47 protein-coding genes (1 of these 47 running past the window's edge) are annotated in these 57,671 nt (G+C 67.0%); 26 read left to right on the plus strand and 21 right to left on the minus strand.

Annotation, left to right across the window (positions count from 1 at the left end):
- The first annotated feature begins 835 nt into the window (after positions 1-835).
- The 5 genes from EV147_RS17715 (at position 836) to EV147_RS17735 (ending at position 8,964) form a co-directional block, all read left to right on the plus strand.
- Positions 836-2,023, plus strand: coding sequence for an efflux RND transporter periplasmic adaptor subunit (locus EV147_RS17715; protein ID WP_130392551.1), 1,188 nt, complete (start codon positions 836-838; stop codon positions 2,021-2,023).
- A gap of 26 nt (positions 2,024-2,049) precedes the next feature.
- Positions 2,050-5,196 carry an efflux RND transporter permease subunit gene (locus EV147_RS17720; RefSeq protein WP_130392552.1) on the plus strand — a complete coding sequence of 1,049 codons (3,147 nt, stop codon included), beginning with the start codon at positions 2,050-2,052 and terminating at the stop codon, positions 5,194-5,196.
- Positions 5,193-6,677: an AdeC/AdeK/OprM family multidrug efflux complex outer membrane factor gene (locus EV147_RS17725; protein ID WP_130392553.1), complete on the plus strand. Its 1,485-nt coding sequence runs from the start codon at positions 5,193-5,195 to the stop codon at positions 6,675-6,677. Before EV147_RS17720 ends, EV147_RS17725 begins: the two co-directional genes overlap by 4 nt.
- Before the next feature lie 185 nt (positions 6,678-6,862).
- Positions 6,863-8,476, plus strand: a complete 1,614-nt coding sequence (locus EV147_RS17730) for an MFS transporter (protein ID WP_235844805.1) — start codon at positions 6,863-6,865, stop codon at positions 8,474-8,476.
- A 26-nt stretch (positions 8,477-8,502) separates the two neighbouring features.
- Entirely contained in the window at positions 8,503-8,964 is a 462-nt protein-coding gene (locus EV147_RS17735; protein WP_130392554.1) for a MarR family winged helix-turn-helix transcriptional regulator, read from the plus strand.
- Between the two features lie 9 nt (positions 8,965-8,973).
- Here the strand turns inward: EV147_RS17735 and EV147_RS17740 are convergent, their stop codons facing one another.
- From EV147_RS17740 to EV147_RS17750, 3 genes are all read right to left on the minus strand, one after another.
- The gene (locus EV147_RS17740) at positions 8,974-10,320 is read right to left on the minus strand and encodes a cobyrinate a,c-diamide synthase (protein WP_130392555.1); all 1,347 of its coding nucleotides are present in this window, start codon (positions 10,318-10,320) and stop codon (positions 8,974-8,976) included.
- Between the two features lie 101 nt (positions 10,321-10,421).
- The gene (locus tag EV147_RS17745; RefSeq protein WP_130392556.1) at positions 10,422-11,084 is read right to left on the minus strand and encodes a response regulator; all 663 of its coding nucleotides are present in this window, start codon (positions 11,082-11,084) and stop codon (positions 10,422-10,424) included.
- 292 nt (positions 11,085-11,376) lie between these two features.
- Entirely contained in the window at positions 11,377-12,330 is a 954-nt protein-coding gene (locus tag EV147_RS17750; protein WP_130392557.1) for a LysR family transcriptional regulator, read from the minus strand.
- An 812-nt stretch (positions 12,331-13,142) separates the two neighbouring features.
- Here EV147_RS17750 and EV147_RS17755 point away from each other — a divergent pair.
- The 5 genes from EV147_RS17755 to EV147_RS17775 all read left to right on the plus strand — a co-directional run bounded on the left by EV147_RS17755 (position 13,143) and on the right by EV147_RS17775 (position 17,457).
- The gene (locus EV147_RS17755; protein WP_130392558.1) at positions 13,143-13,433 is read left to right on the plus strand and encodes a transposase; all 291 of its coding nucleotides are present in this window, start codon (positions 13,143-13,145) and stop codon (positions 13,431-13,433) included.
- Positions 13,434-13,607: 174 nt separating this feature from the next.
- A complete protein-coding gene (locus EV147_RS17760; RefSeq protein WP_130392777.1) occupies positions 13,608-13,901 on the plus strand; it encodes a hypothetical protein in 294 nt (97 codons plus the stop codon).
- Positions 13,902-13,965: 64 nt separating this feature from the next.
- The gene (locus EV147_RS17765; RefSeq protein WP_130392559.1) at positions 13,966-15,306 is read left to right on the plus strand and encodes a DUF3300 domain-containing protein; all 1,341 of its coding nucleotides are present in this window, start codon (positions 13,966-13,968) and stop codon (positions 15,304-15,306) included.
- Between the two features lie 2 nt (positions 15,307-15,308).
- Positions 15,309-16,175 (plus strand): DUF2950 domain-containing protein, encoded by an 867-nt coding sequence (locus EV147_RS17770; RefSeq protein ID WP_198680285.1) that lies wholly within the window; start codon positions 15,309-15,311, stop codon positions 16,173-16,175.
- A gap of 208 nt (positions 16,176-16,383) precedes the next feature.
- Positions 16,384-17,457, plus strand: coding sequence for an extracellular catalytic domain type 1 short-chain-length polyhydroxyalkanoate depolymerase (locus EV147_RS17775; RefSeq protein WP_130392560.1), 1,074 nt, complete (start codon positions 16,384-16,386; stop codon positions 17,455-17,457).
- A gap of 81 nt (positions 17,458-17,538) precedes the next feature.
- On the opposite strand, the gene EV147_RS17780 is transcribed toward EV147_RS17775, so the two are convergent.
- On the minus strand, positions 17,539-18,849 hold the full coding sequence (locus EV147_RS17780) for an MFS transporter (protein ID WP_130392561.1): 1,311 nt from the start codon (positions 18,847-18,849) through the stop codon (positions 17,539-17,541).
- Positions 18,850-19,160: 311 nt separating this feature from the next.
- On the opposite strand from EV147_RS17780, the gene EV147_RS17790 reads away from it, so the two are divergent.
- Entirely contained in the window at positions 19,161-23,150 is a 3,990-nt protein-coding gene (locus tag EV147_RS17790; protein ID WP_130392563.1) for a DUF748 domain-containing protein, read from the plus strand.
- 17 nt (positions 23,151-23,167) lie between these two features.
- Here the strand turns inward: EV147_RS17790 and EV147_RS26140 are convergent, their stop codons facing one another.
- Both EV147_RS26140 and EV147_RS17795 read right to left on the minus strand, forming a co-directional pair.
- Positions 23,168-23,329 (minus strand): hypothetical protein, encoded by a 162-nt coding sequence (locus tag EV147_RS26140; RefSeq protein ID WP_198680286.1) that lies wholly within the window; start codon positions 23,327-23,329, stop codon positions 23,168-23,170.
- A 44-nt stretch (positions 23,330-23,373) separates the two neighbouring features.
- Complete coding sequence (locus tag EV147_RS17795; protein ID WP_130392564.1) at positions 23,374-23,556, minus strand: hypothetical protein; 183 nt, start codon at positions 23,554-23,556, stop codon at positions 23,374-23,376.
- A gap of 251 nt (positions 23,557-23,807) precedes the next feature.
- Between EV147_RS17795 and EV147_RS17800 the strand changes: the two genes are divergently transcribed.
- The 6 genes from EV147_RS17800 to EV147_RS17825 all read left to right on the plus strand — a co-directional run bounded on the left by EV147_RS17800 (position 23,808) and on the right by EV147_RS17825 (position 29,282).
- On the plus strand, positions 23,808-24,311 hold the full coding sequence (locus EV147_RS17800; RefSeq protein WP_130392565.1) for a hypothetical protein: 504 nt from the start codon (positions 23,808-23,810) through the stop codon (positions 24,309-24,311).
- Positions 24,312-24,552: 241 nt separating this feature from the next.
- The gene (locus EV147_RS17805; protein WP_130392566.1) at positions 24,553-25,731 is read left to right on the plus strand and encodes a cytochrome c oxidase subunit II; all 1,179 of its coding nucleotides are present in this window, start codon (positions 24,553-24,555) and stop codon (positions 25,729-25,731) included.
- A gap of 30 nt (positions 25,732-25,761) precedes the next feature.
- The gene (ctaD, locus tag EV147_RS17810) at positions 25,762-27,522 is read left to right on the plus strand and encodes a cytochrome c oxidase subunit I (protein WP_130392567.1); all 1,761 of its coding nucleotides are present in this window, start codon (positions 25,762-25,764) and stop codon (positions 27,520-27,522) included.
- Positions 27,519-28,184 carry a cytochrome c oxidase subunit 3 gene (locus EV147_RS17815; protein WP_130392568.1) on the plus strand — a complete coding sequence of 222 codons (666 nt, stop codon included), beginning with the start codon at positions 27,519-27,521 and terminating at the stop codon, positions 28,182-28,184. Before ctaD ends, EV147_RS17815 begins: the two co-directional genes overlap by 4 nt.
- Before the next feature lie 13 nt (positions 28,185-28,197).
- Positions 28,198-28,890: a heme-copper oxidase subunit III family protein gene (locus EV147_RS17820; RefSeq protein ID WP_130392569.1), complete on the plus strand. Its 693-nt coding sequence runs from the start codon at positions 28,198-28,200 to the stop codon at positions 28,888-28,890.
- Positions 28,891-28,898: 8 nt separating this feature from the next.
- A complete protein-coding gene (locus tag EV147_RS17825; protein WP_130392570.1) occupies positions 28,899-29,282 on the plus strand; it encodes a cytochrome C oxidase subunit IV family protein in 384 nt (127 codons plus the stop codon).
- A 56-nt stretch (positions 29,283-29,338) separates the two neighbouring features.
- On the opposite strand, the gene EV147_RS17830 is transcribed toward EV147_RS17825, so the two are convergent.
- The gene (locus EV147_RS17830; RefSeq protein WP_130392779.1) at positions 29,339-30,766 is read right to left on the minus strand and encodes an NAD-dependent succinate-semialdehyde dehydrogenase; all 1,428 of its coding nucleotides are present in this window, start codon (positions 30,764-30,766) and stop codon (positions 29,339-29,341) included.
- A gap of 239 nt (positions 30,767-31,005) precedes the next feature.
- Here EV147_RS17830 and EV147_RS17835 point away from each other — a divergent pair, with 239 nt between their 5' ends.
- The 4 genes from EV147_RS17835 (at position 31,006) to EV147_RS17850 (ending at position 35,308) form a co-directional block, all read left to right on the plus strand.
- Positions 31,006-32,457, plus strand: coding sequence for an MATE family efflux transporter (locus EV147_RS17835; RefSeq protein ID WP_130392571.1), 1,452 nt, complete (start codon positions 31,006-31,008; stop codon positions 32,455-32,457).
- A gap of 420 nt (positions 32,458-32,877) precedes the next feature.
- The gene (locus EV147_RS17840) at positions 32,878-33,339 is read left to right on the plus strand and encodes a tripartite tricarboxylate transporter TctB family protein (RefSeq protein WP_130392572.1); all 462 of its coding nucleotides are present in this window, start codon (positions 32,878-32,880) and stop codon (positions 33,337-33,339) included.
- A gap of 13 nt (positions 33,340-33,352) precedes the next feature.
- On the plus strand, positions 33,353-34,855 hold the full coding sequence (locus tag EV147_RS17845) for a tripartite tricarboxylate transporter permease (RefSeq protein ID WP_130392573.1): 1,503 nt from the start codon (positions 33,353-33,355) through the stop codon (positions 34,853-34,855).
- 153 nt (positions 34,856-35,008) lie between these two features.
- Entirely contained in the window at positions 35,009-35,308 is a 300-nt protein-coding gene (locus EV147_RS17850; RefSeq protein WP_130392574.1) for a PadR family transcriptional regulator, read from the plus strand.
- A gap of 75 nt (positions 35,309-35,383) precedes the next feature.
- Here EV147_RS17850 and EV147_RS17855 read toward each other — a convergent pair whose 3' ends face one another.
- From EV147_RS17855 to EV147_RS17890, 8 genes are all read right to left on the minus strand, one after another.
- Entirely contained in the window at positions 35,384-36,154 is a 771-nt protein-coding gene (locus tag EV147_RS17855; protein WP_235844806.1) for a DUF4397 domain-containing protein, read from the minus strand.
- Between the two features lie 455 nt (positions 36,155-36,609).
- Complete coding sequence (locus EV147_RS17860) at positions 36,610-37,623, minus strand: response regulator (RefSeq protein WP_130392780.1); 1,014 nt, start codon at positions 37,621-37,623, stop codon at positions 36,610-36,612.
- A complete protein-coding gene (cheB, locus tag EV147_RS17865; protein ID WP_130392576.1) occupies positions 37,623-38,693 on the minus strand; it encodes a chemotaxis response regulator protein-glutamate methylesterase in 1,071 nt (356 codons plus the stop codon). Before cheB ends, EV147_RS17860 begins: the two co-directional genes overlap by 1 nt.
- A complete protein-coding gene (locus tag EV147_RS17870) occupies positions 38,690-40,984 on the minus strand; it encodes a hybrid sensor histidine kinase/response regulator (protein WP_130392577.1) in 2,295 nt (764 codons plus the stop codon). Before EV147_RS17870 ends, cheB begins: the two co-directional genes overlap by 4 nt.
- Positions 40,981-41,673, minus strand: a complete 693-nt coding sequence (locus EV147_RS17875; RefSeq protein WP_130392578.1) for a chemotaxis protein CheW — start codon at positions 41,671-41,673, stop codon at positions 40,981-40,983. Before EV147_RS17875 ends, EV147_RS17870 begins: the two co-directional genes overlap by 4 nt.
- Positions 41,666-42,919: a CheR family methyltransferase gene (locus tag EV147_RS17880; protein ID WP_130392579.1), complete on the minus strand. Its 1,254-nt coding sequence runs from the start codon at positions 42,917-42,919 to the stop codon at positions 41,666-41,668. The genes EV147_RS17875 and EV147_RS17880 overlap by 8 nt, the downstream gene beginning before the upstream one ends.
- Positions 42,916-43,383, minus strand: coding sequence for a chemotaxis protein CheW (locus EV147_RS17885; protein WP_130392580.1), 468 nt, complete (start codon positions 43,381-43,383; stop codon positions 42,916-42,918). The genes EV147_RS17880 and EV147_RS17885 overlap by 4 nt, the downstream gene beginning before the upstream one ends.
- 15 nt (positions 43,384-43,398) lie before the next feature.
- Positions 43,399-45,018, minus strand: a complete 1,620-nt coding sequence (locus tag EV147_RS17890) for a methyl-accepting chemotaxis protein (protein WP_198680287.1) — start codon at positions 45,016-45,018, stop codon at positions 43,399-43,401.
- Positions 45,019-45,266: 248 nt separating this feature from the next.
- On the opposite strand from EV147_RS17890, the gene EV147_RS17895 reads away from it, so the two are divergent.
- Positions 45,267-46,592 (plus strand): putative bifunctional diguanylate cyclase/phosphodiesterase, encoded by a 1,326-nt coding sequence (locus tag EV147_RS17895; protein ID WP_130392781.1) that lies wholly within the window; start codon positions 45,267-45,269, stop codon positions 46,590-46,592.
- Positions 46,593-46,838: 246 nt separating this feature from the next.
- Positions 46,839-49,310, plus strand: a complete 2,472-nt coding sequence (locus EV147_RS17900) for a DUF6600 domain-containing protein (RefSeq protein ID WP_198680288.1) — start codon at positions 46,839-46,841, stop codon at positions 49,308-49,310.
- A 152-nt stretch (positions 49,311-49,462) separates the two neighbouring features.
- Here EV147_RS17900 and EV147_RS17905 read toward each other — a convergent pair whose 3' ends face one another.
- The 5 genes from EV147_RS17905 to EV147_RS17925 form a co-directional block, all read right to left on the minus strand.
- Positions 49,463-50,635 carry an ABC transporter substrate-binding protein gene (locus tag EV147_RS17905; protein ID WP_130392582.1) on the minus strand — a complete coding sequence of 391 codons (1,173 nt, stop codon included), beginning with the start codon at positions 50,633-50,635 and terminating at the stop codon, positions 49,463-49,465.
- A 188-nt stretch (positions 50,636-50,823) separates the two neighbouring features.
- Positions 50,824-51,531 (minus strand): ABC transporter ATP-binding protein, encoded by a 708-nt coding sequence (locus tag EV147_RS17910; protein WP_130392583.1) that lies wholly within the window; start codon positions 51,529-51,531, stop codon positions 50,824-50,826.
- Positions 51,518-52,282, minus strand: coding sequence for an ABC transporter ATP-binding protein (locus tag EV147_RS17915; protein ID WP_130392584.1), 765 nt, complete (start codon positions 52,280-52,282; stop codon positions 51,518-51,520). The genes EV147_RS17910 and EV147_RS17915 overlap by 14 nt, the downstream gene beginning before the upstream one ends.
- Positions 52,275-53,303 carry a branched-chain amino acid ABC transporter permease gene (locus EV147_RS17920; RefSeq protein ID WP_130392585.1) on the minus strand — a complete coding sequence of 343 codons (1,029 nt, stop codon included), beginning with the start codon at positions 53,301-53,303 and terminating at the stop codon, positions 52,275-52,277. Before EV147_RS17920 ends, EV147_RS17915 begins: the two co-directional genes overlap by 8 nt.
- Before the next feature lie 19 nt (positions 53,304-53,322).
- On the minus strand, positions 53,323-54,186 hold the full coding sequence (locus tag EV147_RS17925; protein WP_130392586.1) for a branched-chain amino acid ABC transporter permease: 864 nt from the start codon (positions 54,184-54,186) through the stop codon (positions 53,323-53,325).
- Between the two features lie 319 nt (positions 54,187-54,505).
- On the opposite strand from EV147_RS17925, the gene EV147_RS17930 reads away from it, so the two are divergent.
- From EV147_RS17930 to EV147_RS17940, 3 genes are all read left to right on the plus strand, one after another.
- On the plus strand, positions 54,506-55,360 hold the full coding sequence (locus tag EV147_RS17930; protein ID WP_130392587.1) for an IclR family transcriptional regulator: 855 nt from the start codon (positions 54,506-54,508) through the stop codon (positions 55,358-55,360).
- 47 nt (positions 55,361-55,407) lie between these two features.
- Entirely contained in the window at positions 55,408-56,220 is an 813-nt protein-coding gene (locus EV147_RS17935; protein WP_130392588.1) for an SDR family oxidoreductase, read from the plus strand.
- Positions 56,221-56,337: 117 nt separating this feature from the next.
- Positions 56,338-57,264, plus strand: coding sequence for a Bug family tripartite tricarboxylate transporter substrate binding protein (locus EV147_RS17940; protein WP_407923260.1), 927 nt, complete (start codon positions 56,338-56,340; stop codon positions 57,262-57,264).
- 77 nt (positions 57,265-57,341) lie between these two features.
- On the opposite strand, the gene EV147_RS17945 is transcribed toward EV147_RS17940, so the two are convergent.
- Positions 57,342-57,671: the 3' end of a winged helix-turn-helix domain-containing protein gene (locus EV147_RS17945; protein ID WP_130392590.1), read on the minus strand. Its footprint extends 456 nt past the window's final position; only the last 330 of its 786 coding nucleotides appear in the window; its start codon lies beyond the right edge, outside the window; the stop codon is at positions 57,342-57,344.

Here is a 57,671-nt window from a genome sequence, read left to right on the forward strand (position 1 = left end):
GGACCGTGAAACGACTTTGCGCCGATGATAGTGCGGATACCCGTGTGAAAGTAGGTCATCGCCAGGCTCTTATGCCCCAAAACCCCTCGACAGCTATCGCTGCGAGGGGTTTTGTCTTTGCGCGCATGGTTTTTTCGCAATGCCACTGTCCCGTCGGGGCAACACACTGTTGCGCCTGACGCGGCCCACTACGCTTTTCCCCCTCTTTTGCCGTTAAATTCCCGCAACGGCACGAATATTCGTATTTCACTTCGTTACCGCGCATTCTTTCTGTCATCCAGTTTTATCTACGAACTGGTAGGATGTTGCCTTATCGGAAGCATGCTTATGGAACTTGGTTCGAAGCATGTCACTCGAATGCTGCAGTGCCGCAGAGCGCGGAACGACAAAGCCTGGAGGAGGCCGTCGGTTCCCTGCGGTGTTTTCTTGGGAATTTTCTGAATCGCACATCGTTTTGAAGGGCGATGTCTGCAAACTCCCGGGAAACCGACTATCGTTAGCAACCGGCGGGACGATGCCAGCGTCAGATTGGCGCGATCCGCGAACAACGGTCACAACGATTCTCGAAGATTGGCAGGACTTTTGAGAGTACGGGGAGCAGGGCGCCCATTGCGGCGGCTCTGTGCCGGACGCGCGCGCGGCGGGTCCGGCGTGTGTTTTCCTCCAGGCCAGCACGCTGGCGAAAGCAGGGGCTCATGGCGACAATCCGCTGAACACGATTCGATTTCGTGCCTCGTGCAGGCACGCCAATTGCGACCACGCGCGCCGTGGCGCCCACCTGGCCTTGCGCCAGGTCCAAAGAAGAACTTTCCGTTTCATCCTCGAGGAAATCGCTATGCAAGCAATGCGCGCCAAGCGTGCTTTGATTCCAGGCATGCTGGCTATTGCCGTCACGGTGCTGTCCGCCTGCGGCAAGGAGAACAAGCCCCCTGCGGCCCAGGTGCCTGAAGTGAAAGTGGTCACGCTGAAGAACGAAACCGTTACGCTGGACACGTCCCTGCCGGGCCGGACGCTGGCCTACCGGATTGCCGAAGTGCGTCCGCAGGTCAACGGCATCATCCAGAAGCGGTTGTTCATCGAAGGCAGCGACGTCAAGCAGGGTCAGCAGCTGTACCAGATCGACCCCGCCACCTACGAAGCCACGGCCAAGAGCGCCGAGGCGACGCTCGAATCGTCGCGGCTGCTGGCGCAGCGCTACGGCAAGCTGGTCGGGGACGAAGCGGTCAGCAAGCAGCAGGCAGCCGAGGCCCAGGCGTCTTATCTGCAGGCCAAGGCCGCCGTCGACCAGGCGCATATCAATCTGCGCTACACCAAGGTGCTGTCGCCGATTTCGGGCCGCATCAGCCGGTCGCTGGTCACCGAAGGCGCGCTGGTCACCAATGGCCAGGCCAATGCGCTGACCACGATCCAGCAGCTCGACCCGATCTATGTCGACGTGACGCAGCCGTCCGCCTCGATCCTGCGCCTGCGCAAGGAACTGGCCAACGGGCAACTGCAGAACGCCGGGGCCAACGCCGCCAAGGTGTCGCTGCAGCTCGAGGACGGCAGCACGTATCCGGAACAGGGGCGGCTGGAGTTCACGGAAGTCGCGGTCGACCAGGGCACGGGCTCGGTGACGGTGCGTGCCGTGTTCCCGAACCCGCGCTTCGAACTGCTGCCGGGCATGTTCGTGCATGCGCGGCTCGCCGAAGGGGTGCGCCAGTCCGCCATCCTTGCACCGCAACGGGGCGTGACGCGTGATCTGAAGGGCCAGGCCACGGCGCTGGTAGTGAACGCCAACAACGAGGTGGAACTGCGCACGCTGACCACGACGCGCACGATCGGCACGAGCTGGCTGGTCTCGGAAGGGCTGAAGGCTGGCGACCGCGTGATCGTCGAGGGCCTGCAGTTCGTCCGTCCGGGTGCAAAGGTCAGCGCCACCGAGGCCACGGCCGCGCAGGCTGGCTACGTGACGGGTGGCGCTTCGGCGCCTGCCGCAGCTTCTGCCCCGGCCGCCGCTTCCGCTCCCGCAGCAAAGTCCTGATCCGGACCGTCGCATAAGGATTCTTCATGTCCAATTTCTTTATCGAGCGGCCGATCTTTGCGTGGGTGATTGCGCTCGTGATCATGCTGGCTGGCGTGTTGTCGATACGCTCGCTGCCGGTCACGCAGTACCCCGCCATCGCGCCGCCCACGATTGCCATCTCCGTGAACTACCCGGGCGCGTCCGCGCAGACGGTGCAGGACACGGTGGTGCAGGTGATCGAGCAGCAGCTGAACGGCCTGGACCGTCTGCGCTACATCTCGTCGGAGTCGAACTCGGACGGCAGCATGACGATCACGGCCACGTTCGAGCAGGGTACGAACCCCGACATTGCTCAGGTGCAGGTCCAGAACAAGCTGGCGCTGGCCCAGCCGCTGCTGCCGCAGGAAGTGCAGCAGCAGGGTATCCGCGTGGTGAAGTCGGTCCGTAACTTCCTGATCATCGTCGGCCTGATCTCCACCGATCCGAAGACCAGCCGGGAAGACCTGTCGAACTACATCGTCTCGAACCTGCAGGACCCGATCTCGCGTACCGCGGGCGTGGGTGACTTCCAGGTGTTCGGCTCGCAGTACGCCATGCGGATCTGGCTCGACCCGGCCAAGCTGAACAGCTTCCAGCTGGCGCCGCTCGACGTCAGCACCGCCGTCAAGGCGCAGAACGTGCAGGTGGCCTCGGGCCAGCTGGGCGGCCTGCCGGCCGTGCCGGGGCAGCAGCTCAACGCGTCGGTGATCGGCAAGACCCGCCTGCAGACCGCCGAGCAGTTTGGCAACATCCTGCTGAAGGTCAATCCCGATGGCTCGCAGGTGCGTCTCAAGGATGTGGCCGAAGTGGGCCTGGGCGGGCAGGACTATTCGATCAACGCCCAGTACAACGGGCGTCCGGCATCGGGTATCGCCATCCGCCTGGCCGCCGGCGCCAACGCGCTGGAAACGGTCAAGAACGTGCGCAACACGCTGAACCAGCTGGAGCCGTCGTTCCCGCCGGGTATCAAGGTGGTGTTCCCGTACGACACCACGCCGGTCATCGCCGACTCGATCCACGAGGTGGTCAAGACGCTGCTCGAAGCCATCGTGCTGGTGTTCCTGGTGATGTACCTGTTCCTGCAGAATTTCCGCGCCACGCTGATCCCGACGATCGCCGTGCCGGTGGTGCTGCTGGGCACGTTCGGCGTGCTGGCCGCGTTCGGCTACTCGATCAATACACTGACGATGTTCGGGATGGTGCTGGCCATCGGCCTGCTGGTGGATGACGCCATCGTGGTCGTGGAGAACGTCGAGCGGGTGATGTCCGAGGAGGGGCTCGGGCCCAAGGAGGCCGCGCGCAAGTCGATGGGGCAGATCCAGGGCGCGCTGGTGGGTATTGCGCTGGTGCTGTCGGCCGTGTTCCTGCCGATGGCGTTCTTCGGCGGCTCCACGGGCGTGATCTACCGCCAGTTCTCGATCACGATCGTCTCGGCGATGGCGCTCTCGGTGCTGGTGGCGCTGGTGCTGACCCCGGCGCTGTGCGCGACGATGCTCAAGCCGATCGAGAAGGGCGACCACGGCGAGCACAAGAAGGGCTTCTTCGGCTGGTTCAACCGCAGCTTCATCCGTACGACGCACAAGTACGAGCGCAGCGTGGTGGGCATCCTGAAGCGCCGTTCGCCGTTCCTGCTCATCTACGTGGTGATCGTGCTGGCGATGGGCTTCCTGTTTACGAAGATCCCGACGTCGTTCCTGCCGGAAGAAGACCAGGGCGTGTTGTATGCCCAGGTGCAGACGCCGCCGGGCTCGTCGGCCGAGCGCACGCAGGCGGTGCTCGACCAGATGCGCAACTACCTGCTCAACGACGAAGGCAAGATCGTCGAGTCGCTGTTCACGGTCAACGGCTTCAACTTCGCCGGCCGGGGCCAGAGCTCGGGTCTGGCGTTCATCCTGCTCAAGCCGTTCAAGGAGCGGGAGGGGGATGCCACGAGCGTCTTTGACCTGACCAAGCGTGCGCAGGCCAAGTTCAGCACGTTCCGCGATGCGCTGGCGTTCGCCTTTGCGCCGCCGGCCGTGCAGGAACTCGGTAACGCCACCGGCTTCGACTTCTACATGCAGGACCAGGCCGGGCTGGGGCACGAGGCGCTGATGGAGGCGCGCAACAAGTTCCTGGCGCTGGCCGCCAAGGATCCGGCGTTGCAGCGCGTGCGTCCGAACGGACTGAACGACGAGCCGCAGTACCTGCTGGAGATCGACGACGAGCGTGCGCGGGCGCAGGGTGTGTCGCTGTCGGACATCAACAGCACGGTGTCGATTGCGTGGGGTTCCAGCTACGTGAACGACTTCATCGACCGGGGCCGCGTCAAGCGCGTCTACCTGCAGGGCCGTCCGAACGCGCGGATGAATCCGGACGACCTCAACAAGTGGTTCGTGCGCAACAGCGATGGCGAGATGGTGCCGTTCTCGGCATTCGCCACGGGCAAGTGGGGCTATGGCTCGCCCAAGCTGCAGCGCTACAACGGCGTGCCGGCGGTGGAAATCCTCGGCGAACCGGCGGCGGGCAAGAGCTCGGGTGACGCCATGGCTGCGGTGGAGGCCATCATGAAGCAGATGCCGCAGGGCATTTCGTATTCGTGGACCGGCCTGTCGTACGAAGAGCGGTTGTCGGGCTCGCAGGCGCCGGCGCTGTACGCGCTGTCGCTGCTGGTGGTGTTCTTGTGCCTGGCCGCGCTCTACGAGAGCTGGGCGATTCCGTTCTCGGTGATGCTGGTGGTGCCGCTGGGCGTGATCGGCGCGCTGCTGGCTACGCTGGGACGCGGACTGTCGAACGACGTGTTCTTCCAGGTGGGCCTGCTGACCACGATCGGCCTGTCGGCGAAAAACGCGATCCTGATCGTCGAGTTTGCCAAGGATCTGCACGACCAGGGCAAGAGCCTGGTGGATTCGGCCGTGGAAGCGTGCCGCATGCGCCTGCGCCCGATCATCATGACCTCGCTGGCGTTCGTGCTTGGTGTGTTCCCGCTGGCGATCTCGCAGGGCGCCGGTTCGGGCAGCCAGCACGCGATCGGCACGGGCGTGATCGGCGGCATGATCACGGCCACCGTCCTGGCCATTTTCTGGGTGCCGCTGTTCTTCGTGGTCGTCAACGCCCTCAAGGAGCGGCGCGGCAAGCACGATTCGTCCTCCCTGGAAACGGGAGCGCAAGCATGAAGAGAACACTGATCTATGTGGCCGCTGCCGCGGTGCTGTCGGGCTGCAGCCTGATCCCGACCTACGAGCGTCCCGCCGCGCCGGTGGACGCTGCCTATCCGCAGGGCGATGCCTACAAGGGGGCCACGGCCGCCGCGCAGGTGCCGTCCGCCGTGGAACTGGGCTGGCGCGACTACTTCGCCGATCCGCGCCTGCAGCGGCTGATCGAGGTGGCGCTGCAGAACAACCGCGACCTGCGCGTGGCCGCGCTCAACGTCGAGGCGTATCGGGCGCAGTACCGCATCCAGCGTGCCGACCTCTTCCCGGAGGTGGGCGCGACGGGGCAGGGCACGCGGCAGCGCGTGCCGGCGGAACTGTCGACAACCGGCCAGCGCGTGATCAGCAGCCAGTACGGCGTGTCGCTGGGCACCACGGCGTGGGAGATCGACCTGTTCGGCCGGCTGCGCAGCCTGAGCCAGGCGGCGCTGGAGCAGTACTTCGCCAGCGAGGAAGCGCGCCGCAGCACGCAGATCTCGCTGGTGGCCAGCGTGGCCAACGCCTACCTGACGATGCGCGCCGACGAGGCGAACCTGCAGGTCACGCGTGACACGCTGGGCGCCTACGAGCGGACGTACAACCTGACGAAGCGCAGCTTCGAGGAAGGCGTGGCGTCGCGGCTCGACCTGCGCCAGTCGCAGACGCAGGTCGAGAACGCACGCGCCTCGCTGGCGCGCTATACGCGCCTGGTGGCGCAGGATGCCAACGCGCTGACGCTGCTGCTGGGCGCCGGCATGCCGGCGGACCTGCCGATCGGGCTGACGCTCGACCAGAAGCTGGTGGCCGATGTGCCGGCTGGCCTGCCGTCGGACCTGCTGCAGAACCGTCCGGACATCCTGGCGGCCGAGCACCGCCTGAAATCGGCCAATGCCGATATCGGCGCGGCGCGTGCGGCGTTCTTCCCGCGCATCTCGCTGACCGCTTCGGCCGGCACGGCCAGCCGCCAGTTGTCGGGGCTGTTCGACGCGGGCTCGGGCACCTGGCTGTTCTCGCCGCAGATCACGCTGCCGATCTTCACGGCCGGCAGCCTGCAGGCCAGCCTGGACTACGCGCGGATTCAAAAGGACATCAACGTTGCCACGTACGAGAGTACGGTGCAGTCGGCGTTCCGCGAGGTGGCTGACGGACTGGCCGCACGCGGCACGTTCACCGACCAGCTCGAAGCGCAGCAGCGGCTCGTGGAAGCCAGCCAGGATTACTACCGGCTGGCCGAGGGACGCTACCGTACCGGCGTGGACAGCTACCTGACCCTGCTCGACGCGCAACGGCAGTTGTTCACCGCGCAGCAGGCCCTGATCGACGCGCGCCTGAACCAGCTGACCAGCGAGGTCAATCTGTACAAGGCGCTGGGCGGCGGACTCAACGAGGTGACCGGCGCGCCGGCCACCGATGCGGGCACGACGACTACGGGCAGCACGGGCCAGGCTGGCAAGCCAGCTTCGTAACGGTGCAGGTGACCCGGCGGCGGTCGGCGCCGAGATAGAAAGGGAGGCAGCCCGGGGTTGCCTCCCTTTTCTGCTTTTGGGCGATCCGCTGGACAGTCTGGTCTTGAGAATGTCCGGCAGACCGGCAAGCAGCGGCCTATAATCGCTAAATCATTGATTGCACAATAATTGATCGGGCAATAAATATGGCTGTGAATACACGTCCGGCACATGACGAGGCGCCGAAGTCTCAGGACTCGGGGCAGGTGCTGCCATTCCGCGAGTCGCTGCTGGCGATGCTGGGCATCGCCTTCGTGGTCATGCTCGTGGCGCTGGACCAGACCGTGATCAGTACGGCACTGCCTACCGTGGTCGCCGAGTTGCAAGGTTTCGAGTACTACGCGTGGGTGGCTACGGCCTACTTCCTGACCTCGGTCATCACGGTGCCGATCTTCGGACGGCTCGGTGACTTCCATGGCCGCAAGCCCTACGTGCTGGCGTCGATCGTCGTATTCCTGGTGGCGTCGATCCTGTGCGGGATGGCAACCAGCATGCCGTTCCTGGTGGCGGCGCGTGCGCTGCAGGGTATTGGCGGCGGCATGCTCGTGGGCACGGCGTTCGCGTGCATTCCCGATCTGTTCCCCGATCCCCGCGTGCGACTGCGCTGGCAGATCATGATGAGCACCGCGTTCGGCCTGGCCAACGCCATGGGGCCGTCGCTCGGCGGCATCCTGACCGAATGGTTCGGCTGGCGCGCCACGTTCTTCGTCAACGTGCCGGTGGGGCTGATCGGCCTGATCTTCGCGTGGCGCTACGTGCCGCACCTGCGCCAGCAGAAGCACACGGGCCCGGTCCGGATCGACTGGCTTGGCGCGCTGCTGATTGCGGTGGGGCTGGGTAGCCTGCAACTGTCGGTGGAATGGCTGCCGGAGCGTGGAGCCGTGGTGGCGCTGGGCCTGCTGGCGGTCTCGATTGCCGCGTTTGCGGCGCTGTGGCAATGGTCACGCCGCTGTGAATCGCCGATCCTGCCGCTGGAGATGTTCCGCAATCCCGGCCTGGCGCCGCTATTCGTGCTCGGCGTGCTTGGCGGTTTTGCGATGTTCGCGCTGCTGCTCTACGCGCCGCTGCTGTTCCAGGGCGGTTTTGGCTATTCGCCGAAAGAGGCGGGCCTGCTGGTCACGCCGCTGGTGGTGTGCATCACGTTGGGCAGTATCGTCAACGGCCGGATCATCACGCGCATTCCGCAGCCGAGCAGCATGCTGTACGCGGGATTCGCGTTGCTGGCGCTTGCGCTTCTTGGCCTGTCGCAGGCCACGCGCAGCATGCATCACAATGTTCTGCTGGCGATCATGTTATGCGCGGGCTTTGGTCTGGGATTCGTGTTGCCGAACCTGACGGTTTTTGCCCAGCAGACGGCTGGCCGCGCCAACCTCGGCATTGCAACGGCGATGTTGCAATCACTGCGGATGGTCGGCGGCATGGTTGGCACCGCCATCGTCGGCACGCTGGTGACGCGCAGCTATACCTCGGGGGTCACCACCGCGCTGGCATCGGCCGATGCCACCTCGTTCGCCGCACGGATGACCGATCCGCAGATCCTGATCGACAAGACGGCGCAGGCGGAATTGCTGACCAACCTGCAGCAGGCAGGGCACAATGGAGCCTTGCTGCTGGAACAGGCCCGCCTGTCGCTGGTCAACGCCATTCATCTGGGGCTGTTGCTGGCCGCCCTTGCAGCGCTCGTCGGCATCTGGCGTACACGCCGCGTGCCGCCGATCAAGCTGGTGCGGGCGCCGGACCCCGCGATGGCCGCCGACTGAGCGGCCCTGCCAACTGGAGATTCGATTTGGAACTGGAGCGACAAAGCCTGGCCGTATTGCAACAGTTCGGACGCACTTACCGGGCCTATGCCTCGGCGTTCGAGCAGCGCATCGGACATCCGTTGCCGCGGTGGCGCATCCTCTATGCGCTTTATGGGCATGAAGGCCCGATTGCGCAGAAGCCGCTGGCCGACCGCGTGGGCATGGATCCCGGCGCGCTGACGCGCCAGCTCAAGGCGCTGCAGGAGCTGGGCTGGATCGAACGTACCACCAGCGAGCGCGACAACCGCATGACCAATGTCACGCTGACCACGGCCGGCCGGGACATCGTCGACCAGGCGCTGCCGCGCCGGTCCGAGTTCCTGCAGGAGGTGCTGGTCAACGTGTCCGAGACGACGATGCACAATCTGTCGAAAGGACTCGCCCAGCTCGAAGCCGGCATCGCCGACGCGGTGGCGCGTACCACCGCCGAGCGCGACGCGGCCTGACACGGTTCGCTATCCGCCGAACAGCGCCGCAATGGCCGCCGGATTCGACGGAAAGTAGCCATGCACATACGACGCGGTGAGACTGCCGCGTCGGTACACCGCCTCTCCCTTGCCGCCCGGGCGCGGCGACGTGGCCGTCGCGGCCGGCGCCAGTTCCGATGCCGTGGTCGAGTAGTGGAACGTGTGCCCCCGTATCTCGTTGTCTTCCACCGGCAGTCCGGTCCACGGCAGTACCACGGCCTGATGGCCGATCGCGGCCAGCCGCGCCTGCATCGTGACGGTGCCCGGCAGGAGCCCGGCCATCGGATGCGCCTTTCCCTCCCGATCCACCAGCGTGTCGAACAGCGCCATCATGCCGCCGCATTCGGCCAGCATCGGCACGCCCGCCGCGTGGGCGTCGCGCAGTGACTGCAGCATCGGCTGGTTGGCAGCCAGCGTGGCCGCGTGCAACTCGGGGTAGCCGCCGGGCAGCCACAGTGCGTCGCACGCCGGCAGCGCGGTGTCGCGCAGCGGCGAGAACCAGGCGATGTCGGCACCGAGTGCGGCCAGCGTGTCGACGTTGGCGGGATAGATGAAGCGGAATGCGTCGTCGCGGGCGATGGCGATGCGCCGGCCCGCAAGCAGTGGCGGCAGGCTTGGTGCCGCCGCCGCACAGATCGGCACGGGGTCTGGCAACCGGCCGACCGGCAGCGGCGCCAGCGCATCCGCCAGACGGTCGAGCCGCGTCAGCAGGTCTGGCAATTCGTCGGCACTGAACAGGCCGAGATGCCGCTCGGGCAGGCTCGCGGCGGCATCGCGGGCCAGCGCGCCGGCCCATTCGATGCCGCCGCGCAGGCTCTCGCGCAGCATGGTGGCATGGCGCTCGGTACCGACGCCATTGGCCAGCACATGCATTGCCCGGAACGGTGCGCCATAGCTTGCCAGGCCATGCGCGATGGCGCCGAATGTCTGTGCCATCGCACCGGCCTGGATCACGGCAAGTACGGGCAGGTCGAACAGGCGCGCCACGTCGGCGCCGCTGGGCGTGCCGTCGTGCAAGCCCATCACGCCTTCCACGAGGATCAGGTCCGCGTCGCGGGCGGCTGCGGCGAGCCGGACCCGCGCGTCGGCCTCGCCCGTCATCCAGAGATCGATGTTGTGCACCGGTGCGCCGCTGGCCGCGGCCAGCAGCGTGGGATCAAGAAAATCCGGTCCGGTCTTGAACACGCGCACGCGCCGTCCCTGGCGCGCATGCAGGCGCGCCAGCGCCGCGGTGACGGTGGTCTTGCCCTGGCCCGAAGCCGGCGCGGCGACGAACAGGGCGGGCACCCGGGGCACGTCGCCAACAAGGGTGTGGACGGGCGGGGATGGCGGCATGGGCGTATGAAAGCTGGGCAGGTCGGGAAGGTCGGGGCATAGGTCGCAGGGCAGGCGCCGGACGCGACCCGGCCGATTATAACGAGGGGTGTGCATGGCATTCAGTTGATCGGCAGCACCATGCCTTGCAGCGCGGCGCATTCGAATAGTTCACGGTCGTTGCTGACGCCGAGCTTGTGCATGGCGCAATTCTTCTGGCGGCTGATGGTCTTGACGCTGCGGCACAACGTGGTGGCGATCTCGGTCACCGAGCGTCCGGTGAGATACAGCCGCAGCACCTCCATTTCCCGGGCGGAGAGCCGCTGCACCCCGTCGCGGCCCACGGGCAGCACGCTGCGCAGGTCCGCCGGCGCCAGCGCGCGCAGCGCCGACCTGCCGATATAGGTAAAACCGCGCTGCGCCCGCGTGATCGCGGTGTTGATCTCGGGAAGCTGGCAATCCTTGAGCAGCAGCCCATGGACGCGCGCCTCGAGGATGGTGCGCAGCACCAGCGGGTTCGTGATCATCGTCAGCACGATGACCGACGTGGTGGGATAGCGCCGGCGCAGCGCGGAAATCAGCCGGACCCCGTCGAGTTCGGCCGGCCCGGGCATGTGGTAGTCGGTGACCACGATATCGGGCCTCAGCAGGTCTACCTGCTGCAGCAACTCGGTGGCACTGGCGACCTCGCCGCAAACTTCCCATCCGGCGTGCGACTGCACCACCGCCCGGATCGACGCCGTGATGACCGGATGATCATCGGCGAGCAATACCCTCAACGTCATCCATCGCTCCTGTCCTGTACACATGGCTCATTCCTTCGGCTTCTGGCTGGCGAAAAAAGGCGCCGCACGCAGGGTGGGCGTGCGGCGCAAAGTCGCAGCCGCCGCCCCGGACCAAACGGGTGACGACCCGGCGCGGCGCGATGCCCGGCGAGATTAATGCGGTCGGATTCTCAGTGGAGTAAGAGGATTCGCAAAATGCGCGGAAATATCGTGCGCTATCGCAGACGAATGCGAAGCGGCCCCGCGCTGTCGCCAGCGCGGGGCCGCCAAGGGGTGATGCGGAGAGTGAGCCTCAGGCCACGGCGAGCGGCCGGGCGGGCGGGCTGGCGTGGCGCCGGCCGTCAATGGCCCTGAGCGGGTCACGCAGCACCGAAGCCCCGACCTCCATGATGTCGCGCAAGGCCGCGCGGTCCGCGCCTTGCTGGGGTGTCCAGAAATGCAGCGCGGCCCAGGCCGGGAAGCTGGCCGGCGGCGCCAGCAGCCGCGTCTTGCGGTCGCGCGTCACGAGCGGCACGTTGAAATCGAGGATCGGGCAAATGCCGCCGGCCGCGTGCAGCAGTGTGATCTGCGAATGCCACGAGGGCACCACGGTCTCGCGGTGGCCCGGCGTGTTCGCCCGGCGCGCCAGGAACGCATGCAGCGGGCTGCTGCTCTCGCAATCCTCCTGCAGCAGGATCCAGTCGGTTTCCACCTCGTCGTTGTTGCCGCCGCGGTTGGCGCTGACCAGCCGGCGCGGCGTGGCCATGATGCTATGCGGTATCACGCTGTCGGGTACGTTGGCGCCATCCACCACGAAGGCGCAGTCGAGCTCGCCGGTGTCCAGCGCCTCGCACAGCATGGCATCGGCGATCACCGGGCGCGTCACGAAACTGTCATGCGGAAAGCGCTCGCAGAGGGTGGTGAGGATCTCGGTGATGACGGGATCGCCGATCGACGAGGAAAAGCCGATGGAAAGCCGGCGGCCATTGACGGCGCCGATCGCGGTCTGGTCGTGGGACTGGACCAGCTGGGACCATTTGGCGAGGATCTGGCGCGCGGTCTGCTCGAGCCGCATCGCGTGCGGCGTGGGTTCGAGCGTGCCGTTGCGCTTGACGAACAGCGCGTCGCCGGTGATCTCGCGCAGGCGGGCCAGGCTGTAGGCCACGGTTGGAATGCGTCCCTGGGTGCAGGCTGCCACCGCGCTGAGATCGCGGTACTCCATGAGCAGGACGAACACATGCAATAGCTTGGTGCTGACATGCCGCATACTGACTTCTCCCGATCCGAGACTTCAAGTTCTTGTTTTTTTGTGACGACGCTTCTGCTACGTGACGACAACACGCGATGCCGCGCAAGAGAACAGCACCGGAAAACAGAACAGCACGAACTACGAGGGCGGGGGACAGCATGAATACGCCCGGGCAAGCCTGCGCCTCTTCTGTTGCATTTTGGTGCAACAGAACACCGCGTCGTCCGAACAATGGATCGTCGATGACGGATGCGGTACGGCAGTGGCTCCTCTTCCTCAGGCCCGGACCCGGCGGGGTAGGTGCGTCACCATGGAGGTGCACCCGCCGGACACCTGTCTGTGCAACGCCGGGAGGCGTTCGTTGCAGGTGTTTGAAATTTAGTTGTTGCGAGGAAATCTTAATACAACAACTAAAAAAGTACCAGAAAAGCTGTTCGAGACGGCGAGGTTTCCGACCTCATGCAGATGCCTTGTTTGAACAAGCAGACAATGGCGCGGGCGGCTTGGCATGGCCGATACGGGCCGCTGCATGATGCTGGCGCATCGTTACGCGGTGCCGTCCTGCGGGGCGGATCCGGTTTGAATCGCATGCTTGGTTTCGCGAAAAATTTCCAATTTGGAATGACGAAATTTGATGCCGCAGCCATGCATGTGTCCGCGCTCGCGAGACGCTGACCGAGGGCTGATTGACGGAGCCGAAGCTTCCATTTTGCTTAACTCGGGTAGCGAAGACACTGAATTCCTTTTGCGCAGGCGGTGGGCTACCTTACGCTCAGGATCGGCGGGCCCCTCGGCCGCCGTGCGAGCTGGCCGGTGAGCGGAGGCATTGGGTGAACAGACGCTATTCGGAGGAACAGATCCGCATGTATCTGGCCGAGGCCGCGAGCGGAGTGCCGGTGCGCGAACTGTGTGCCCGCTACGGGTTCAGCGATGCATCGTTCTACGGATGGCGTGCCCGCTATGGCGGACAGGCCCGCGCCGAGGTGGCCGATTCGCGGCGCCTGCGCCAGCTCGAGGAAGAGAACGTGCGGCTCAAGAGTATGCTTGCGGATGCGCTGTTGCGGCTGGAGCTGCTGCGCAACCGTACCGGCCGCCGCGGCGACCGCGAGCCCGACCACTGATCGCCCGCCGACACGATGGGCGGCGGGCCTGGCAGCGCGCACGGCGGCGCCGGATCATCATCTGCGGCGATGTCGCCATCGCCCCGCATTTCTGGAGTGTTTCGAGTGAGAAAGTTTTTCGCGGTCCTGGCTGCTGGCGGATGTATTGGCCTGTCCGGCGTGGCCTTCGATGCCATGGCCCAGGGCAAGCTGCCCGAGCCCATCGTGGCGCCGGCCCCGCCGCGCATGCTCGACCCGGCCACGTCCACCGTGGACGATCCCGGCGCGACGTTGTCCACCTCGCAGCGCGAGCATTGCCGCCAACTGCTTGACAAGATCAACGCGCTGCCGGCAGGGCCGCAATGGTCGCAGGGGCAGTCGAGCGTCACCACGGCCGATGGCCGCACCTATTCCACGCTGGAACGCGCGCCGGACCGCAAGCGGCTGGAGGAAGCGTTCCGCCAGGAGTGCGCGCAGGAGAAGAAGTAACCCGGATCTGGCGTTTCTGTGATGCGCGGTGCCGGTTTCGATGTGTACTGGATAGGGAGCGAGCATGTTTCGCATGCAACGATTTCTTGCCTGGTGGCTCGGGCTGCTGCTTCTGGCCGGCTCCGGCATGGCGCTGGCGCAGGCGAAGCTCGACAAGCCGCATCTGGACCAACTGCTGGCACCGGTGGCGCTCTATCCGGATGCGCTGCTGTCGCAGGTGCTGATGGCGTCGACCTATCCGGCCGATGTCGCGGCGGCCGCGCAATGGTCGAAGTCCAACGCCAGTGTTTCGGGCGATGCGGCGACCAAGGCCGTGGCCGGGCAGGGATGGGATCCGAGCGTGCAGTCGCTGGTGGCCTTTCCGTCGGTGATGGACATGATGGGACGCCAGCCGCAGTGGGTGCAGTCGGTGGGCGATGCGTTCCTGGCCCAGCCCGATGACGTCATGGATTCCGTGCAACGGCTGCGCGTCCAGGCACAGCAGGCCGGCACGCTGAAGACCACCGAGCAGCAGAAGGTGGTGACGCAGCAGAGCGGCGGCACCACGATCGTCCAGATCGAGCCCGCCAATCCGCAGGTGGTCTACGTGCCGAGCTACAACCCGACCGTGGTCTATGGCGCGTGGCCCTACCCCGCGTATCCGCCAGCTTACTATCCACCCCCGCCGGGGTCGGTCTTCGCCAGTTCGGTGGTGGCCGGAATCGGCTTCGGGCTGGGCGTGGCCGCCGTCAATTCCCTGTGGGGCGGGTTCGACTGGAACAACCACGACGTCAATATCAACGTGAACCGCTATAACAACGTCAACGTGAACCAGCGGCTCGACGTGAATCGCGCGAACGTGAACTGGCAGCACAACGCGGCCAATCGCGGCAACGTGCCGTACAACAATCCGAACGTGGCGAACCGCTTCGACGCGCAGCGCCAGCAGGGGCTTGCCACGCGCCAGCAGAATCGCCCGCAGGCCGGGCAGCCGGGGCAGGCTGGGGGGCAGCGCCTGGGGCAGGCGGGCGGTGGCGTGCAAAGCCAGCGCGACGCCGCGCGCGATCGGGCCGCCCAGTCGTTCCAGGGCAGGACTGGCGAACCGATTGCCGGGCATGGCGGACAAGGCGTGAACCGGCAGCCGGGCCAGAATCCGCGCGCGGCCAGTGCCGACCGGCAGCGGACCGACCAGACGGAAGCGCGCAACCGTGCGCGCGAGAGCAACCGGGACAACGCCTTCCGCGATGCGGGCAACGGCGAGCGGCAGCGCCAGCAGGTGGCGCGCGGCCACGACAGTGTGCAGCGGTCGGCCGCACCGGCACCCCGGCGCAGCATGCCGGAGCGTTCCGGCGGTGGTTTCCAGGGCGGCGGTGGCGGTGGCTTCCACGGCGGTGGCGGCGGGCATCTTGGTCATGGTCGGAGATAGCGATGAAGCGTGAACTGACAAGCCGCAGGAAGGGGGCGTGGCTGCGTCCCTGGCGCATGCTGGCGCTGGCCGCCGGGCTCGGCATGGCGGCGCCGGCGGTCATGGCGCAGCAGGTGTTCCCTACGCCGGAGGCCGCCATGGAAGCCTTGGGCGACGGCGTGGCACGCAGCGATCCGGCCGCCATCCAGCACGTGCTTGGCGCGCAGTACCGCCGGTTGTTGCCGCCGCAACTCGACCAGCAGGACGTCTACGATTTCCTCGGTGCCTGGGCCAACCATCACGCGGTCCGGACCGAGGGTGAGGGCAGGGCCAGTGTCGAGGTGGGCCCGAGCGGGTGGACGTTTCCGGTGCCGATCGTCCAGCGCAAGTCGGGCTGGCAGTTCGACCTTGCGGCCGGCGAACGCGAAGTACGGGTGCGGCGTATCGGCCGCAACGAGATTGTGGCCATGGATACGCTGCTGCAGCTTGCCGACGCCCAGCAGCGCTATGCCGAACAGGTGGGCAAAGGGGCTTATGCACGGCAACTGGTCAGCACGCCCGGGAAGACCAACGGGCTCTACTGGCCTTCGGCATCGTCGGAGAACGACAGCCCGCTCGGACCCGATGCCCTGGCGATGGTGCCCGAGACGCCGGCGGACGATGCGTTCTACGGCTATCGGTTCCGCGTGATCGCCGCGCCGCCCGGAAGCGCGGCCGGGTACGCCTTGATCGCCTGGCCGGCCCGGTATGGCGAGACGGGTGTGAACACCTTCATGCTCGATAGCGACCGCCGGTTTTTTGAACGTGACCTCGGGAAATCCACGGCAAGCCGCGCGGCGGCGATGCGCACGTTCACGACCGACGGCTGGAAGCAGGTGGCCGAACAGTAACTTCTCTTCTCCAGATGTGACGCCCCGGATTCTTTCGCCGGGGCGTTTCTATTTCCGCTGTCAGTGATTGGCTGGCAAAGCCTTGAATTGTTTCATTTTTCCATGTTGCTTCTTGCAGACAATGGCAGGGATGCCGAAGCTCGGCTGTGCTATGCTGCGTCGCACAATAAGGAGGAGCCACCGTTCACAGAAGAGCAGGAGTCTTCACATGGCGAAAAGCCTGTCTCCGGCCTGGGAAACGCCATGGCGCCAATTGGGCCGCGCGCAGTACCGGGCCTTGCAAAAATCAGGTTCCTGGCTGGAACGCCTCGATTTGCCGTTCCCAGCCGCCGCGCGCTTGCGCGAACCCGCCGTGGGCGATGCCGCGCCGGCTGGCCTGCCGGGCGCGTGGGAGGCCCACAAGTTGCCGCTCGCCCCGTTGCCAGGCGAGTTGGTGCCACAGCTTTCCTATCGGCTCTACATTCCGTCGCGCGCCCGGGGCGCCTTGCCCGTGGTGGTGATGCTGCATGGCTGCCAGCAGACCCCCGAGGATCTGGCCGCCGGTACGCGCATGAACGCACTGGCCGAGCGCGAGGGATTCATCGTGGCGTATCCGCAGCAGCCGCTGCGCCGTTCCGTGCACCGCTGCTGGCAGTGGTTCGACCTGGATGACGGCGCGGGCGGCCGCGAGGCGCAGGCGGTGTCGATGCTGATCGACGCACTGGCCGCCCGCTCCGACGTGCGGGCCGGCGAAATCTACCTGGCCGGGCTGTCGGCTGGGGCGGCTATGGCTGCCGTGGTGGCGCTGCGCTATCCGGACAAGGTGGCCGCGGTCGGCATGCATTCCGGCGTGGTCATCGGCGCGGGCGATACGGCCGGCGCCGGCCTGAAAGCCATGCGTGGCGGCTCGACCGAAGCGCCGGCCTCGCTGCTCGATGCGGCGGGCGTGACGCCGGGCGGCCCCGAAATGCCGGCCATCGTGCTGCACGGACTGGATGACGACGCCGTGCACCCGGTCAACGGCCGGCTGCTGGCGCGCCAGTTCCTGGCCTACAACGGGCTGGGCGATCGGCTCGGGCAGCGGCTCGAGAGCGCCAACGATGCGCCGTCGATGCAGGAGGGCGATTGTCGCGAGGCGCGCTTCGGCCGGGCGGGACGCGATCTGGTGAGCCTGGTGGAGGTGGCCGGACTGGGGCACGCCTGGAGCGGCGGCGACGCCGCGGTGGCGTATCACAGCGCGCTTGGCCCCGATGCCAGTTGGCTGATGTGGCAGTTTTTCCGCCAGCACCGGCGCGCCGCCTGATTGCCTGGCGGCGGCAAAGAAAAAGGGGAAGGCCGTGGCCTTCCCCTTTTTTCATGCCGGGCGGTGCGGATCAGTCCGCTTTCACGCTTCGCGCTTGCGGATGAACAGGGCGGTGATCATGCCCATGATGCAGACCCCCACCACGTAGTGCGCCGGCGCCAGCTTGTCGGTCTTCAGCATCAGCGACACGATGACCGGCGTCAGGCCGCCAAAAATCGCATACGAGACGTTGTACGAGAACGAAAGTCCCGAGAAGCGCACCTGCGCCGGGAAGGCGTGCACCAGCACGTACGGCACCGCGCCGATCGTTCCGACGAAGAAGCCGGCCAGCGCGTACAGCGGCAGCAGCAGGTCTGGGCGCGTGCCGACGGTGATATAGAGCGCGTACGCCGTGGCGGCCAGGAATGCGCCGCCGATGGTCAGCGTCAGGCGGGGCCCGATGCGGTCTGCCAGCACGCCGGCAACCACGCAGCCGATCGACAGGCACAGCGTGGCGGCACTGTTGGCGACGAGCGCGGTGCGCGGATCGAAGCCGAACAGCGTTTGCAGGTAGGTGGGCGTCAGCAGGATCACGACCACGATGCCGGCCGACAGCATCCAGGTCAGCAGCACCGAGATCACCACCGCGCCACGGTGGTCGCGCACCACGGCCTTGAGCGGCATTTCGGCGGCCAGCGCCTTGCGTTGCTGCAGTTCGGCGAATACTGGCGTCTCGTGCAGCCAGCGGCGCAGGTACATCGAACCTACACCGAACACGCCGCCCAGGATGAACGGCAGGCGCCAGCCGTGCGCGAGCACCTCGTCCGGCGTGAACACGGCGTTGATGCCCGTGGCCACCAGCGAACCGAGCAGGATGCCGGCCGTCAGGCCCGCCGTCAGCGTGCCGCAGGCATAGCCGATATGCCGCGCCGGCACATGTTCCGAAACGAACACCCAGGCGCCCGGCACTTCGCCGCCAACCGCCGCGCCCTGCAGGATGCGCATCAGGAGCAGCAGCATGGGGGCGAGCAGGCCGATGGTGGCGTAGGTCGGCAGCAGGCCCATCAGCAGCGTGGGAACCGACATCAGCAGAATCGACAGCGTGAACATCTTCTTGCGGCCCAGCAGGTCGCCGAAGTGCGCCATGATGATGCCGCCGAGGGGACGCGCCAGGTAGCCGGCCGCGAAGATGCCGAAGGTCTGCAGCAGGCGCAGCCAGTCCGGCACGGACGCCGGAAAGAACAGTTGCCCGATGACCTTGGCAAAGAACACAAAAATGATGAAATCGTAGAACTCAAGCGCACCGCCAAGCGCGGCGAGCGCTAGCGTCTTGTAGTCCTGGCCGGTCAGGGGGCGGGCGGCGTGGCCGCCTTGCGCGCCCATCGCACCGGCCGTACTGCTGGAGGTGGACATGGAATGACTCGCATGGAAAGGCTTTCACATGCGAAGCGCGCAACACGGATAACGTGGAGGAAGACGGCCGAAGGGTGACAGCACGAACTTGGCGGACCGGGCCGGCGGGTAGCAGGCGGGCACGACGGTACGCTTCGCAAAGGCGTAAAGATACCAGATTGCCATTTCGGGATTCTTCGATTTCCCGCAAATGGATACTAAATCGCCGTTTGGACTGCCATAATCCGTCTCCATAATACAAAAGCATGTGAGATCCGGGGCACAAAGCGTCTGCAAACGGCAGGGCGCGGGGTCAGACTTACTGGGGTGACATGGCTTTCAAGGATTCCATCCAGGCCGCATCAGGGGCGGCCATGGCCACGCCGCGCAGGCGCGTGGCGGTGCGTGTGGTGGGCGGCGTGGCGGCCGCGCTGGCGCTGTTCGGGCTGGCGGGGTATTTCGGCGCGCCGCCGCTGATCAAATACCTGGTGCAGAAGCAGGCGACCGAGGCGCTCGGCCGCAAGGTGACGCTGGGCGCGGCGCATGTGCGCCCGTTCGAACTGGGCGCCACGCTCGATGACCTGACCATCTTCGAGCCGGACGGCAAGACGCCGATGCTGACGCTCGGGCAGGTGGAGGCCAACGCCTCGGCGGCATCGCTGTGGCACCTGGCGCCCGTGGTCGACTCGCTGCACGTGGACCGGCTTTCGGTGCGCGTGGCGCGCGACGCCGCCGGCCGCATGAGCTTCGCCGACGTGCAGGAGCGTTTTGCCGCCCAGCCGCCCAAGCCGGCCGACAGCAAGCCGGCGCGCTTCTCGGTCAGCAATATCGCGGTCACCAATTCGAGCTTCCTCTACGAGGACAAACGGCTGGACACCGTGCAGCGCGTGGAGAATTTCACGCTCACGCTGCCTTTCCTGTCGAACCTGCCGCACGACACCACGATCAACACGCTGCCCACGCTGTTCGCCAGGATCAACGGTACGCCGCTGGCGCTGTCGGGCACCACGCAGCCGTTCGCGGACACGCGGGCCACCAATCTGAACGTCAACCTCGACGGACTCGAGGTGGCGAAGTACATGGCGTTCGCGCCAAAGCTCAAGGACGCCGAGGTGAAGGGCGGGCTCGTCGATACGCGGCTCAATATCGGCTTCCGGCAGGACCAGGACAAGCAGGACTTGTTCGTGGCCGGCACGGTCACGCTGCGCGAGGCCGACGTGCAGACGCACGCGGGTGCCCCGCTGCTCAAGGCCGGACGGCTGGTAGTCGACATCGGCCGCATCGAGCCGCTGGCGCACAAGGCGCATGTCAAGAGCATCGACCTTGAAGGGCTGGGTTTGCAGGGCGCGCGGCGGGCCGACGGATCGCTGAACCTTGCCACGGCGTTCCTGCCCGAGGCGTCGCCGATCGAAAAGCCGAAGGCGCCAGCGCCGGCCAGTGCTTCCGCGCCGGCGGCTCCTGCCTCTGCGCCGGCCGCCGCTGGCGTGCCGCCGCCCGCGGTGGCCGCCGAAGTGCCGTGGTCCTACGCGGTGGACCGCGTGACGGTCAAGGACGCGAAGGTGGGGTTTGTCGACGAACTGGCGCCTTCGGGGCCGGGCAAGCTCGATATCGGCCCGATCGACGTCACCGTGGCCAACCTCGCCAGCACCGGCGACAAGCCGGCCAAACTCGACGCCAACGTCACTATCGCCAACGGCCAGACGCTGAAGCACACCGGCGAACTGGCGCTCAAGGCCGGCACGCTGGCCGGCACGCTGGAAACCACCGGGCTGCGGCCGCAAGGCTTCGCGGCGTGGTGGCCGAAGGCGCTGCAGAGCCAGTTCGGCGAGACCGGTGTCAATGCCGAACTGCACTACACGATGGCGTGGTCGCAGCCGGTGTTCCAGTTCACGCTGCAGAAATCGCGGCTCGAACTGTCGCCGGTCTACGTGGCGCCGCGCGAGGCGGTGGTGCTGCCGGCGGTGGCCAGCGACGGCTCCGCCCCCGCAGTCGGCAAGGCAAGGAGCGCCGATGGCCCGCGGGCAAGCGCTGGCCGTGCGGCCCGTGCCGGGCGCCAGGCGCGTGTGGCGCGCGCGGCTGACACCGAAGGCGCCAGCCTGCCGCTGGTCAAGGCCGAGACACTCGTCATCGACGACATCAACCTGGATCTGGCCCGGCAGAGTTTCGACGCGGGACAGATCGCGCTGCGCCAGCCGCAGATTGCCGCCACGCGCGATCATCGCGGACAGTTGCTCGAAATGGCGCGCATCTGGGCCGTGGAATCGGCGCAAGACGCCTCGGCCCAGAAGGCCGCGCAGCGTGCTGCGCAGCCCGCATCCGTGGCCAACGGCAAGGGCGAGACGCCGGGCTGGAAGGTCCGCGTCGGCAAGGTATCGGTGGATGGCGGCACGGCGCGGCTGGCCGACTACGAGCCGGCGGAGGCCAATCGTGGCCGCCCGGTGATCCACCAGTTCCGCAATATCGGCCTGACGACCGGCGCCGTGACCTGGCCGCTGGCGGCCGCGCCGATGCCGGTGAAGCTGCATGCCGAGAGCGGCCGCAAGGGCGTGATGAATATCGACGGACAGGTCATGCCCGCCACGCCGGGGGCGCAACTGCAACTCGACCTGCGCGATCTGGACCTGGCGCCGCTGCAGCCGTATCTGGCCGATCGATTCAACGCGGCGCTGCGCAGCGGCACGATGTCGGTCAAGGGCAAGCTTGGCTACAGCGCGCCGCCCGGCAAGCCGATGGCGGTGCGCTTCAATGGCAACGCGCTGGCTGGCAACGTGCGGACCGTGGACCGCGTGTCGGGAGAAGATTTCCTGCGCTGGCGCTCGCTGGCCGTGACGGGCATCGATTTTGGCATGGACGACGCCAAGGGCCCGCTGCAGCTCGGTGTCAACAACGTGGCGCTGTCGAACTTCTACGCACGGGTGATTCTCAACGCCAATGGCCGGCTGAACCTGCAGGACGTGATGGCTGGTGGCGCCGAGAAGGGTGAGGCTGCGCCGTCCACGAGCCTCACGCAGGCCAATCCGGCGTCGGCGCCGCAGGCCGCCAGCGCGCCGCGCGCCGCCACGCCACAGCAGGCGCAGGCGCCGGCAGGACCGCGTCCGCAGATCCGGCTGGGCGGTGTGTCGATCAACAAGGGCAACATCAATTTCTCCGACTTCTTCGTCAAGCCCAACTACTCGGCCAACCTGACCGACATGAAGGGTTCGGTCTCGAAGGTGTCCACGGGCGACCCCACGCCGGCGGACCTCGTGCTCGACGGCCGGCTGGACGACGATGCACCGGTCACGATCAGCGGCAAGCTGAATCCGCTCGGCGAACAGCTCTTCCTCGATATCGCCGCCAAGGCCGCCGGCGTGGAACTGACGCGCCTGACGCCATACGCGAGCAAGTACGCGGGCTACCCGATTACCAAGGGCAAGCTCACCGTGGACGTGGCGTACAAGATCGAGAACGGCAGGCTCGATGCCCGCAACCACCTGTACCTGGACCAGCTGACGTTCGGCGAGCGCACCGATAGCCCGGATGCGGTGAAACTGCCTGTGCTGCTGGCCGTTTCGCTGCTCAAGGATCGCAACGGCGTCATCGATATCAACCTGCCCGTGTCGGGATCGCTGTCCGATCCGGAGTTCAGTATCGGCGGGGTCATCATGCGCGTGATCGTGAACCTGCTGACCAAGGCCATCACCTCCCCGTTCTCGCTGATCGCCTCGGCGTTCGGCGGCGGAGGAGAGGAACTGGGCTACATCGAGTTCGCGCCGGGATCGTCCACGCTGAACGACGAGGCGCGCAAGAAGATCGAGACCGTCGGCAAGGCACTCAACGACCGGCCGTCGCTGCGCCTGGAGATCAGTGGGCGGATCGACCCTGCCACCGACGCCGACGGTGCCCGCCGCGTCTGGCTTGACCAGCGCGTGGCCGAAGCCAAGGAGCGCGCGCTGCGCCGCACCGCGCAGGCAGGCGCCCAGGCCGAGGAAGGCGAGGGGGGCGAGCAGGGTGCCCGGGTGACGGTCTCGAAGCAGGAGTATCCGAAGTACCTGGAGGCGGTGTACAAGCGCGAGTCTTTCAGGAAGCCGACCAACTTCATCGGCCTGAACAAATCGTTGCCGCCGGAGGAGATGGAGAAACTGCTGCTGCAGAACGCGCCGGTCACCGACGCGGAACTACGGGCGCTGGCGGATCAGCGGGCCCTGGCGGTCAAGCAGTCGCTCGAACGCGACGGCAAGGTGCCGGACGCCAAGCTGTTCCTGACCGCGCCGAAGCTCACCGCGGAAGGCATCAAGGACAAGGGCACGCCGAACCGCGTCGACTTCTCGATACGGCAGTAAGCGCAGGTTCGTGCCGGTCAGGACTGGCGCCGCGTGCGCCGGCCCAGTCCGGCGCGCTGCCTGGCCGCCGCGCAGCGCCGGTAGCGCGTGCGGTACGGATGCGAGCAGCGCCAGAGCGCCGAGGCAACAGTGACCACCAGCAGCGCCGCCATGGCGGCGGCGAGCATCGTCAGGGACATGGCGCCCCCTTTTCTCTCTCAATCCATGCCCGAACCGCGGGCTGCTAGATCAGCAGCGGCAACGCTTCGAGCACCAGCACACCCAGCAGCACACCGATGATGACGCCCGCGCAGCGGCAACTGATGCGCAGGGCCTTGGCGGCCACCGGAATCGCCCCCATCGCGAGCAGCCCGACGAGTGCCATGGGGATCAAAAATACAAGATCGTGCGCCTGCAGATGGAACATGGCGGTCTCCTGTCTTGTTTCTTTGCACTTCCAGTATAGGCAGTGTGTGGCGAATACAAGGCGGCACGCATCAGGGTTGTCCCGCAGCGTTTGAATCGTGCCGGGCGAACACCGGCCGCCATGTATCTCGTGCGTGACACGGGCCGTTCTGCGCGTGCTGCAGTGCAGGCCGGACAGTTGCCGACAGACTCTGCAGGTGTCCTATGCTGGACGCATGCGGGCCACGTGCGGCCTGGTACGAAGGAGGCGTTATGGAACTTCATATGCATTCGCACCATTACGTGCGCCGCTTGCCAGATTGGTCGGCAGCCGCCGTATCGGGCGTGGTGGCGGGCGCGCTGCTGCTGCTCATGGAGCTGTTCTGGTCGACGATGATGTCCGATGGCCATCCGTGGGGCATGACACGCATCATCGCGGCCATCGTGATGGGGCAGGACGTGCTGCAGACCTCGATGTTCAGCATTGGCACGACCGCTGCGGCACTGATCATCCACTTCGCACTGGGCGCCATTCTTGGCGTGGTCCTCGCCATGATCATCGCGCCGTTCCAGCTCGATTCGAGCCTCGGCCTGTCTCTGCTCGTTGGCGCGGTGTTCGGCATAGTGGTCTACCTGTTCAACTTCTACGTGATGACGCGCGCCTTTCCGTGGTTCATCGAGCTGCGCGGCTGGCACACGGTGCTGAGCCATGTGATTTTCGGCATGGCTATCGGCTTCTGCTACTGGAAGCTGGAATCGCGCGATGTCTCGCATTAGTGACATGCGATAGCAGCAAAAGCCCCGCGCGTGCGGCAGCGCCGGGCAACGGCGGCGAGGCAGACAATGCTCCGCCGCCGTTTTTTGTTGCGCCGCAAGGCATGCGCGGCGCCGCACCGCACGCGGCCGATGTTGTCTTGCAGTGACCTGAGCCGATGCACTAGTCTTATCTCACGTGCCGTTTTGCACGTGCCTCGGCGGACGCTCGCACGGTTCGCCCGCGCGCGCGAGGAGGGTGGACATGGCGATCGCCATCGCACTCGTCGTCATCGTAGTCGCCTCGGTGCTCTTTCATTTCCTGAGCCCGTGGTGGGCCACGCCCCTGGCGTCCAACTGGAAGCAGATGGACGACACGCTGACCATTACCCTCGTCATCTGCGGCTTCTTCTTTGTCGTCATCAATCTGTTCATCGGGTGGGTCGTCTGGCGCTACCGCCACCGCGACGGCCATCGCGCACACTACGAACCCGAGAATCGCAAGCTCGAACTATGGCTGATCGGCCTGACCGCGATCGGCATCATGGCGCTGCTGGCGCCGGGCCTGATCGTCTATGCGGACTACGTGCGTCCGCCGCGCGAGGCCATGGTGCTCGAAGTGGTGGGCTCGCAATGGCAATGGGCATTCCGCTTTCCCGGCCGTAGCGGAGAACTGGGGACCAGCGATGCGCGCTTCGTCAATGCCAGCAATCCGCTGGGACTTAACCCTGACGACCCCAACGGACAGGACGATGTGATCGTGGTGGGCCCGGAGGTGCACCTGCCGCTGAACCGCCCGGTCAAGGTGCTGCTGCGCTCGAAGGACGTGCTGCACGACTTCTACGTGCCGCCGTTCCGCGCGCGCATGAACATGGTGCCCGGCATGGTCACGTCGTTCTGGTTCACGCCCACGCAGGCCGGGCGCTTCGACATCCTCTGCGCGCAACTCTGCGGCGTGGGGCACTACAACATGCGCGGCCACGTGGTGGTGGAAGATGCCGCGGCTTTCGACACCTGGCTGGCGAAGCAGCAGACCTTTGCGATGGCCATGGCGAAGGCCGCGCCGCCGGCCGCGGCATCGCCGGGCACGGCTGCCTCGCCCACGGCTGCCACCACCGCGTCCTCTGGCACCGACCTGGCCGAGCAGGGCCGCGCGCTCGCACAGAGCAAGGGTTGCGTGGCCTGCCACAGCGTGGACGGCACGCCGGGTGTGGGGCCATCGTGGCGCGGACTCTACGGCAGCACGCAGACGTTCACCAACGGCAGCAGCGCCAGCGTGGACGATGCGTTCCTGCATACCGAGATTGCCGACCCGGCCGCGCGCGTCGTCAAGGGCTTCGGGCCGGTGATGCCCAAGGTGCCGATCACCGATGCCGAGGTGGCCGCCCTGACCGCGTACATCCGCTCGCTGGGCGGCGCAGGCGGGCCGCAGGCTGGAAAGTAGCGGCAAGCACAGCAAGCAGAGGAGGGGACGATGGCCTACGCCGAGCATGATGCCCACGACCATGGACCGCAGAGTTTCTGGACGCGCTACGTCTGGAGCCAGGACCACAAGGTGATCGCGGTGCAGTACACGCTGGTGGCCATCTTCGTGGGGCTGGTGGGCGTGGTGCTCTCGAACCTGATGCGCATGCAGCTGGGCTTTCCCGGCAAGTTAGATTTCATCGACGCCAACCGCTACTACCAGTACGTGACGATGCACGGGATGATCATGGTGATCTACCTGCTGACGGCGCTGTTCCTCGGCGGGTTCGGCAATTACCTGATCCCGTTGATGGTGGGCGCCCGGGACATGGTGTTCCCGTTCCTGAACATGCTGAGCTTCTGGGTGTACTTCCTTTCGGTGATCGTGCTGCTGGCGAGCTTCTTCGTGCCGGGCGGGCCCACCGGTGCGGGCTGGACACTCTATCCGCCGCAGGCCATCCTGCCCGGTACGCCGGGGCACGACTGGGGCATCATCATGATGCTGGTGTCGCTGCTGATCTTCATCGTGGCGGCGACGATGGGCGGCCTGAACTACGTCACCACCGTGCTGCAGGCGCGCACCCAGGGCATGACGCTGCTGCGCATGCCACTGTCCGTGTGGGGCATCTTCATGGCGACGGTGCTGGCGCTGCTGGCGTTTCCGGCGCTGTTCGTGTCGGGCGTGATGATGCTGTTCGACAAGACGCTCGGCACGAGCTTCTTCATGCCGGCCATGGTGTCGATGGGCCAGCAGCTCGACTACAAGGGCGGCAGTCCGCTGTTGTTCCAGCACCTGTTCTGGTTCTTCGGCCATCCCGAGGTCTACATCGTCGCGCTGCCGGCCTTCGGCATCGTCTCCGATCTGGTCAGCGTGCATTCGCGCAAGAGCATCTTCGGCTACCGCACGATGGTGTGGGCGATCCTGGCCATCGGGCTGCTCTCGGTCGTGGTGTGGGCGCACCACATGTTCGTGAGCGGCATGAACCCGTACTTCGGCTTCTTCTTCGCCACCACTACGCTGATCATCGCAGTGCCCACGGCCATCAAGGTTTACAACTGGGTCATCACGCTGTGGCGCGGCGACATCCATTTCACGGTGCCGATGCTGTTCGCCATTGCCTTCATCAGCACGTTCGTGATCGGCGGGCTGACCGGGCTGTTCCTCGGCAACGTCAGCGTGGACATTCCGCTGTCGAACACCTACTTCGTGGTGGCGCACTTCCATATGGTGATGGGCGTGTCACCGATCCTGGTGGTTTTTGGCGGCCTCTACCACTGGTATCCCAAGGTGACCGGGCGCATGCTCGACGATACGCTGGGCCGCCTGCACTTCTGGGTGACGTTCATCGGCACCTACGCGATCTTCTTCCCCATGCACTACCTCGGGGTGCTCGGCATGCCGCGCCGGTACTACGCGTGGGAGAACTATGGCTTCATCCCGGAATCGGCGCACACGATGAACATGTACATCTCCGTGGCAGCATTCGTGGTGGCGGCGGCGCAGCTCGTGTTCGTGTTCAACCTGTTCTGGAGCCTGCGGCGGGGCGAGCGGGCCAACGGCAACCCCTGGCGCGCGGCGTCGCTCGAATGGCAGACGCCCGATACGCCGCCGGCGCACGGCAACTGGGGTCCGCAGTTGCCGGTGGTGTACCGCTGGGCCTATGCATACAGCGTGCCGGGAGCGAAGGACGATTTCATCGCGCAGAACGCGCCGCCAGAAGAGGGCGGCGCGGAACCCGAAGCGCATTCGAGCCGGGGGGCCGTGGCATGAACCGCGAATCATTGGCCGCCGAGGGCGGGGCAGGGGTCTTCCGGGTCTCGCGCGAATCGTCGGGCGGCGGGGCCGACGGCGACGCCACGCATGGCCAGCGCCGGCGTGCACCGGGCGGCATCGGGCTGTGGGTGTTCATGGGCGTGGTCACGTCGCTGTTCGCGCTGTTCCTGACCGCGTACGTGATGCGGATGGAGAGCCCCGACTGGCATCGCATTGCGCTGCCGTGGCAGGTCTGGTTGTCGACGGCGCTCTTGGCTGCTGCGAGCGTGGCGATGGGCGTGGCGGCACGTGCGGCGCGCGCGGCACGCATGGCCGATGCACGCCGTGCGCTGCGGCTCGGCGGGCTCGGCGCGGCGGCCTTTGTCGGTTCGCAGCTCTGGGCGTGGGCCGCGCTGCAGGCGATGCACGTGGGCGTGGCTGGCAATCCGGCAGGCAGCTTCTTCTACCTGCTGACAGCAATGCATGGGCTGCACATGATCGGGGGGCTGATCGGCTTTCTCGTGGTGGCGGCGGATCGGGGCAGCGGCGCGCGCACACAGCTACGCATCGTGTTGTGCGCACGGTACTGGCATTTTCTGCTGGCCGTGTGGCTGGTGCTGCTGGCGACGCTGGGCTGGCTGACGCCCGAGATCGTCGACTTCATCTGCGGCAGGGGATGACGGAGGTGTACCGATGAGTTCGCAGATCACAACCCACCCCACGGCCGCCGGCCACCCGCCGGCGGGACTGCGCGGCCTGGTCGCGGACTGGTCCTCGGACCAGCGCGCGTTCAAGGTGTCGTGGGGCAAGGCGATGATGTGGATCTTCCTGCTGTCCGACACGTTCGTCTTCAGTTGCTTCCTGATCGGCTACATGACCGTGCGGATGACCACGACCGTGCCGTGGCCCAATCCGAGCGAGGTCTTCGCGCTGGACATCGCCGGGCAGCCGGTGCCGCTGATCCTGATCGCCATCATGACGTTCGTGCTGATCACCAGCAGCGGCACCATGGCGATGGCGGTCAACTACGCATACCGGCGCCAGCCGCTGCAGTGCGCGTACCTGATGCTGGCCACCGCGTGGCTGGGCGAGGTCTTCGTCTGCATGCAGGCGTTCGAGTGGACCAAGCTGATACAGGAGGGGGTGCGCCCATGGGGCAATCCGATGGGCGCCGAGCAGTTCGGTTCCACGTTCTTCATGATCACGGGCTTCCACGGCTTTCACGTGACCTGCGGCGTGATCTATCTGCTGGTGATGGCCAGCAAGGTGCTGCGCGGCCACTACCATGCCAGCGGCAACTACCAGCCCGTGGAGATCGCCGGACTGTACTGGCACTTCGTGGACCTGGTGTGGGTGTTCATTTTCGCGCTCTACTATCTCTGGTGAGGCAGGCCATGTCGATCCATCCCGCTACGCCGGCTGCACCCGGCAAGCTACCTGACACGCAGGCGAGCCACGAGGGGCACGAAGGCCAGGAAGGCCAGCAGCATCCACTCGGGCTCTATCTCAAGGTCTGGCTGCTGTTGTTCGTGCTGTCGACGCTGTCGTACATGGTCGACTATTTTCACGTGAGCGGGCCGCTGCGCTGGACGCTGATCCTCGTCTTCATGGCGTTGAAGGCGGGATTGATCATCTCGGTCTTCATGCACATGGCCTGGGAGCGCATGGCGCTGATGTGGGCGATCCTGCTGCCCCCACTGTGCCTGCTGGTGCTGGTATGGCTGATGGCGGCGGAAGCGGACTACACGTTCCTGCTGCGGGGGGAGTTCTTCAGATAGGAGGTCGCGCTCCTCTCCCGCGTGCGCGAACACGCGGAAGAGGAGGGGACTACTGCTTAGACCTGCGTGATGAACTTGGTCACGAGGTAGCCATCGAAGGTTTCCTGGCCGCCTTCGCTGCCGATGCCGGAATCCTTGATGCCGCCGAACGGCGTCTCGGACAGTGCCATGCCGAAGTGGTTGATGTTGACCATGCCGGCCTCCAGGCCGTTGGACACCTGGTGCGCGGTCTTCAGCGAGTTCGTGAAGACATACGACGCCAGGCCGAACGGCAGGCTGTTGGCACGGCGCAGCACTTCCTCGGTGTCCTTGAAGCGCGTAACCGGCGCCACCGGGCCGAACGGCTCTTCGGTCATCAGCTTCGAGTCGTCGGGCAGGTCGGTGACCACGGTCGGGGCGAAGAAGAAGCCCTTGTCGCCGATGCGTGCGCCGCCGGCCACGACCTTGCCGCCGCGATGGCTGGCGTCGTCGAGGAACTGCTCCATCGACGCGATGCGGCGCTCGTGTGCCAGCGGACCCATCTGCGTGCCGTCATCGAGGCCGTTGCCGACCTTGATCGAGCCGATGACCTCGGTGAAGCGCGCAAGGAACTTGTCGTAGGCCTTTTCCTGGACGTAGAAGCGCGTCGGCGAGACGCAGACCTGGCCGGCATTGCGCAGCTTGAAGCGCGCCAGCATCTCGGCGGCGGGCTCGATGTCGGCATCGTCGAACACCAGCACCGGCGAGTGGCCGCCCAGTTCCATCGTGACGCGCTTCATGTGGGCGCCCGCCAGCGCGGCCAACTGCTTGCCCACGGGCACGGAACCAGTGAACGAGATCTTGCGCACGATCGGCGATTCGATCAGGTAGGTCGAGATTTCGCCGGGCACGCCCCAGACGATGTTCAGCACGCCCGGGGGCAGTCCTGCATCGTGGAACAGGCGCGCCAGCGCTACCACAGCACTCGGGGAGTCTTCCGGGCCTTTCAGGATCAGCGTGCAGCCGGCGCCGATGGCGGCAACGATCTTGCGGATGGCCTGGTTGAACGGGAAGTTCCACGGCGTGAAGGCCGCGCACACGCCAATCGGCTCGCGCACCACAATCTGGCGCACGGCCGGGTTGCGCGGCGGAATGACGCGGCCGTAGATACGGCGGCATTCCTCGGCATGCCATTCGGCGTGTTCGGCGCAGATCGTGACTTCGGCCACGGCCTCGGCCAGCGGCTTGCCCTGGTCCAGCGTGATGTCGCGGCCAATCTCGCGGGCACGGGTACGCGTCAGTTCTGCCACGCGGCGCAGGATGGCCGAGCGCTCCAGCGGCGAGGTCTTCTTCCAGCTCTCGAAGGCGCGCTGGGCGGCGGCCAGCGCGCGATCCAGGTCAGCCGTGGTGGCGTGCGGCAGCTTGCCCAGCAGTTCCTGAGTGGCCGGGTTGATGACGTCCTGCTCGCGCCGGTCGCCTCCCTTGACGAATTCGCCATCGATGTAAAGGGCCAGATCCTGGTACACCATGTGTCACTCCTGTGAGGGTGGAACGGCGCGCCATCCTGGCGCCCCGCGAACGGTCGGAACGAAAAACGCAAGCTTAACGCTTCGGCGCACGGCGCGCACAGGGATCATGCTGGCCGATTATCGGTTGTCGGCCGAGCCGGTGTCAGCGGGACGCCAATGGCGGCCGTGGCGGCGGAGCCTTTACACTGACCGGTCCGCCATCCTCGCGCTTTGCTGCAGCGCGTCATTTCTCCGCCATGAAGCCCGACGCCAGACTGACCACCGGCCCGATCGGCCGCACGCTGCTGATGTTCTCGCTGCCGGTGCTCGGCAGCAACATCCTGCAGTCGCTCAACGCCTCGATCAATTCGGTCTGGGTAGGCCGCTACCTTGGCGAGGCGGCGCTCACGGCGACGTCGAACGCCAACATCATCCTGTTCTTCCTGCTTGGCGTGGTGTTCGGCATCAGCATGGCCAACACGATCCTGATCGGGCAGGCCATCGGCGCGCGTGACATCGACGAGGCGCGGCGTGTAGTGGGCACGGGCACGACGTTCTTCGTGGGACTGTCGGTACTGGCGGCGGTACTCGGTTACGTCTTCACCCCCGATATCCTGGCCGCGATGCAGACGCCGGCCGACGCCGCGCCGCTGGCTGTCAGCTACCTGCGCATCATCTTCATCGCGCTGCCATTCATGTATTTCTACAACTTCGTGATGATGACGCTGCGCGGCGCCGGGGATTCACGCACGCCGTTCTACTTCATGCTGCTGTCCGCCGTGCTCGACGTGGTGTTGAACCCGGTGCTGATCTTCGGCGTGGGGCCGCTGCCGCCGCTTGGCATTGCCGGATCCGCCATGGCAACGCTGATCGCACAACTGACCAGCCTTGTGGCGATGATCGTGCTGCTGTATCGGCGCAAGCACTTCCTGCTGCTGCATCGTACGCAGCTTGGCCTGTTGCTGCCCGATGCCGCGATCCTGCGCGCGCTGGTGGCCAAGGGGCTGCCGATGGGACTGCAGATGGTGGTGATCTCGTCGTCGGCCATCGTCATGATGTCGATGGTCAACACCTATGGCTCGCAGACCACGGCGGCGTACGGTGTGGCCTCGCAGCTCTGGACCTACGTGCAGATGCCGGCGCTGGCCGTGGGTGCCAGCGTGTCATCGATGGTGGCGCAGAACGTGGGAGCCGGCCTGTGGACGCGCGTGTCGCGCATCACGCAGGTAGGGCTGCTGTTCAACGTGGTGATGACCGGCGCCCTGGTGGCGTTGATCTACCTGTTCAATCGCCACTCGCTGGGCATCTTCCTTGGCGACGACAGCGTGGCGATCGGGATCGCGCAGCACGTGAACCGTGTGGTGCTCTGGTCTTTCATCCTGTTCGGCTTCACGATCGTCGTGTTCGGCACGGTGCGCGCCACGGGCGCCGTCATGGCGCCTCTGATGATCCTGTTTGTGTCGATGTGGGTGATCCGGCTGCCGTTTGCGTGGCTGCTCGGCCCGCATATCGGCGCGGAATCGATCTGGTGGAGCTTTCCGCTGGGTTCGGTGGTGTCGGTGGTCCTGGCCTTCGCCTACTACCGCTTCGGAAACTGGAAGCGCAGCCACATCCTGCCCGTAACGCCGCATGCCGACGCTGTGGGGCTGGCACCCGATACCAGCATGGGCACGCCGTGCGAAGACGCGGCCACCGAACCGGCGCGTTGAAAACCGCCCACGCACACATTCATCGGTATTTCGGATGACCGGACATATGATCTCTGCGATTGCCGCAGTGTCCGGTATGTAGCGCTCCGTAAGCGAGTCGAAAGCTTGGCGGGCCCGCGCGGCCCGCATCCCGCCTCCACGCGTGGTCTTCCCTTTCACGCGCCTTTCAGGCCAGTCTTTCAATTGCCTTGCATCATCGCCCGCCATTACATCACAACATGATGTAATGGCCGAAAGATGTCGCGCGCAGTGAATCGGTGAATACCCTAGACCCCAGACAAATGAAAGGCCGCTGAAAGATCACGTTCTTATCTTTCGCAGCGTCGCGATCGAACGCGTCCGTATCGCGCGTTCACGTGTGGCACGTCTGAGCCGGCGTGCCGTGCGGTACCGCCTTTCATACTTTTGAGGAGAATCGTTTTGCGCATACGCAGCCAAAAGGACTTTGCCTCCGGCCTGATGTTCATCCTGGTCGGCCTGGGCTTTTCCTTCGTCGCGCGCGGCTATTCGATGGGAACAGCCGCCAAGATGGGACCCGGATACTTTCCGTTCCTGCTCGGCCTCGTGCTCGCGCTGTTGGGCGCGATCGTGACGATCGGAGCGTTGTCGTCCAAGGGCGAGGCAGACCACCTGGCCCGCTGGGACCTGAAGATCCTGCTCTGGATCCTCGGTTCGGTGGTGCTGTTCGGCCTGCTGCTGAAGCCGCTCGGCATGGTGCTGTCGGTGTTCGTGCTGGTGCTGGTGTCGTCGATGGCCAGCCACGAGTTCAGCTGGAAGGGCGCGCTGCTCAATGGCGTGGTACTCGTGCTGATCAGCATGGGCGCCTTCGTCTACGGCATCAACCTGCAGATGCCGGTCTGGCCTGCCTTCATCACCGGCTAAGGAGTCGCATCAAATGGAATTGTTCGATCACCTTGCCTTGGGGTTCTCCACGGCATTGTCGCTGCAGAACCTCGCCTACGCGTTCCTCGGCTGCGTGCTCGGTACGCTGATCGGCGTGCTGCCGGGCCTGGGGCCACTGGCCACCATCGCCATGCTGCTGCCGGTCACGTACTCGCTGCCGCCGGTGGCCGCGCTGATCATGCTGGCCGGTATCTACTACGGCGCGCAATACGGCGGCTCCACCACCGCCATTCTCGTGAACCTGCCCGGTGAATCGTCGTCGGTGGTCACCACGATCGACGGCTACCAGATGGCACGGCGTGGCCGCGCCGGTGTGGCGCTGGCCACCGCCGGCCTGGGTTCGTTCTTCGCCGGCTGCGTGGCCACGCTGATCCTGGCTGCCTTTGCCACGCCGCTGTCGGAACTGGCGTTCAAGTTCGGCCCCGCCGAGTACTTCTCGCTGATGATCCTCGGCCTGATCGGTGCCGTGGTGCTGGCCTCGGGTTCGCTGCCGAAGGCCGTGTCGATGATCGTGCTGGGCCTGCTGATGGGCCTGATCGGCACCGACGTGAACTCGGGCGCCGCGCGTTTCTCGTTCGATGTGCCCGAGCTGACCGACGGTATCGACTTCGTCGCACTGGCCATGGGTATGTTCGGCTTCGCGGAAATCATCGCGAACCTGGAGCAGAAGGAAGCCCGCGAGACGTTCACGAACAAGGTGACGAACCTGTTCCCGACGCGGGAAGACTTCAAGCGCATGATCCCCGCCGTGCTGCGTGGCACGGTACTGGGCTCGGCCCTCGGTATCCTGCCGGGTGGCGGTGCGGCACTGGCGTCGTTCGCGGCCTACTCGCTGGAAAAGAAGACCTCGAAGTTCGCCCACGAGTTCGGCAAGGGTGCGATCGAAGGCGTGGCGGGTCCGGAATCGGCCAACAACGCCGCGGCACAGACCTCGTTCATCCCGCTGCTGACGCTCGGCATTCCGCCCAACGCCGTGATGGCGCTGATGGTGGGCGCGATGACGATCCACAACATCCAGCCGGGTCCGCAGGTCATGACCAGCAACCCGTCGCTGTTCTGGGGCCTGATCGCCTCGATGTGGATCGGCAACCTGATGCTGATCATCCTGAACCTGCCGATGATCGGGATCTGGGTGAAGCTGCTGACCGTGCCGTACCGCTTCCTGTATCCGGCCATCCTGACGTTCTGCTGCATCGGCGTGTACTCGGTCAACAACCAGACCTTCGACGTCTTCATGGCAGCGGCCTTCGGTGTGATCGGCTACCTGTTCCTGAAGCTCAGGTGCGAACCCGCACCGCTGCTGCTCGGCTTCGTGCTGGGACCGATGATGGAAGAGAACTTCCGCCGTACGTTGCTGCTCTCGCGTGGCGACTTCACGGTGTTCTTCAGCCGGCCGCTGTCGCTGGGCCTGCTGATTGCCGCTGCTGCGCTGGTTGCCGTGGTGGCGCTGCCATCGATCAAGGCCAAGCGCGAAGAGGCGTTCCAGGAAGAATAACGCTCCGTGGCGTTCCTGAACCACGCCGGCGCCATGCCGGCGTTCATGTAGCAAGCTTTCGGGGTGCCCTTGCGCACCCCGTTTTTTCAGCCAGACGTTCGACTGCGCAAGATGATCCTGACACCCGCACCATTGGCTGCGTCGCCTGCGCCCATGAAATCGCCATCGCTAGAGAAAATCGTTTCCCGGCTCTACATCCTGAAGATCGTCCAGGCACGTCCCAGTACGGTGTTCAACCTGATGGAGCGCCTGCGCGAGCGGGGCATCGACAAGAATATCCGCGCGCTGCGGCCGGTACTGCGCAGCCTGATGATGGCGCGCGCCATCACGGCCGAACTGGTGGAAGGCAATGGCCGGGTCTACACGATCACCGACCAGGGCCGGGCGGAACTTGACGCCTACATGTCGCACCTCGCCGTGCTCAAGGACGAGCTTCCCGCTTCAGCGGAATAATCGGCGCGGCCAGAAAGAAAAAAGAGCCCGGCGGCCACGAGGGCCTGCCGGGCTCGCCCCAGAATGAGCCTGGAGTTACTGTGCGGCTTGCGTGGTCACCAGTTCCTGGGCCGTCGCGTTGCTCGTGCTGCTCTGTGCCACCAGCACCTTGATGCGGTTCGGCACCACGGCGCCAATGCCGTCGACCGGAATGGTCGTGATCAGCCAATCGTCATTCTTGTTGATCGTCAGCGCGCCCGAATCGAAGATCACCGTCTTCGTGCCGGCGGTGGTGATGCGCAGGCGATAGGTGCCGCCATCCACGTACTGCGAATCCTGCGTCGATGCCGGGACGGCCGACTTGTAGGCCACCGAGCCCATGTTCGGCTGCACGGTATTGATGTCCGTGGCTTGCTGCGTCAGGTAGACGTCGATGTTCTGCGCGTTTACCGAGGCGTTGAACACGCGCACCCGTGCCGAGGTGTCGAGCAGGCCCTTGCCGTACGGATCGTCGATCTGCACCAGTTCAGGAGCCGTCAGGCCCGGCACCGCGACGATGGTGTACTTGTGGCCGGTACGGGCGTCCACGGTGGTCTGGCCCAGCTGGGTCGACGTGCCGGCACGGTTCAGCGCGAACAGCTGGTTGCCGGTTTCCACGTTGTTGTAGCCCGAGACCGTCTTGTAGGGCACGTTCTGGATCGGGGTCAGGGCGCCGTTCTGCAGCACGTCCACGTTCGGGCCACCAGTGACGGCATGGATCACGCGCACCGAAGGCTTGCTCAGACCGATACGGTCATCGATGCCGTCGTCGCCGCCGCCGCAAGCTGCGAGTACGGCGGTGGTTGCCAGAGCCAGGCCCAGAATCATTCTTCGCTTCATTTGTGTCATGGGTTCACCTCTTACCGTTGGGATCAGGAAGCGCGCGGACGCGGGACGCAGCGATCCATCGCCATCGGCAGTGCAGCCGGTCCGGCGAAGGTGGTCTCGTCGTTGCGTGCGATGTGTGCCGCGCGCGGCAATCGTTACTGCATGTTGCTGCTGGCAGCCGTGTGGAGTTGCGCTTGCCTGATGCAACGATAGGCATCCGCCTGTCTCGCAGACAGACGCGGGCTTCCGATATCCCTGTCGGAGGAATCCCACAATTTGGTTGCAATCCTGACACACGGGCGTACGTGTCGGCGATGTGGCGAATGCAGGCAGCAGTTACTGAAAACGCAGGCGTGCATTGGGTATCCGGTGCCTGACCGGGGCGCGAGGCGGTTTGCTTCATGCGCGAAACACGCCTCGCAGCGGTTGCGCAGGGCGCGCAACCGATGAAAAAACTACACCATCACCACCTGGTTGCGGCCGTTGCGCTTGGCCTGGTAGAGGCCCGCGTCAGCGGCTTCGACGAGCCGGTTGAAGTTCACGTCGGTGTCCGGCACGATGACCGCGCCACCGATGCTGACAGTGACGAAGCTGCTGTTCGGCGAGCCCGTGTGCGCGATCTGCAGTGTTTCAATCGCGCGCCTGACTTTCTCCGCCAGCAGGCGCGCGCCACCGGGCGACGTGGCGGGCAGGATCATCGAGAACTCCTCGCCGCCAAAGCGCGCGGGCAGGTCCGCCGGCCGCGCACAGTTCTCGCGGATCACGGTGGCTACCCGGCGCAGCACCTCGTCGCCGGCCACGTGGCCATAGGTGTCGTTGTACGCCTTGAACGCATCCACATCGATCATCAGCAGCGCCAGTTGCGTCTGCTCGCGCTGGGCGCGCCGCCATTCGGCGCCGAGGTACTCGTCGAAATAGCGCCGGTTCGAGAGTCCGGTCAGGCCGTCGGAGTTCGTCAGGCGCTGCAGTTCCAGATTGGTTTCGAGCAACTGCTGCTGGCTCTGGCGCAGCGCCCGGTAGGCTTCGTCGCGCTGCAGCAGGTTCAGGTACGAACGCGAGTGGTAGCGGATGCGCGCCACCAGTTCGATCGTGTCGGGCAGCTTCACGAGGTAGTCGTTCGCGCCGGCGGCAAACGCGGCGCTTTTCATCGTGGGCTCTTCCTTGGTGGAGAGCACGATGATCGGGATGTCCCGCGTGCCGGGGTTGTCGCGGTAGCGGCGCACCAGCGTCAGGCCGTCGGTGCCCGGCATGACCAGATCCTGCAGGATCACTGTGGGCTGCGTGCGCTCGGCCACCGCCACGGCTTCCTCGGGATGGGCGCAGTAGTGGAAGTCGATGTCGGGCTCGTCCGCGAGGGCGCGGCGGATGGCCTCGCCGATGATGGCCTGGTCGTCCACCAGCAGCACCATGGCCATGTACTCGTTCTTTGCGCTGGCGGCCGCGTCGCCGCCCTGGTTCGCTCTGGACATCATCTGTATTCCTTGTTCGCGTTCTTCTTGTCGTTCTTGTCGTTTTTGTCTGGCCGGTCGGTTGCGTCGGCGCACGCGCGCACCAGCCGTGGCGCGATGCGGGGCAGCGGCAGGATCTCGCTGGCCGCGCCAATCGCGGCGGCGGCTTTTGGCATGCCGTAGACCGCGCTGGTGGCCTGGTCCTGCGCGATGGTCAGGAAGCCGCGTTCGCGCATGGCCTTGAGCCCCTGCGCGCCGTCGCGGCCCATGCCGGTCAGCAGCACGCCCATCGCTGCGCCGCGCCAGTGCTCCACGACGCTTTCGAAGAACACGTCGATCGATGGCCGGTACAGGTAGTCGCCGGGTTCGGCGGTGTAGGCCATGCGCGCGCCGGCCACCAGCCGCAGGTGGTCGTTGGTGCCGGCCAGCAGCACCGTGCCGGCCTGCGGCATTTCACCGGCGCGCGCAATCCGCACCGGCATCGGGCACTGCGCGTCGAGCCACTCGGCCATGCCCTGCGCGAAGGCTTCGTCCACGTGCTGCACCGCCACCACGGCAGCGCCGAAATCGGCGGGCAGGGCGCCCAGCAGCGAGGCCAGCGCGGCGGGGCCGCCGGCCGAGGCGCCGATCGACACCAGCCGCGGCGCCGCCAGGGCCGACGTGGCCGCGGCCAGCGCCGGTGCCGCCTGCAGGCGGCCGCCGATCAGCCGGCCGATGTTGCGGATCTTGCGCAGCAGCGGTCCGGCGGCAAGCCGTGCGTCGGATTCGGTCAGCGTGGGAGTGTCCACGGCGTCGATGGCGCCATGGCCCATGGCATCGAACACCTGGTTGGCGTTGCGGCCCAGATCCATCGTCACCACCACGATGGCGCAGGGCGTGGCGGCCATGATGCGCCGCGTGGCCTCCACGCCATCCATGACCGGCATCAGCAGGTCCATCAGGATCAGGTCCGGCGTCTGCGCGGCGGCCATCTGCACGCCGAGTTCGCCGTTGGCGGCCACCCAGGCCACTTCCAGGTCCGGGTCCAGCGCCAGCGCGCGGCGCAGCGCCGCGACAGCCAGTGCGGAATCGTTGACGATGCCAATTCTCATGGACGTGCCTCGCCGATCAGGTCCCGCACGGCATCCAGCAGTGCGGTGTCATGGAAACTGCCCTTGGCCAGATAATAGTCCGCTCCGGCCTGCATGCCGCGTTCGCGGTCCTGCTCGCGGTCCTTGTACGACACGATCATGACTGGCAGCTGCGCCAGCCGGGCATCGGCCCGGATACGGCCCACCAGTTCGATCCCGTCCATGCGCGGCATGTCCACGTCGGTGATGACGAGGTCGAACGGCTCGGCGCGCAGCACATTCCAGCCGTCCATGCCGTCCACGGCCACGCTGACGTCATAGCCCCGGCCCGCCAGCAGCTTGCGTTCGAGTTCGCGCACCGTCAGAGAGTCATCCACCACCAGCACGCGCCGGCGGGCCACGGCCGCCGCGTCGGCACCCTGCTGGCGCACATGCTCGATGCGGCCCTCCGATACCAGTTTCTCGACCGAGCGCAGCATGTCCTCGACGTCGAAGATCAGCACCGGCGTGCCGTCGTCGGTCAGGCTGCCGGCGGCGATGTCCTTGATCTTGCCCAGCATCTGCGCCAGCGGCTGCACCACGAGCATGCGCTCGCCCAGCAGCCGGTCCACGGCCACGCCGTACACGCGCTCCTGCTCGCCGATGATGACCACCGGCACGGTGTCGCCTTCCTGCCGCGTCTCGGGACGCTGCAGCAGCTGCGCGGCGCTGACCAGCCCCACGGGCCGCCCGGCATGCCGGAAGTGCTGGTGCCGCTCGGTCTGCTCGATATCGTCGCGCGGCACCGCTACGGCGCGAAGCACGTGCCCGAGCGGAAACGCGTACGCTTCGCCGGCAATCTCCACCAGCAGCGCCCGCACCACTGACAGCGTGAGCGGGAGTTCGAGCATGAAGTGCAGGCCGCTGCCGGGCTGCTGCGACAACTTGAGGCTGCCGCGCACGGCGCGCACCATGTCCTGCACCGCGTCGAGGCCCACGCCGCGACCGGACACTTCGGAGACCTGTTCGCGCAGGCTGAAACCGGGCAGCAGCAGGAATTCGAGCAGTTCGGCCTGCGACAGCTTCACCGCGGTCTCGGGTTGCGCCAGGCCGCGCCGCACCACGGCCGCACGCAGCGCGTCGAGGTCGACGCCTGCCCCGTCGTCGGTAATCTCGATGATCAGGCGCCCGGCGCTGTGGCGCGCCGACAGCGTGATGCGGCCTTCGGCTGGCTTGCCAGTGGCTTCACGCAGGTCGGGCGTTTCGATTCCATGGTCGACGGCGTTGCGCAGCAGGTGAGCCAGCGGCGCGTCGAGCTGTTCGAGAATGTCGCGGTCTACCTGCGTCTGCTCGCCGGACAGCACCAGGTGCACGCTCTTGCCGAGGCTGCGGCCAAGGTCGCGCACCATGCGCGAATAGCCGGTGATGCCGTCCGACAGCGGCCGCATGCGGCACGACAGCGCGGTGTCGTAGAGCCGGCGCGTCAGGCGGCTCGCGCGGTGCTCGTACTGGTCGAACTCCTCCACGCGCTGCGAGAGTTGCGCTTGTCCATCGTCGAGCAACTGGCGCAGTTCGGCCAGCGCGGCGTGGACTTGCGGCGCCGGGGCGGCGCCGTCGTCGAGCAGCGCCTGAGTGCGGTCCAGTGCCTGCAGCGCGCGCATCTGCTGGCGGCGCATCTGCTGCATCGCGCCGGCAAACGGGCTCAGCCAGTGCGATTCGACCATGGCTTCGCCGGCCATCGCCAGCAGCCGGTCGAGCCGCTCGGCGCTGACGCGCAGCATCCGCTCCTGCGTCTCGGGCAACGTGGCGGGTAGCGCCTCGGGTGGCGGCGCAGGCGCGGGCGGGACGGTCGCCTCCGCTTCAGGGGCGGGGGTATCGACGGGCGCCGCGCGCAGCACCGGCGCGGGTGGCGGCGGGCTGGCCGTGCCATCGAGCAGGGCTGCCATGTGGGCCAGCCAGGCATCGATCGCGGGGCGCCCATCGCGTTCGGGCCAGTTCAGGTCGCCGCCGGGCGGATGGCCGATGCGTTGCAGCAAGTCCGTGCCCTGCAGCAGCGCGTCGATATGGGGCGGCGCCAGCCTCAGGTCGCCGCGCTGCGCTGCGACGAGGCAGTCTTCCATCACATGCGCCACCCTTACGCCGCCGTCCAGGCCAACGATGCGCGCGGCGCCCTTGAGCGAATGCGCGGCGCGCATGCACGCTTCGAGATGGGTGGCGGCGGTGGGGTCGCGTTCGAGCGCGAGCAGTCCGCCGTTGAGCACCTCGGCCTGGGCGTCCGCCTCCATGGCGAACAGTTCCAGCATCGACGCATCGCGCAACTGGTCCGGATTCATGCCAGGCTCCGTGACAGCGCCGTGCGCAGCAGGTCGGGATCGAGCAGGCCCACACCATGCGTGCCGTGCGGAAAGATTGCCTTTGTGTAGCGCGCCGAGGCGCGCGCCAGCGTGGCCGGCAGCGGCAGCAGCGCGCTGTGCGGCACGTGCTCGACGCCCGCCACCTCGCTGACCGGCAGCGCGATGCCATGGCGGCCCTGGCCGAGGATCAGGAATCGCGCGGCGCCCTGATGCGCCTTGCCCGGCGCGTCATTGCCGAACAGGTGTGCGAGCGAGATGCAGGTCAGCAGTGTGCCCCGCACGGCGGCCACGCCCAGCAGTGCCGCGTGCCGCCGGTGTGGCAGCGAGTGCACGGGCGCCGGCGCGGTGACTTCGCCCAGCACGGCCGTGGGCAAGGCCAGCCATTCTTCGCCAACCCGGAAGATCAGCAGCGACTGGCCGTCGCGTCGGTCCGCCGGTGCGGCGCGTTCGGCATCCACGCCATCGTCGGCCAACTGTCCGGCGGACAGCGAATCGAGCACGGTTACCGCCGCCTGCGCGTAGACCGGGCAATTGCGGCAGCGGAAATGCTCGGCCAGCCGTGGGCACGAGCGGTCGCCGCCGGTACCGATACGGCGCCAGCAGTCGTCGACCGTGCCGGCGGCCAGGCCGGGAAGCTGGGGCGCCGAGGGCGCGCTGGGCTCAGCCATGGCTCATCCGTGCATGGCGCTGGGCGCGCTGGCGCAGGCGGGCCGCGCCAGCGGCGTCGCCCTCGCTGTCGAGCAGCGCGGCCAGGTGGTAGAGCGCCTCTTCATGGCCCGGGTCCAGATATACGGCCTTGCGGTAGGCGGCATGGGCATCGGCCGCGCGGCCTGCCGCGTCGTGCAGCACGCCGAGCAGGCACCAGCCGCTGGCCGATGCGCCATGGCTGTCGAGAAAGCGCAGGCACGCGGCCGTGGCCGCACCGACATCGCCGCGATCCGCCTGGGCTGAAATGGCGCGCAGTGCCGCGCTGTCATTGCCGGGCGGGGTGGAGCGAGGCTCCGGCGCGACGGCGCGGACGGGCATGGCGCGCGCTATCGGCCGCGCCGCCGGTGCCACGGCAGGCGCGGGCACGGCGCGCAGGCGCGGCGCCGCGGGCACCACTGGCGGCACGGCCACTTCGGGATGGAACGCGAACGCCAATGGAATGCCGGCGCTGCGCATGCCTTCCCGCGTCAGCAGGCTGGCCTCGGCCGGGCCGACAAAGAGCATGCCGTCGGGGCGCACCAGCCTGCGCAGCGTCTGCACGGCCCGGCGCTGCGTGGCCGGATCGAAATAGATCAGCAGGTTGCGGCAGAACACCATGTCGTAGGGCGGCTCGGCGGCCAGCAGGCCCGGGTCCATCAGGTTGCCGGACAGCAGGCGCACCTGGTTCCGGACCGTCTCGGAGAGCTGGTAGCCGCCCGGCGCCGCAGTGAAATGGCGCGCCCGGAAATCGAGCGGCTGGCCGCGGAATGCGTTGCCGCCGTAAAGGCCGGCCTTCGCCCGGGCCAGCGCACGGGCCGAGATATCGACCGCATCGACGCGGAAGCGTGCCGCCGGCAGCCCGCCATCGAGCAGCGCCATGGCAATCGAATAGGGTTCCTCGCCGGTGGAGCAGGGCACGCTCAGCACGCGCAGCAGCCGTTCGCCGTCGCCCAGCACGCGCTGGGCCGCCAGCCGGGCCAGCGCCAGCAGGGACTCGCGGTGGCGGAAGAACCAGGTTTCGGGTACCACCACGGCCTCGATCAGCGCCTGCAGCTCGCCGGCGGAGGCGTGCAGCGTGTTCCAGTAGGCCAGCGTGTCGTCGGCGCCCACGGCGATCCGCCGTTCCTCGACCGCGCGGGCGATCACGGCCGGCCCGATGGCGGCGGCGTCCAGCCCGATACGCTCCTTGAGCAGCGCCTCGATCGGCGACATGGCAAGCGTGATCATGCTGGCGTCGCCCCCTGGAACAGCAGGGCGCGCACCGGTTCCGGCAGCAGCGCGTCCACGCGCACCCATTGGATCAACCCGCGCGCATCATGGCGCACCGGGCCCAGGTAACGCGCCTCGCCGGCCTCCACGCCACTGTCGACGAACGTCGCCGGATCGCAGCGCAGCGTGTCGGTCGCGTATTCGAGCCGCAGGCCGAGCAGGCGGCTGGCGTCCCCGGCATTCGGCCGGTAATGCACCATGACAGTGCGCGTGCTGGTGCGGGCGGCTGCCGGCTGGCCGGTGGCGAGGGCGGTCATGTCGATCACGGGAACAGGCTCTCCATGGCGCACCATCAGGCCGGCGACCCACGCCGGGGCGCCGGGAACCTGGCGCGTGGCGGCCAGCGGCAGCACCTCGGCTACCTCGGCGCTGTCGAGCGCGTAGTAGTCGGGGCCGATGCGGAACAGCAGGAAGAGCGCCATGGGCAGCCGGGCGTGTCAGACCTTGAACCGCGAAACGCCGCTGCGCAGCTCGTTCGAGACCAGCGTCAGTTCGTCGATGGCCTGGCTCGACTGGCGCAGCGATTCCACGGTCTGCTGGGCCGCCTCGGACAACTGCATCAGCGCCTGGTTGATCTGCTCGGCACCGCCGGCCTGGGCCTGCATGCCCTCGTTGACCATCTGCACGCGCGGCGCCAGCGTCTGTACCTGGCCGATGATCTGCGAGAGCTGGTCGCCCACCTGCGTCACCTCGGACATGCCGCGCCGGACTTCCTCCGAGAACTTGTCCATGCCCATCACGCCGGCCGCCACGGCCGACTGGATCTCGCGCACGATCTGCTCGATATCGTAGGTAGCCACGGCGGTCTGGTCCGCCAGGCGGCGGATCTCGGTGGCCACCACCGAGAAGCCCCGGCCGTATTCGCCTGCCTTCTCGGCCTCGATGGCCGCGTTCAGCGACAGCAGGTTGGTCTGGTCCGCCACCCGGGCGATGGTGGTCACCACGGTATTGATATTGCCGGCCTTCTCGTTGAGTGTGGCCAGGCGGGTATTGACCGAGCCGGCGGCCTCCATCACGTGGTGCATGGTGGTTTCCATGCGCGAGAGCCCCACCTGGCCGGTGCCGGCCAGCCCGGCGGTCTGCTCGGCCGCGTGCGACACCTCGCTCATGGTGCGCACGAGGTCGCGCGCGGTGGCCGAGATCTCGCGCGAGGTGGCGCCGATCTGGGTGGTCGTGGCGGCCGTCTCGGTGGCGGTGGCCTGCTGCTGGCGCGCCGTGGCGGCGATTTCGTTGACCGAGGTGGTGACCTGGATGGCCGAGCGCTGGGCCTGGCCGACCAGCGAGGTCAGCTCGCCGGCCATCTGGTTGAAGCCCTCCTCGACGGCCTTGAACTCGTCGCGGCGGTTCAGCGTCATGCGCTGGCGCAGGTCGCCGCCGCGCATCGTGGTCAGCAGCGCCACGATCGACCGCATCGGCTCGTTGATGGCGCGCAACAGCAGGTAGCCGCAGATCACGGCGGCCAGCAGGGCGATGGCCAGGGCCACCTCGATGCCGATCTTGGCGGCATTGACGGCGTTGTCGATGCCCGCTGCCGCCCGGTCGTTGACCGCATTGTTGTCGTTGACCAGTTCCTGCAGGATCTTGCGTGCCTCGATCCAGACGTCGTGTACCTGGCCGCGCAGCGCGGCCTCGGCCGTATTGACGTCCTTCCAGCGGCTCGGATCGAGGTAGGCTTGCGCCGCCTGGTCGTAACTGGCGCGAAGTGCCTTGAATTTGTCGAAACGGACGCGATCTTCCTCGCGGCCGATCGATGCCTCGTAGCGGTTCTGGAAGTCGTCGAAGCGGCGGTTGGCATCCTGGATCTGGGTCAGGACCTGGGCGCGGTGGGCCGGATCGGCGTCGGTCACGGTCTGCCAGGCCAGCACGTAGAACTCGCCCCAGATGCCGCGCATGCCGGTGCTGTAGCGCAGGCCGGGCAGGGCGTCGGCGCGCATCACGGTGGCTTCCCGCTCGATGGCGGACAGCCGGTTGTACGCCACGACGCCCATCAGCGCCATGACCAGCAGGATGAAGGTGAAGCTTGCCAGGATGCGCGTGCGCAGGGTCCAGTGGTTCACGGTCGACGGTATCTCTTGTTGGGCGGCCCGCCTTGTCCGGCGGGGTGAGCCACCGGGCCGGCCGCCGTTTTCCCCCGGGGTATCCCTCGTTCGGGTGGTAGGCGTTTGCGGCGTAGGGTACTGTAACGTCCGGGGCATTTCAACGGCACCGGACGGCGATTTGAATCGCTTGCTTTTTTCGGGGTTTTCGTCACACTTGCCAAATAGCTTGAGCGGGAAACATGTTCATCACTACAGATAGGGCAGGGATGGTGGCCAAGTCGGAGACGCAGGCGACTGGTGCCTTGCCGCCGGCGGATCTCGATCCGCTGACCGGCGTGGTCGCTCGCCAGGCATTCTTGAAGCGGGTCGAGGCACGTCTTCAAAGCGAGACGAAGCCCCGCTTCGCCCTGTTGCTGGTGGGCATCGACGATTTCCGCGCCTTCAACGACATGCATGGCCACCCCGAGGGTGACGCCATCCTGCAGCACGTGGCCCGGCGCCTGCGTGACGCCTCGCCGCGCGACGCCGTGGTGGGCCGCGTGGGCGGCGACGAATTCGGCGTGCTGCTGACCTCCATTTCAGACCCCACGCTGGTGCGCCATGTGAGCGCCGCCATCCTGTCGATGCTGTCGGCCCCGTTCGAGCGCGACGGCAACCGCCACCACGTGCTGGCCAGCCTGGGCGCCTGCGTGATGCCGGCCGGCGGGGATACGACGTCCGACGTGCTGGCCGCCGCCAGCCTGGCGCTGGCCCGGGCCAAGCACGACGGCGGGCGCACCATCCGCTTCTTCAAGCCCCAGATGCGGGCCGACGTGACCACGCGGCTCTCGCTGGTCCAGGCGCTGCGCGAGGCGTATGCCCAACGCCAGTTCGAACTGCTGTACCAGCCGCAGGTTGACCTGCGCGACGGCCGCGTGGTGGGTGCCGAGGCGCTGATGCGCTGGCGCCATCCCACGCTGGGCCTGCTGACGCCAGCCGCGTTCATCGACGCGCTGGCGGCCAGCAGCGTGGCCGCCGACGTGGGCATGTGGCTGCTGCACACGGCCTGCGCCCAGGCGCGGGCGTGGTCGCTGACCTTCCCCGAGGCGCCCCGGGTGGCGATCAACCTGTTCGCCGCGCAACTGGCCGAGAGCCGGCTGCTGACCGAGGTGCGGCACGTATTGCGCGCGCTCGAACTACCGGCTGACCGGCTCGAAATCGAGATTACCGAGACCATCGCGCTGCAGCAGGGCGACGAGGTTTCAGACCAGCTCCAGGCGCTGCGCCGCGATGGCGTGACGCTGACCTGCGACGATTTTGGCACCGGCTACGCGTCGCTGAGCTTCCTGAAGTCGTTCCCGGTGGACCGGCTCAAGATCGACCAGTCGTTCATCCGCAACGTCACCCACGACAATGTCGATGCCGCGATCACCCGCTCGGTCATCAACGTGGGCCAGAGCCTGAAGATCGGGGTCGTGGCCGAAGGCGTGGAGACGGCCGAGCAGCGCGATTTCCTGCTGGCCAACGGCTGCATCGAGGCCCAGGGCTACCTGTACGGCCGGCCCATGCCGGCTGACCGCCTGACTGACTTCCTGCGCAACCAGCCGCGCTGACCGGCAACGGTCCCTTGCCGGGACCGGCTTGCTGCGCCGCAGCAAGCTGCGGCAATCCCCAACGACCTGCAAGACTTGTATCCGCCTTTGTCCCGCCGGCCGCGCCGTGGCGGGTGGGAAATATGCGCTTACAAAGAGCGCTCCAGCCGCGCACCTTGCTGCCGTTATCCGATATAGGGTGCAGACAGGCCGCATGCCGCCTTGCGATGTCCGCCGGTGCGCGCCGCTCCGTTCCAGGTAACCAACATGCCATCCCGCCATCGTTTCGCGTTCGCGCCGGCCGCCCTCGGGCTGGCGGCGGCCTTCATCGAGCCTGCCGCGCACGCCCAGGACTACAACCCGGGCGCGCCCGCGGGCTATGCCCAGGCCCAGGGCGATCCGGCCGATGCGAACGTGCTCGGCGACCCTTCCGCCCTGGCCGCCGATCCCCCGTCGCGGATCGCGACGGTGACCGACATGGCCGGCGGGCTCAGCTTCGCGCCGGCCGGCACCGACGAGTGGGCCGCGCTGGCACCCAACCGGCCGCTCACCACGGGCGACCGGCTCTGGGTGGAACCCGGCGGCCGGGCAGAACTGCATGCGGGGTCCAGCACGGTGCGGCTTGGCGGCGGCTCGGCAGCCGAAATCCTGAATCTGGACGACCGCACCACGCAGGTCAAGCTCACGCAGGGCACGCTGCAACTGCGCGTGCGGGCGCTGCCGCCCGACCAGCAGGTGGAGGTCGACACGCCCAACCTGGCATTCGTGCCGCGCGAGCCGGGCGATTACCGCATCGACGTCGCGCCGGACGGCACCACCACGCTCGTCACCATGCGCCATGGCAGCGCAGTGCTCTACGGCGATACCCGCTCGGTCGAGCTGGAGCGCGGCCATCGCATGCGCTTTGCCGGTACCGACCTGGCCGATGCCGGGGCCGGCAGCTATCCGTCGCCCGACAGCTTCGACCAGTGGACGGCGGCGCGCGATGCGCGCGAGGACGCCTCGGTCTCCGCCCGTTACGTGCCGTCAGGCATGACCGGCTACACCGCGCTCGATGACTACGGCGACTGGCAGCAGGACGCCGGCTACGGCGCGGTCTGGTTCCCGCGTGCGATGCCGGCCGGCTGGGCGCCGTACAGCGACGGACACTGGGCATGGGTGGCGCCGTGGGGCTGGACCTGGATCGACGACGCGCCATGGGGCTTTGCGCCTTCGCACTACGGCCGCTGGGCCCACTTCGGCAACCGCTGGGGCTGGGTGCCCGGCCCGGCCAACGTGCGGCCCTGCTACGCGCCGGCCGTGGTCGGCTTCATCGGCGGCGCCGGCACCACGATCCGCATCGGCAGCGGACCCGGCGTGGCGTGGTATCCGCTGGGACCGCGCGATGCCTATCGCCCGGTCTACCGGGCCAGTCCCGGCTACGTCAACCGGCTCAACGACATCACCAAACACGGCGGCTGGCGGCCGGGCGGCCCCCGCGACCACGACCGTGGACGCTGGGCCAACCGCGACATACCGGGCGCCATCTCGGGCATGCCATCTCGCTACTTCGTCGAAGGGCGGCCCGTGCCGCGTGGCGCGGGCCGGCACCGCGAGGAATGGCGCCAGTTGCCGGTGGGCGAGGGGCGCGGCGCGCCGCCGATGGCGCCAGTCAAGACCAGCCTGATCGGCGGGGCGCGTCCGCAGGGTTTGCCGCCGATGGCGCGGCAGGGCTTCGAGCGCCAGGCCATCGCCGCGCATCCGCCGGGGCGGATCGGGCCGGACGACCTCGCACGCCGCTTTGCGCGCGAAGGGGGAACGGCAGGTGCCGGGCCGGCGTGGCGCGGACCGGTGCCGGATCGGCGCGGGGACGGCAGTGGCAACGGCCAGCGGCGCGGCGCCCAGCCGGTGCCGGGCTGGCAGCCCGACGTGCGGATGAGCCAGGCGGCGCCCGCGAACCACTTCGCCGGGCAGCGGCCCGACGCGCTGCGCGGCCAGCCCGCCGAAGCCCAGCGCCAGCAGCAGGCGCTACAGCGGCAGCAGTTCGAACAACAGCGCCAGTTGCAGGAGCAGCAGCGGCAGTCGGCCGATTTCCGCCAGCAGCAGCAACAGGCGATGCAGCGCCAGCGCGACGAGCAGCAGCGCGAGTTGCAGAACCAGCAGCGGCAGGGCTACGAACAGCAGCGCCGCCAGCAGTTCGAGCAGCAGCGCATGGCGCAGGAGCAGCGGCGCCAGATCGACGATCAGCGCCGCGAGGCGATGAACCGCCAGCAGTTCGACCAGCAGCGGCAGCAGCAGGAGCGCCAGCAGCAGGACATCCAGCGGCAGGCCCAGCAACGCCAGCAGCAGTTCGAACAGCAACGGCAGTTCCAGGATCACCAGCGCCAGCAGATGGAACAACAGCGCGTGCAGGCGGCGCAGCGCCAGCAACTGGAGCAGGCGCGGCAGTTCCAGGAGCAGCAGCGCCAGCAGTTCGAACAGCAGCGCCAGCACGCGCTGCAGCAACAGCAGATGCAGCGTCAGGCACAGGAGCAGCAACGGCAGGCACAGGAGCAGCAGCGGCGCTTCCAGGAGCAGCAGCACCAGCAACAGCAGCAACACCAGCAGATGCAACGGCAGGCGCAGGAACAGCAGCGCCAGTTCCAGGACCAGCAGCGCCAGCAGCAGGACCGCCAGCGGCAGTTCCAGCAGCAACAGGAGCAGCAGCAGCGGCGCATGCACGATGCGGGGCGCCAGGCGCGCAACGAGGACCGCCGCTAGCAGCCGCACCCGAGGGCCGGAAAGGCAAAGGGCGTCCGGTGGTGCCGGACGCCCTTCGTTTCTCTCCCCCTGCCATTGCATCACGACTCAGGCTTTACAGCCAGTGCCGTGCTGGCATGCCCGCCAGCCGGGTACTGCCCCCTCTCTCCGGGTTACTTCGCCAGTTCGGACAACCGCACCGGCTCGATCTTGCCCTTCTGCACCCAGCCCACCACGGTGTCGGCCACGGAGCCGCCCTTGGCGTCGATGCCATCGACCTCGTTCGGGTTCACTTCCTTCGACAGCGCCTTGACCGCGTCAGGCATCTTCGCCCGGATGGCGGCCGAGTCGGTGGTCGTGCCCGCGAGCTTCATGGCGTTGGCCAGTGCCCAGGTCATCGTGTAGTTCAGCGACATCTCGGTGGTGGCGTCGCGGCCATCGTGCAGCTTCTTGTAGCGGGCGTTGTAGGCCTGCGCCATCGGACGCGCATCGTTGACCAGCGGCATCACGCCGATCGATCCTTCGAGCAGCGCCAGGCCGTTGGTGACGCGCGACATCTCGTCCATCTTGGCCTGGTCCATGATGATGAAGCCGCCCTTGAAGCCCAGTTCGCGGGCCTGCTTGACCACCAGCGCGGTCGGCTCGGACGGGCCGCCGACGAACATCACGTCGGGCTTGTCGGCGATGGCGCGCGAGACGCCGGTGTAGAAGTCCGTGGCCTTGGTGTACGACATCGGGTTGTTGCCCACCACCTTGCCGCCCGCGCCTTCCCAGGCGGGCACGAACGCCTGCACCCAGGCCTTGGCGTAGTCGTGGTCGGCCGGCACCAGCGCCACGTTCTTGCCGTAGCGCTTCATCTGCGCCTTGACGAACGGCTCGATGTAGCCGGTATAGGCCGGCGGGATGCGGATGGTCAGCTTGTTGCCGGCGTCGGTGATGCGCGGCACGCTGGAGTAGGCCATGACCAGGAACTTCTCCTGCTCGTTGAACGCCTGCAGCGCGAAGATGCCGCCCGAGTGCGGCACGAACACGGCCGGCGTCTTGTGCTGCTGTACCAGGCGGCGCGCGTTGATGGCAGCTTCGGCCGGCGCGTACTTGTCGTCGAGCGCCACCACTTCGAGCTTCACCTTCTTGCCGTTCACCTGCAGGCCGCCGGCGTTGATCTCGTCCACGGCCATCTGGATGCCCGACAGCACGTTCTTGCCGTACAGCGCGGCGCCGCCCGACAGCGGGCCGGTGTAGCCGATCTTGACCACTTCCTGCGCCAGCGCGGGCGACGAGGCGATGACTGCCGCTGCGGCGCACGCGGCCAATGCGAAGAAACGACCCAATGTGTTGGTTTGCATGTGCTGTCTCCTTTGGATGTTATGTATTTGCTGATGGCTTTCTCCCCTCTCCCGCACGCGGGAGAGGGGCGGGGGAGAGGGCAAGCGTTTCAACCCGCCGATATCGGCAAGCAGAACTTCCAGCCCTCTCCCCCAACCCCTCTCCCGCTTGGCGGGAGAGGGGAGTAACGCAAGCGGGGAGCGACGAACTACCCCCCGATATAAGCCTTCCTCACCCCCTCGTCCTTCAGCAGCGCGTCGCGGTCTCCCTCCATGACGATCCTGCCGTTCTCGATCACGTAGGCGCGGTGCGCGATGCCGAGCGCGGCGTAGGCGTTCTGTTCGGCCAGCAGCACCGTGGTGCCGGCGCGGTTGATACGCTGGATCACCTCGAACATCTGCTTGACCACCAGCGGCGCCAGGCCCAGCGACGGCTCGTCGAGCAGCAGGGCACGCGGGCGGCCCATCAGCGCGCGGCCCAGTGCCACCATCTGCTGCTGTCCGCCGGACAGCGAGCCGGCCGGGTCGTCCTTCTTCTGCTGCAGGATCGGGAACATCTCGTAGACCTCTTCGAGGGTGCCCCGGATGGCGGCCTTGTCACGGCGATGCACGTAGGCGCCCAGCGTCAGGTTCTTCTCGACAGTCATGGCCGGGAACAGCTTGCGGCCCTCGGGGCAGTGCACCAGCCCGGCCTGCACGATCTGCGAGGGCTTCATGCCGCCCAGTTCGCGTCCGTCGAAGCGCATGCTGCCGCCGCTGGTGCGGTGGATGCCGCTCATCGCCAGGAAGATCGAGCTCTTGCCGGCGCCGTTGGCGCCGAGCAGCACCACCAGTTCGCCAGCCTTGGCATGCAGCGAGACATTGTCGAGGGCGCGGAAGCTGCCGTACGACAGCGAGACGCGTTCAAGCTGCAACATGGTCGGCTCCCAGATAGGCTTCGATGACGCGCGGGTCCTGCTGCACCTGCGCCGGCGTGCCCTCGGCGATTTTTTCGCCGTAGTTGAGCACCATGATCTTGTCGGCCAGCCGCATGATCATGTCCATCTTGTGTTCGATCAGGCAGACGGTCTTGCCATGGCGCACCATCTTGCGGATCAGCTCGGCCAGGCCCACGGTTTCCTCGGGATTCACGCCGCCGGCCGGCTCGTCGAGCAGCAGCAGCTCCGGGTCGGTGGCCAGCGCCAGCGCGAAGGCCACGCGCTTGCGCGCCTCCTGCGTGATGTCGGCGGCGACTTCATGGGCGAGATGCGACAGCCCTACGAAATCGAGCGCTTCCTCGGCCTTTGCGCGGCACAGCTTCTCTTCCTCGCGCAGCCGGCGCGTGTTGAACAGCACGTCGGCCAGGCTCGATTTCGTGCGCAGGCGGTGGCCCACGATCAGGTTGTCGAGCACCGTGGCGCGGTCGAACAGCGCGGTGGCCTGGAACGTGCGCGCCACGCCAAGCCGGGCGATCTGGTCGGCGCGCAGGCCGGCCACGTCCTGGCCCTTGAACAGGATCTGGCCCGAGGTGGGGGCGTGGGTGCCGGCGATCAGGTTGAAGAACGTGGTCTTGCCGGCGCCGTTCGGGCCGATGATCGCGTTGATGTGGCCGGCCTCGAACGTGACGGAGACATCGTTCACGGCGGTCAGGCCGCCGAATTTCCGGGTCAGGTTGCGGATCTCAAGCATTCTCGGCTCCCGGACGGGTGGTGGCGACGGGCGCGGGTTGCGCAGGGCGGCCGGCCGCCAGCTGGCCCCGGCGCTGCGCCGCGGCGCGGCGCGCCTGACGCTTCAGGAAGGTGCCGACGATGCCGTCCGGCACGAAGATGATCAGCAGGATCAGCACCGGGCCGAAGACCAGCATCCGGTAGTCCTGCAGGAACTGCAGCGTCTGCGTGACCCATGGCACCAGCACCGCGCCCAGCAGCGGCCCGAGCAGCGTGCCCGTGCCGCCCACCAGCATCGACATCACCATGTCGAACGTGATGTCGGTACGCGCGATGTCCGGCCCCAGGAAGCGCACCTGTCCGGCATACAGCGCGCCGGCCAGGCCGGCATAGCCCACCGACAGCACGAACGACAGCACTTTGGTGCGCATCAGGTTGATGCCCAGCGCTTCCGCCAGCGCATCGCTGTTGCGTACGGCCAGGAAGCTGCGGCCCAGCAGCGAGCTGACGATGCGGTGCATGACGAACGTGCCGGCGGCCAGGAAGCCCAGCACGAGGTAGTACTGGCCCTGCACGTTGTCGAACGCCAGCGGCCCCACGGCGGCCGGCACCGGGATGCCGATCAGGCCCACCGCGCCGTGCGTCAGGCTTTCCCACTTTTCGATCAGCAGATAGATGATGTACCCCACGCAGAGCGTGAAGATCGAGAAATAGTGGCCCTTGAGGCGCAGCGATACCACGCCCACCACATAGCCCAGCACCATGCAGACCACGGGCGCCAGTACGAAGGCCAGCCAGAACGGCATCTGGTGGTCGACGGTCAGGATGCCGAGCGTGTAGGCGCCAATCGCCATGAAGCCGCCATGGGCCAGGTTGAGCTGGCCCGTGTAGCCGGTCAGCAGGTTCAGCCCGAGCGTGGCGATGGCGGTGATGAACGCCAGCGTCATGACCGACAGGAAATAGCTGTTGGGCACCAGCAGCGGGAATGCGATGGCGGCGGCCAGCAGCAGGATCCAGCCGGCCTTGCCTTGAATGGCTTTCATGAGTGTCTCCTCTGGCGGGTCAGGCGGCCTTGCCGGCGAACAGGCCCTGCGGACGCACCGACAGGATGATCACGAGCAGCAGGAAGGCGATGATGTCCTTGTAGTCGGTCGAGATGTAGAACCCGCCGAAGCTCTCGGCCATGCCGATGATCAGCCCGCCCACGATGGCGCCGGGGATACTGCCCATGCCGCCCAGGATGATGATCACGAATGCCTTGGTGATGACCAGGTTGCCCATGCTCGGGTAGACCAGGTTGATCGGCGCGTAGAGCGTGGCGGCGATGGCGGCCAGCGCGCCCGAGATGGCGAACACCAGCAGCGTGACGCGCGTGGCGTCGATGCCCACCAGCGCGGCACCTTCGCGGTTCTGTGCCATGGCCACGATCGTCGAGCCCGTGACGGTGCGCGTGAGGAACAGGTGCAGCAGCACCATCAGCCCGAACGCGGCCACGATGATCAGCAGGCGCTGCAGCGGGGCGGTCAGGCCGAACAGCTCCACCATCTGGCCGTACGGCGTGGGCATGCGGTGGAAGTCTGCGCCCCACAGCGCCTGCGCGCCGGCTTCGAGGAACAGCAGGATGCCGATGGCGGCGATCATGTCGTGTACCTCGGGCGCGTTGCGCAGCGGATGGAACACCAGGCGGTCCGCCAGCATCGACAGCACGGCCACCACCACGGCGGCGGCCAGCATGGCCAGCCAGTAGTTCAGGCCAAGCGTGGTCATTGCGTAATACGACACATACGCACCGGCCATGTAGAAGGCACCGTGCGCGAAGTTCGGCACGTGCAGGATGCCGTAGACGAGGGTAAGTCCCAATGCCACCAGGCTGTACACGCCGCCAAGCGTCAGGCCATTGAGGAACTGCTGGAAAAACAGGGCCATGCGTTGTCTCCTTGCGTTGGTGTGCCATGACGGCACCCGCGCGGTCTCTGTCGCCGTGTCGTTCTCGCACGGTCGTTCGCTTTTAATTTCTGGCGACTTTGCATAGCGTTTCGGCCAGCGTCAAGCAATCGGACGTACTATTCCGATACGCGAAATAGGGGTGCCGCAAAGTACCGTGCAGCCTCGGTGTATTCCCTGACCGCACGCCGGGCGGGTGGCGGAACGTGCCTGCCGGCCCGCATATTTACCGGGCCTATGACCCCTATGTTTTCCTTGAATAGCGCCCATGCGCGGGCATGGAAACTGATATCAATCGCTCATGAAACGCACCACGTCGATTCCGCCTCCCGCCGATGCCGCGCTGCTGTCCGGTGCCGCCGCATCCACGGACGGCGAGGACCGGAATTTCGTCACGGCGCTGGCGCGCGGGGTCGAGTTGCTGCGCGCCTTCGGGCCCGATGACGACTACCTTGGCAATGCCGAACTGTCGCGCCGTACGGGTATTCCCCGACCCACGGTGTCGCGCCTCACGTACACGCTGGCCACGCTGGGCTATCTGGTCTATGTGGAAACGCAGGAGAAGTACCGGATGGGTCAAGGCGCGCTATTGCCGGGACAGCGATACTTGTCCGGCGCCGGCATCCGGCAGGTGGCGCAGCCGCTGATGCAGTCGCTGGCTTTTGCCACCGGCTGCACGGTGGCGCTGGCCGCGCCGGACCGGCAGGACATGCTGTACCTGGAGGTCTGCCAGCCGCGTGGCGCGCTGGTGATGCGCCTCACGCCGGGCTCGCGCCTGCCGATGGCAACTTCGGCCATGGGGCGTGCCTGGCTCGCGGGGCTGCCGGCGCAGCGGCGCGCCGCCGTACTGGCCGAGATGGAGCGCCAGCACGGTTCGCGCTGGCCGGGCGTGCGCAGCAAGGTGGAGCGGGCATTGCGCGAGCACGCGCGGCGCGGCTTCTGCGTGGCGCATGCCGAGTGGGACCGCGCCGTGAGCGGCGCCGCGGCGCCGGTCTGCCTGCCGGACGGCTCCGAAGTGCTGGCGGTCAATGTCGGCGGCGCATCCACGCGGCTGTCGCCGGAAATTCTCGAAGGCAACCTCGGGCCGAGAATCCGCGAGCTCGCCGCCACGCTGGCCACGCGGCTCTGGCAGCCGGCGCAGCCGGGCCGTGGCTAGACCGAACAACGAACCGAACAACGAACCGAGAAAACAGGAGATTGGCAATGGAAATTCGGAACAAGACAGTGATCGTGACCGGGGGCGGCACGGGTATCGGCCGCGCGCTGGTGCTGGCTTTCGCGCGGGGCGGGGCGCGCGGCGTGGCGGTGGCGGACCTCGACGAAGCCGGCGCGGCGCAGGTAGCCGCCGAGGCCGCGGCGGCCGCGCCAGATTGCCAGGTCTTTGCCCAGCGCGTGGACGTGGCCGACGCCGAGGCCGTGCAAAGCCTGGTCGACGTTGCCACGCGCCGCTTCGGGCAGGTGGACATCTTCTGCTCGAACGCGGGCATCATCCTGCGCAAGGGCCTCGATGCCACCGCCGACGACTGGCAGCGGATCTGGGAAATCAACGTGATGGCGCACATCCACGCGGCCAAGGCGGCCTTGCCCCAGATGCTGGCGCGCGGCGACGGCTACTTCATCAATACGGTGTCGGCGGCCGGCCTGCTCTCGCAGATCGGCTCGGCACCCTATGCCGTGACCAAGCACGCGGCGATCGGGTTTGCCGAGTGGCTGTCGATCACCTACGGCGACCAGGGCATCAAGGTCAGCTGCATCTGCCCGCAGGGCGTGCAGACCAGGATGCTGTTCGGCGAAGGCGGCGAGCGCAAGGGCTTCCTGCAGGCCGGCTCCGTCACCGCCGAGCATGTGGCCGAGAAAACCCTGGAGGGCGTGGCCAGCGAGAGCTTCCTGATCCTGCCGCATCCGGAGGTGCTCGAATACTACCGCCGCAAGGGGCAGGACTACGACCGCTGGCTGCGCGGCATGCGCCGCCTGCACGAGCAGGTCACGAAGGAATTCGGCAACACGGCCGTGTAGCAGCGGGCTCATCGGCGAACCCCACCATAACAACGATTCAGGAGACAGATCATGCGTGCTAAGACGTTCCCGCGCCGGCAGGTGCTGGCGATGCTGGCGGCTGCGGCCGCCGGCGCGATGGCGCTGGCGCCCGCCGCCCGGGCCAGCGACGCCTATCCGAACAAGGCCATGCGCATCGTGGTGGGCTTCCCGAGCGGCGGCGCGCCCGACATCCTCGCGCGGATCTTCTCCGAGAAGACCAGCCTTGGCCAGCCGCTGGTGGTGGACAACAAGCCCGGCGCCGGCGGCAACATCGGCGCCGAGGCCGTGGCCAAGGCCGCGCCGGACGGCTACACGCTGGCGCTGGGCACGGTGGGCACGCACTCGATCAACGGCGCGCTCTACAGCAAGATGCCGTACGACATGGTCAAGGATTTCGTGCCGGTCATCCTGCTGGCTTCCACCCCGAACGTGCTGGTGGTGCACCCCTCGGTGCCTGCGAAGAATGTGCAGGAGCTGATCGCGCTGGCCAAGTCGAAGCCGGGCCAGTTGACGTTCGGTACGCCCGGCGTCGGCACCTCGCTGCACGTGGCCGGCGAGCTGTTCAATACCATGGCCGGCACGAAGATCACGCATGTGCCGTACAAGGGCCGGGCGATGGCGATTCCCGACCTGCTGGGCGGCCACATCACGATGATGTTCGACAACCTGCCCTCGGCGCTGCCGGTGGTCAAGGAAGGCAAGCTGCGGGCGCTGGGGGTGACCAGCGCGCAGCGGTCGGCCTCGGCGCCGGACATCCCCACCATCGCCGAGCAGGGCCTGCCGGGCTACGAGGCCACGTCGTGGTTCGCAGTCTTTGCGCCCGCGAACACGCCGAAGGATGTCGTGGCAAAGCTCAATACGGAATTGAACCGCATCTTCACGCTGCCGGACGTCCAGGCCAAGCTCAAGACGCTGGGACTCGATCCGGTCCTGGGGACGCCCGAGAAGCTCGCGGAGTACCAGCGTAGCGAAATGGCCAAATGGGCCAAGGTGGTCAAGGATTCGGGCGCCAAGGCGGAGTAGGCGCGCGGGGCGGAATGGTTGGCGGTGAAGCCGGGTGGAAGCGTGAGAAGGTAGCGCGAAGGCAGTCGCGCTACCGCTCAGAACGTGCGCGCCGCCGTGCCAGTCTGGGGACGAAATCGGTACCCGATCTTGGGAACCGCCGAGACGCACGTGTCGAGCCCCAGCGGGTGCAACGCCCGCCGCAGCCGGGACACCAGTTGCGTCAGGCAGTTCTCGTCGACCATCGCCTCGGGGCCCCAGACCGAGGTGATGATCTGGTGCCGCGACATGACGCCCTCGCCGTGGTCCTTGAGTACGATCAGCAGCCGCAGTTCGAACCGTGTCAGCTTGGCGATGATGCCATTGAACGAGACCACGCCCTGCGCCTCGTCGATATGCATCGTGTCGTCATGGTCGGAAAGCGCCGA

Origin of the sequence: Cupriavidus agavae (assembly GCF_004217045.1) — a bacterium.
In the GTDB taxonomy this organism is placed as follows: domain Bacteria; phylum Pseudomonadota; class Gammaproteobacteria; order Burkholderiales; family Burkholderiaceae; genus Cupriavidus; species Cupriavidus agavae.

Excerpts from the sequence above, each read along its gene's own strand:
- EV147_RS17885 (WP_130392580.1), bottom strand. The coding sequence starts at position 43,383 with ATGGCGCTCTTCCTGCTGTTCCGCATCGGCCCCGACTACTACGCGCTC.
- EV147_RS17860 (WP_130392780.1), bottom strand. The coding sequence starts at position 37,623 with ATGTCCAGAGCGAACCAGGGCGGCGACGCGGCCGCCAGCGCAAAGAAC.
- EV147_RS17940 (WP_407923260.1), top strand. The coding sequence starts at position 56,338 with ATGGCGCTGGCGCCCGCCGCCCGGGCCAGCGACGCCTATCCGAACAAG.
- EV147_RS17715 (WP_130392551.1), top strand. The coding sequence starts at position 836 with ATGCAAGCAATGCGCGCCAAGCGTGCTTTGATTCCAGGCATGCTGGCT.
- EV147_RS17900 (WP_198680288.1), top strand. The coding sequence starts at position 46,839 with ATGCCATCCCGCCATCGTTTCGCGTTCGCGCCGGCCGCCCTCGGGCTG.
- ctaD (WP_130392567.1), top strand. The coding sequence starts at position 25,762 with ATGGCCTACGCCGAGCATGATGCCCACGACCATGGACCGCAGAGTTTC.
- EV147_RS17905 (WP_130392582.1), bottom strand. The coding sequence starts at position 50,635 with ATGCAAACCAACACATTGGGTCGTTTCTTCGCATTGGCCGCGTGCGCC.
- EV147_RS17820 (WP_130392569.1), top strand. The coding sequence starts at position 28,198 with ATGAGTTCGCAGATCACAACCCACCCCACGGCCGCCGGCCACCCGCCG.
- EV147_RS17740 (WP_130392555.1), bottom strand. The coding sequence starts at position 10,320 with ATGCCGCCATCCCCGCCCGTCCACACCCTTGTTGGCGACGTGCCCCGG.
- EV147_RS17850 (WP_130392574.1), top strand. The coding sequence starts at position 35,009 with ATGAAATCGCCATCGCTAGAGAAAATCGTTTCCCGGCTCTACATCCTG.
- cheB (WP_130392576.1), bottom strand. The coding sequence starts at position 38,693 with ATGAGAATTGGCATCGTCAACGATTCCGCACTGGCTGTCGCGGCGCTG.
- EV147_RS17845 (WP_130392573.1), top strand. The coding sequence starts at position 33,353 with ATGGAATTGTTCGATCACCTTGCCTTGGGGTTCTCCACGGCATTGTCG.
- EV147_RS17910 (WP_130392583.1), bottom strand. The coding sequence starts at position 51,531 with ATGTTGCAGCTTGAACGCGTCTCGCTGTCGTACGGCAGCTTCCGCGCC.
- EV147_RS17835 (WP_130392571.1), top strand. The coding sequence starts at position 31,006 with ATGAAGCCCGACGCCAGACTGACCACCGGCCCGATCGGCCGCACGCTG.
- EV147_RS17800 (WP_130392565.1), top strand. The coding sequence starts at position 23,808 with ATGGAACTTCATATGCATTCGCACCATTACGTGCGCCGCTTGCCAGAT.
- EV147_RS17920 (WP_130392585.1), bottom strand. The coding sequence starts at position 53,303 with ATGAAAGCCATTCAAGGCAAGGCCGGCTGGATCCTGCTGCTGGCCGCC.
- EV147_RS17805 (WP_130392566.1), top strand. The coding sequence starts at position 24,553 with ATGGCGATCGCCATCGCACTCGTCGTCATCGTAGTCGCCTCGGTGCTC.
- EV147_RS17915 (WP_130392584.1), bottom strand. The coding sequence starts at position 52,282 with ATGCTTGAGATCCGCAACCTGACCCGGAAATTCGGCGGCCTGACCGCC.
- EV147_RS17780 (WP_130392561.1), bottom strand. The coding sequence starts at position 18,849 with ATGTCCACCTCCAGCAGTACGGCCGGTGCGATGGGCGCGCAAGGCGGC.
- EV147_RS17765 (WP_130392559.1), top strand. The coding sequence starts at position 13,966 with ATGTTTCGCATGCAACGATTTCTTGCCTGGTGGCTCGGGCTGCTGCTT.
- EV147_RS17775 (WP_130392560.1), top strand. The coding sequence starts at position 16,384 with ATGGCGAAAAGCCTGTCTCCGGCCTGGGAAACGCCATGGCGCCAATTG.
- EV147_RS17770 (WP_198680285.1), top strand. The coding sequence starts at position 15,309 with ATGAAGCGTGAACTGACAAGCCGCAGGAAGGGGGCGTGGCTGCGTCCC.
- EV147_RS17895 (WP_130392781.1), top strand. The coding sequence starts at position 45,267 with ATGGTGGCCAAGTCGGAGACGCAGGCGACTGGTGCCTTGCCGCCGGCG.
- EV147_RS17745 (WP_130392556.1), bottom strand. The coding sequence starts at position 11,084 with ATGACGTTGAGGGTATTGCTCGCCGATGATCATCCGGTCATCACGGCG.
- EV147_RS17925 (WP_130392586.1), bottom strand. The coding sequence starts at position 54,186 with ATGGCCCTGTTTTTCCAGCAGTTCCTCAATGGCCTGACGCTTGGCGGC.
- EV147_RS17870 (WP_130392577.1), bottom strand. The coding sequence starts at position 40,984 with ATGAATCCGGACCAGTTGCGCGATGCGTCGATGCTGGAACTGTTCGCC.
- EV147_RS17855 (WP_235844806.1), bottom strand. The coding sequence starts at position 36,154 with ATGATTCTGGGCCTGGCTCTGGCAACCACCGCCGTACTCGCAGCTTGC.
- EV147_RS17875 (WP_130392578.1), bottom strand. The coding sequence starts at position 41,673 with ATGGCTGAGCCCAGCGCGCCCTCGGCGCCCCAGCTTCCCGGCCTGGCC.
- EV147_RS17790 (WP_130392563.1), top strand. The coding sequence starts at position 19,161 with ATGGCTTTCAAGGATTCCATCCAGGCCGCATCAGGGGCGGCCATGGCC.
- EV147_RS17730 (WP_235844805.1), top strand. The coding sequence starts at position 6,863 with ATGGCTGTGAATACACGTCCGGCACATGACGAGGCGCCGAAGTCTCAG.
- EV147_RS17795 (WP_130392564.1), bottom strand. The coding sequence starts at position 23,556 with ATGTTCCATCTGCAGGCGCACGATCTTGTATTTTTGATCCCCATGGCA.
- EV147_RS17760 (WP_130392777.1), top strand. The coding sequence starts at position 13,608 with ATGGCCCAGGGCAAGCTGCCCGAGCCCATCGTGGCGCCGGCCCCGCCG.
- EV147_RS17720 (WP_130392552.1), top strand. The coding sequence starts at position 2,050 with ATGTCCAATTTCTTTATCGAGCGGCCGATCTTTGCGTGGGTGATTGCG.
- EV147_RS17935 (WP_130392588.1), top strand. The coding sequence starts at position 55,408 with ATGGAAATTCGGAACAAGACAGTGATCGTGACCGGGGGCGGCACGGGT.
- EV147_RS17815 (WP_130392568.1), top strand. The coding sequence starts at position 27,519 with ATGAACCGCGAATCATTGGCCGCCGAGGGCGGGGCAGGGGTCTTCCGG.
- EV147_RS17880 (WP_130392579.1), bottom strand. The coding sequence starts at position 42,919 with ATGATCACGCTTGCCATGTCGCCGATCGAGGCGCTGCTCAAGGAGCGT.
- EV147_RS17930 (WP_130392587.1), top strand. The coding sequence starts at position 54,506 with ATGAAACGCACCACGTCGATTCCGCCTCCCGCCGATGCCGCGCTGCTG.
- EV147_RS17750 (WP_130392557.1), bottom strand. The coding sequence starts at position 12,330 with ATGCGGCATGTCAGCACCAAGCTATTGCATGTGTTCGTCCTGCTCATG.
- EV147_RS17825 (WP_130392570.1), top strand. The coding sequence starts at position 28,899 with ATGTCGATCCATCCCGCTACGCCGGCTGCACCCGGCAAGCTACCTGAC.
- EV147_RS26140 (WP_198680286.1), bottom strand. The coding sequence starts at position 23,329 with ATGTCCCTGACGATGCTCGCCGCCGCCATGGCGGCGCTGCTGGTGGTC.
- EV147_RS17725 (WP_130392553.1), top strand. The coding sequence starts at position 5,193 with ATGAAGAGAACACTGATCTATGTGGCCGCTGCCGCGGTGCTGTCGGGC.